We start from the raw sequence: 56184 nt of genomic DNA, 5'->3' as shown, positions 1-56184 counted from the left end.
CGAGTTGACCAACGAAGGGGTTCGCGAAGGTGAAGAACAGAGCGATACCAACACCGATCATGGTCACGGCGTCGAGCAGGCCGGCAACGATGAACATTTTAACTTGCAGCATTGGAACCATTTCTGGCTGACGCGCTGCGCCTTCCAGGAACTTGCCGCCCAACAGGCCGAAACCAATGGCAGTACCCAGGGCGCCCAGGCCGATCAACAGTGCAACAGCGATAGCGGTTAGACCAACTACAGTTTCCATCTTTCCTCCCGACTTTTACGTCGTATGGTTTAGGTTTTTTAGATTTTAAAGCGGTAAAACAAATCGTTTCATAGCCCTTGGGGGCCACCTTCCCGTTTCACCGGGAAGGACATCAGACTAGTCGAGACTGGTCTTAATGGTTCTCTTCGTGCGCCATCGACAGGTAGACGATGGTCAGCATCATGAAGATAAACGCCTGCAGGGTAATGATCAGGATGTGGAACACAGCCCACGCCCACTGCAGAACAATGCCCAGGCCGCTAAGCCAGAGCAGGCCGCTGCCGAACATCACAGCGATCAGAATGAACACCAGCTCGCCGGCATACATGTTGCCGAACAGTCGCAGAGCCAGGGAAATCGGCTTGGCGATCAGGGTGACGAATTCCAGCAGGAAGTTCACCGGGATCAGCAGGGCTTGAACGAAGATGTTCTTGCTGCCGAACGGGTGCAGGGTCAGTTCGCCGATGAAGCCGCCAATGCCCTTGATCTTGATGCTGTAGAAGATGATCAACGCGAACACCGACAGGGCCATGCCCAGGGTAGCGTTCGGGTCAGTGGTCGATACCGCACGGAATGGGATGTGCGGGTCGCCGCTGATCCACATGGCCACTTGCGGGATCCAGTCCACCGGGATCAGGTCGACGGCGTTCATCAGGAACACCCAGACGAAGATGGTCAGTGCCAGCGGTGCAATCACCGGGCTACGGCCATGGAAGCTGTCTTTCACGCTGCCATCGACGAATTCGACCAATACTTCAACGAAGTTCTGCAAAGCACCTGGCTGACCGGAAGTCGCCTTCTTTGCCGCCATGCGGAAAATCAGGACGAAGATCAGACCCAATGCGACCGACCAGCCCAGAGTATCCAGGTGGAAAGCCCAGAAGCCCATTTCTTTGGCCTCTGCTGCGGAGTGGGCAAAGCCCCAGCCGCCGTTGGGAAGCTGACCGAAGGTCAGGTTCTGCAAGTGGTGCTGGATATAGCCCGAAGCGGTTGTTTCTGCCATGGTTGCCTCAAACGCCCTAAGGTTTCGAAAGTCTTGTTTTCATTAGCAGGGGAGCGAACCAGCTGACCAGTTGGGTCAACACGAAGACGCCGAATACAGCTAGCGGCGCCAATGGCTTCACACCTGCAAAGGTCAGTGCAAACAGCACTGCCGTCAAAATCAGTTTCCCTGCTTCGCCGGCATAAAAAGACCGGACGATAGCCTGGGCTGCTCGGGCGCCGGAAAACCGAAAGGCCCTGTGAGCAAAATACATATTGGGCAGCAAGGCTATCAGGCCTCCGCAGAGTCCTGAATACCCGGCTACGACCCCATGCCAATACCAAAGCGCCAATGCGGCGATCAGCAGAATGACAAATTGGGCCAATAAAACCGGGAAAACGGCCAAGCGATGGAACGGCAACGTGTTTGGCGTGCGGGTTTCCATCACTCTTGCTCCTCAATGGTCGGCTGCCGGAAATCAATAACTTGGCATAATTTGTGCCGACAAAATGCGCGCAGAGTATAGGGGCGGTTCTGCCCCTATTCAACTGCCGGGTAGTGATTTCCGACTGCACGCTACATAAGCAAATGTTTCAGCGGATGTGGGAAAGAACGCCCTGAAGCTCATCGAGGGAGTTATATCCGATAACCAATTGCCCTTTACCCTTCTTACCGTGGCGAATTTGCACCGCAGAGCCCAGCCGCTCGGCCAGGCGCTGCTCAAGGCGCGCAATATCCGGATCAGTTTTGGCGGTTTCAACCGGTGCAGGTTTGCCGCTGAGCCACTGGCGAACCAGGGCCTCGGTCTGACGAACGGTGAGACCTCGTGCGACAACGTGTCGCGCCCCTTCAACCTGTTGATTTTCCGGTAAACCGAGCAAAGCACGGGCATGACCCATTTCCAGGTCACCGTGGGACAACATGGTCTTGATCACTTCTGGAAGCGCGATCAGACGCAACAGGTTGGAAACCGTGACACGGGATTTGCCCACCGCATCGGCCACTTCCTGCTGGGTCAGCTTGAATTCCTGCTGCAAGCGCTGCAGGGCAATGGCTTCCTCGATGGGATTGAGGTCTTCGCGCTGGATATTCTCGATCAATGCCATGGCAATGGCAGTTTCATCCGGCACATCGCGCACCATCGCCGGGATGGTTTCCTGGCCGGCCTGCTGACTGGCGCGCCAGCGGCGTTCGCCGGCGATGATTTCAAACCGACCGCCACCAATGGGGCGCACCACAATCGGCTGCATCACGCCCTGGGCCTTGATCGAATTGGCCAGCTCTTCCAGCGCCTGCGGGTCCATGTCCCGGCGCGGCTGGTACTTGCCACGCTGGATCAGGTCCAACGGCAAGTGTTGCAGCTCACGGGAGTCGGCCTGCACCGCCTGTTCTTCCAGCGAAGTGACAGTCGGACCACTCAGCAGTGCATCCAGTCCACGTCCGAGACCTCGTTTCTTGACGGCCATGGGGATTCCTTAAGTTGGCTGGGCTGCAGCGGTGCGTGAGTTGCGGCGTTGGCGACGAACCATCTCGCCGGCCAGCGCCAGGTAGGCAATGGCACCACGGGATGACTTGTCGTACGCCAGCGCGGGCATGCCATAGCTTGGCGCTTCGGCCAGGCGGATGTTCCGTGGGATCACTGTGTCGTAGAGCTGGTCGCCAAAGTGCTCCTTGAGCTGCGCCGACACATCGTTCATCAGGCTCAGGCGCGGGTCATACATGGTCCGCAGCAGGCCTTCGACTTTCAGGTTCGGGTTGAGCAACTCAGCGATGCGCTTGATGTTATCCACAAGGTCGCTCAAGCCTTCGAGGGCGAAGTACTCGCACTGCATGGGGATAATCACCCCATCGGCGGCGACCAACGCGTTGAGCGTCAGCATAGACAGCGACGGCGGGCAGTCGATCAAAATGTAATCGTAATTCTCGCGGATCGGCGCCAGGGCGCTGCGCAGACGGCTTTCTTTCATCTGCATTTCCAGCAGCACCACTTCCGCCGCGGTCAGATCGCGGTTGGCCGGCAGCAGTTGATAACCGCCGTGCTCGGAATAGTGCATGGCCTGGGCCAGGTCGCACTCGCCAATCAGCAAGTCGTAGACCGAGTTTTCCAGGCCGTGTTTATCCACACCGCTACCCATGGTGGCGTTGCCCTGTGGATCGAGATCGATCAACAGCACCCGACGCTTGGTAGCGACCAGGGATGCTGCGAGGTTGATGCAGGTGGTGGTTTTGCCCACGCCACCTTTCTGGTTCGCTATCGCGAATACCTTAGCCATTCTTGCTTGTGTTCCCAATCATGCCGTGCGGCGCAGTATCAGCAGATGGCGTTGGCCTTGGCAACCGGGTACGGCCAAGGCGTGTTCGCTATCGAGGTGGAAGTCTGCCGGCAATGCTAACAGCTCGTCGCTTGGATGAACGCCCTTCATTGCCAGCCAACGGGTGTTCAGGTCGCCCAGGTGGCGCGTCCAGTTGCTGAAGTTCTCCATGCTGCTGAAGGCCCTGGAAACAATTCCCTTGAAGGGCTGCTCAGGCGTGAAGGCTTCTACGCGGCTGTGGATAACTTGCAGGTTGTCCAGCTTGAGTTCGAGTTTGACCTGGGTCAGGAAGCGGGTTTTCTTACCGTTGCTGTCCAGGCATGTCACTTGCGACTCGGGAAACAGGATGGCCAGCGGGATGCCAGGCATGCCTCCGCCACTGCCAACGTCCAACCAGCGCCCGTTTTCGATGAATGGCATCACGCTCAAGCTGTCGAGCAAATGCCGCGAGACCATTTCGTCCGGATCGCGCACCGCAGTCAGGTTGTAGGCCTTGTTCCATTTGATCAACAGGGCCAGATAACCCAACAGCAACTCATGCTGGGCTTCGGTCAGTTCCACGCCCAATTGGCGCGCACCTGTGGATAACTCTTCGGCGTGTTGCGAGGTGACCAACGAACTCAAGCGCTTTGCTCCAACTGACGGCCCGCGCCGCGTTTTTTCAAATGAATCATCAACAGCGAAATGGCTGCCGGGGTGACGCCCGGGATACGGGAAGCCTGGCCCAGGGTCTCGGGACGAGTTATCCCCAGCTTGCTTTGAATTTCTTTCGACAGGCCGGAAATCCCGGTGTAATCGATATCCACAGGCAGCTTGGTATCTTCACTGGCGCGCAGTCGAGCGATCTCGTCCTGCTGACGGTCAATGTAACCGGCATATTTGGTCTTGATTTCGACCTGCTCGGCCACCTGTGGATCTTCTGCGCCGCCGCCAGTGACTTCGACCAGACCAGCGTAGTCGATTTCCGGACGGGACAGCAGGTTCAACAGGTTGTACTCGTGGGTCAGCGGCGTGCCAAATTTTTCGGCAATGGCATCGCCTTGCTCAGTACCCGGACGCACCCAAGTACTTTTCAGGCGCTGCTCTTCCAGTTCGATGCTTTCACGTTTTTTGCAGAACGCTGCCCAACGCGCGTCATCGACCAGGCCCAGCTCGCGACCTTTTTCGGTCAGGCGCAGGTCGGCGTTGTCTTCGCGCAGGATCAGGCGATATTCGGCCCGGGAAGTGAACATCCGATACGGTTCCTGGGTACCCAGGGTAATCAGGTCGTCAACCAACACCCCGATGTACGCTTCATCGCGACGCGGGCACCAGCTGTCTTTGCCCTGGGCGCGCAATGCCGCATTGGTCCCGGCCAGCAAACCCTGGGCGCCGGCTTCTTCGTAACCGGTGGTACCGTTGATTTGCCCGGCGAAGAACAGGCCGCCGATCACTTTGGTTTCCAGGCTGTATTTCAAGTCCCGTGGATCGAAGTAGTCGTACTCGATGGCGTAGCCAGGTCGCACGATGTGCGCGTTTTCCATGCCGCGAATCGACTGCACGATCTGGATTTGCACGTCGAACGGCAGGGAAGTGGAAATCCCGTTCGGGTACAGCTCGTGGGTAGTCAAACCCTCCGGCTCGATAAAGACCTGGTGGCTTTCCTTGTCGGCAAAGCGGTGGATCTTGTCTTCGATCGACGGGCAATAGCGCGGGCCGATGCCCTCAATCACCCCGGAATACATCGGCGAACGATCAAGGTTGGCCGCGATGATTTCGTGGGTACGCGCATTGGTGTGGGTAATCCAGCAACTCACCTGTTTCGGGTGCTGCTCCTTGGACCCCATGAACGACATCACCGGGATCGGCGTATCCCCGGCTTGCTCGGTCATTACCGAGAAATCCACAGAACGCCCGTCGATACGCGGCGGGGTCCCGGTTTTCAGGCGACCGACACGCAGTGGCAGTTCGCGCAGGCGATGAGCCAGGGCAATGGACGGTGGATCACCGGCACGGCCACCCGAATAGTTCTGCATCCCGATGTGGATAAGTCCACCGAGGAAGGTACCGGTGGTCAGCACCACGGATTCTGCAAAGAAACGCAGGCCCATTTGCGTGACAACGCCGCGAACCTGGTCCTGTTCGACGATCAGGTCGTCAGCAGCTTGCTGAAATATCCACAGGTTGGCCTGGTTTTCCAGGGTTTCGCGTACTGCCGCTTTGTACAGAATGCGGTCGGCCTGTGCTCGAGTAGCGCGCACGGCCGGGCCTTTGCGGCTGTTGAGCACACGAAATTGAATACCACCCTTGTCGGTAGCCATGGCCATCACACCGCCAAGGGCGTCGATTTCCTTGACCAGGTGGCTTTTGCCGATCCCACCAATGGCGGGGTTGCAACTCATGGCACCAAGGGTTTCCACGTTGTGCGTCAGCAACAGGGTTTTGACCCCCATGCGGGCTGACGCCAGTGCTGCCTCGGTACCGGCATGACCGCCGCCGATGACGATCACTTCAAAACGGGAAGGGAAATCCACCACGCACCTCGTGCCTGCTTATGTAGGTAATCAGGAATTGTCTGTTGAAAGAGTTTTGGAGCTATGGCGGCAAGTATAGGGACTTAGCCCTTCCTAAAGAACCCTTTGCACAAAATTTAACCAGCTGTGGATGAATCAGAGGTAATAGAAATTAAAAGAGAGAAATTTATTAAATCTTTGTTTTTATGTTTATTTCTACTGAGCCTACTTTCTGTGGATAGATCTCTATAGGCCTTTATTTACGTACTGTACAGAGATTCAAAAGTCTGTGGTTAGGTGCCAATGAGGCCGTTGGATAAGTGCTTTAAGCCTGTGGATTAAACAGGTGCTTATCCACAGGCGGGTTTTTACTCAGGTTTCGAGCCCTGTTATCAACTGGGCACAAGGGCGGTTATTCACAGGGCTTAATCCACAGAAATGTGTCACACACGGCAAATTTCACCCACGGCAAGGCAGCCTCGGGGGAGGTAAATTTGAGGAAATGCGAAGGTGTGCCCTGAAACGGACGAAACAGACAGGCACCCATTGCCTGTCTGTGAACAGCGAAGGGTTATTTACCGATGCAGAAGCTGGAAAAGATCCTGCCGAGCAGATCATCAGAGCTGAACGCCCCGGTAATTTCCCCCAGCAGTTGCTGGGCCTGCCGTAAGTCTTCGGCCAGCAGCTCTCCCGCGCCCGCCAGCGTCAGCTGTGCTCTGCCGTGCTCAAGGGCGGCGCTGGCATGGCGTAGGGCCTCAAGGTGCCTGCGACGAGCGCTGAAGCTGCTCTCCGAGGTCTGTTCATAACCCATGCACGCCTTGAGATGATCGCGTAGCAGTTCCAGGCCATCGCCGGCAGACTTGGCGCTGAGGCTGATCGTGACATGGCCATCGTCGCTGACTTCCAGGGCAATGGCTTCCCCCGTCAGGTCGGCTTTGTTGCGAATCAGCGTGACTTTGGCCGGGTCCGGCCGTTGTTCAAGGAATTCGGGCCACAGGGCAAAAGGATCCACAGCCTCAGGTGCTGTGGCATCCACCACCAACAGCACCCGATCTGCTTCACCGATGGCCTTGAGCGCCCGTTCCACACCGATTTTTTCCACCTGGTCATCGGTATCACGCAAACCGGCGGTATCGACCACGTGCAGCGGCATGCCATCGATATGAATGTGTTCGCGCAGGATATCCCGGGTGGTACCGGCAATCTCGGTGACAATGGCCGCTTCACGCCCCGCAAGAGCGTTGAGCAAACTCGACTTGCCGGCGTTGGGCCGGCCAGCAATCACCACTGTCATACCGTCGCGCAGCAATGCGCCCTGCCCGGCTTCCTTCAGTACTGTGGATAACTCATCGCGGACCTTATCGAGCATGGCCAAGACATGGCCATCGGCAAGAAAGTCGATTTCTTCTTCCGGGAAATCAATGGCTGCCTCGACATAGATGCGCAAACTGATCAGTTGCTCGGTGAGGTTATGCACACGCAGGGAAAACGCCCCCTGCAACGAGCGCAGGGCATTGCGTGCGGCCTGTGCAGAACTGGCCTCGATCAGATCGGCGATGGCCTCGGCCTGGGCCAGGTCGAGCTTGTCATTGAGGAACGCCCGCTCGCTGAATTCACCCGGCCGGGCCAGGCGGCAGCCCAATTGCAGGCAGCGCTGCAGCAGCATGTCCAGCACCACAGGACCGCCATGGCCCTGCAGTTCCAGCACATCTTCGCCGGTGAACGAGTTAGGCCCGGGAAAATACAGGGCCAGGCCTTCATCCAGCACCTCGAGGTCTTCAGCAAAAAAGGGCCCGTAATGCGCATACCGGGGCTTCAGCTCGCGCCCGCTGATAGCCTTGGCGGCAATGCCGGCCAGCGGTCCGGAAATTCGAACGATACCGACACCGCCCCGGCCCTGGGCGGTGGCGACGGCAGCGATGGTTTCACGAGGAGCGCTCATCAGCGGTTTCCCAGACAAAAGTGACAGAATGCAAAACGCCCCACGAGGGGGCGTCTTGAGTGGTTATCCACAGAGTAAGTTACGCCTCGGCTTTTTTGGCAGCCGCTTCGATCTTACGTGTGATGTACCACTGTTGAGAGATCGACAACACGTTGTTGACCACCCAGTACAGGACCAGACCAGCCGGGAACCACAGGAAGAAGAAGGTGAAGATGATTGGCATCATTTTCATCACCTTGGCCTGCATCGGATCCGGAGGAGTCGGGTTCAGACGCTGCTGGATGAACATGGTCGCGCCCATGATGATCGGCAGGATAAAGAACGGGTCTTTGATCGACAAGTCAGTTATCCACAGCATGAACGGCGCCTGGCGCATTTCCACGCTTTCCAGGAGCACCCAGTACAGCGACAGGAACACCGGCATCTGTACCAGAATCGGCAAGCATCCACCCAACGGGTTGATCTTCTCTTTCTTGTACAGCTCCATCATGGCTTGCGACATCTTCTGCCGGTCATCGCCATGTTGCTCTTTCAGTGCAGCCAGTTTCGGTGCAACCGCACGCATACGGGCCATCGATTTGTAGCTGGCAGCCGACAGCGGGAAGAAAATCCCTTTGATCAGCATGGTCAGGAAGATGATCGACCAGCCCCAGTTACCGACGATGCTGTGGATATGTTGCAGCAACCAGAAGATTGGCTGGGCAATGAACCACAGGATGCCGTAATCCACAGTCAGTTCCAGACCTGGGGATAACTCCTTGAGTACCGCTTGGCTTTTCGGGCCGGCATACAAGGTGGCACTGGTTTCAGCCTTGGCACCTGGTGCAACGGTCAACGCCGGGCCAGTGAAACCAATGATGTAGTTGCCCTGGTTGTCCTTGCGGGTCTGAACCAGGTTGGCTTCACCCTTGTTCGGGATCCACGCGGTTACAAAGTAGTGTTGCAGCCAGGCTACCCAACCACCTTGCACCGTTTCTTTCAGCGCGGCCTTGTCGATATCTTTCATCGACACTTTTTTGTACGGCTCGTTACTTGTCCACAGGGCAGCGCCCAGATAAGTCGCGGTGCCAGTGGCAGTGCTGGAAGAAGGATCGGAGCTGCCGTCACGCTTGAGCTGGGCAAACAGGTTGCCAGTCCAGGCTTTTTCGCTGGTGTTGTCGATCAGGTAGGTGACTTTCAGATCGTACAAACCGCGAGTGAAGCTGAAACGCTTGATGTAATTGACGCCGTCGTGACTGAATTTCAGGTCGACGTTCAACTGGTTTTGGCCATCAGCCAGTTGATAAGTCTTCTGTTCGGTCGAATAAACCGGACGACCGGTAGCACGAGCATCAGGACCATCAGTGCCAGTCAGGCCGCTTTGCGCCAGATAAACACGTTCGCCACCGTTATCGAACAACTGGAATGGAACATCCGGATGGTCTTGGCGACGTGGATACAGTGGCAATTTCAGCTGGGCAATATCGCCGCCCTGTGGATCGATCGCCAGGTCCAGTACATCCGTTTTGACGTGGATGAGGTCTTTATTGGTGATGACCGCGTTGTCTACAGGGGTGCTGGTATCGGCATTCGCGCTGGGTACATCGGCACTGGCGGAAGCATTGTTACCCAACGGTGCATCTGCAATAGCAGGGGCAGACTGATTGGTAGCAACATTCTGAGTCGGCAGGGCAGCCTGGCCATAGTCCTGGTTCCATTTCAGAACCATAACGTAGGACACGATTGCCAGGGCGACGATCAGGATCGTGCGTTTAATATCCATGATTACTCGGCCATCGAAGAAGAACGGGAGGTAGGGATAGGCGGAACCGGGTCATAACCACCGGGATTCCACGGATGACAGCGACCTAAACGACGAAAGGTCAGCCAGCCACCGCGCAGAAGGCCATGATTTTCTATGGCTTCATACGCGTAGCAGGAACAACTGGGGTAGAAACGACAGTGGCTGGCCATCAGCGGACTGATGGCATAACGGTAAAACTGGATCGGAACGAGGGCCAGTTTACGCATCAGTGCTGTCTACCCCTACAGTTTCGGGGCTGACTGCTGGGGTCGGCTTGCTGGTGCGAGCCAAACGTTTCCAGAGCTTGCCGAAATGCTGAATCAATTCGGGGTTTTCTACGTCCCCCAAGCCTTTGCGCGCGACGATAACAATATCCCAACCAACCAGAGTGTCCTGGTGGAGGCGAAACGATTCGCGCATCAGACGCTTGAGGCGATTGCGCTCAACGGAGAGCTTTACGCTCTTCTTGCCGATCACCAACCCGAGACGGGGGTGATCCAGATCGTTGTTACGCGCAAGGAGCAGGAGATTTTTCCCCGGAACCTTGCCGGTGGGGGAGTCAAAGACTGCCTTGAAGTGCCGGGGGGTTAGCAGACGCTTTTCCCGACTGAAGTCCTGACTCACCACCAGTACCGGATTATCAAACTGCCAGACGCGCACGACCTTTGGCGCGGCGACGCGACAGGACAGCACGGCCGTTCTTGGTAGCCATGCGAGCACGGAAACCGTGAGTACGGGCGCGTTTGATGGTGCTTGGTTGGAAAGTACGTTTCATGGCGTGTTACCTGGTTCGTCCACAACGGGCCGGAATGGCCCCCGTTTTAAGAGACCGGGGATTCTAGAGAAAGCAAGCCTCTAGGTCAATTTCCAACCAGCTATTCCTTCAATTAGATATCTGCAGGCCCTGGGACCGATTCCATGAGGTTCGGCTTTCACGAGCAATGCCATAGATATAAAAATAAAGAAGGAAGTTATTTAAAGCTTTTCTGTAAAGCTTATAAAAGCTAGGGAGCCGATCATCTGTGGATAACTGGCTTGAGACCATATTCCACGTGCTGTACAGAGGATGACAACACGGGGGAGAAGCAGTGCTCTGCCTGTGCTGCGCTGTCGGATAAGCTGTGTGTGGAATGGCTACTTATCCACAGGCCAGTTACCCACAGACTTTCGACCCCACTTGTACAACGAGCTTAGGGGCGCTTATCCACAGAGCTTATGCACAGACCATTTGTCGCCTTTTTTACGGTTAAGGCATTGATTCTTGGCGGCCTGTGAGCAACCTACATGTGGATAAGTGGCCCGCTCGCCGCTACAATGGCGGCTGTTTTTGCCTCACCGGCTTTCAACTTAGGGGATATCCGTGTCAGTGGAACTTTGGCAGCAGTGCGTGGAGCTTTTGCGCGATGAGCTGCCTGCCCAGCAATTCAACACCTGGATCCGTCCACTACAGGTCGAAGCCGAAGGCGACGAGTTGCGTGTCTACGCACCCAATCGTTTTGTTCTCGACTGGGTCAACGAGAAGTACCTGAGCCGCGTTCTCGAATTGTTCGACGAACATGGCAATGGGATGGCTCCTGCGCTCTCCTTATTAATAGGCAGCAAACGCAGCTCCGTACCTCGCGCCGCCCCCAACGCGCCGCTTGCCGCCGCTGCGTCGCAAGCCCAGGCTGCCTCTGCCCCGGTCAATCATGCGCCGGCGCCCGCTGCGTCTATGCCGACGAAATCCGCCGCGCAGAAAAACGCGCCAGTCAGCGAAGAGCCCTCCCGCGACAGTTTCGACCCGATGGCAGGAGCCAGCTCCCAGCAGGCGCCGGTACGTGCCGAACAGCGCACGGTCCAGGTCGAGGGTGCGCTCAAGCACACCAGTTACCTGAACCGCACCTTTACCTTTGAAAACTTCGTCGAAGGTAAATCCAACCAGCTGGCCCGCGCTGCGGCCTGGCAGGTAGCTGACAACCCCAAGCATGGTTACAACCCACTCTTCCTTTACGGCGGCGTTGGCTTGGGTAAGACGCACTTGATGCACGCTGTGGGTAACCACCTATTAAAGAAGAACCCGAATGCCAAGGTCGTGTACCTGCACTCGGAGCGCTTCGTGGCCGACATGGTCAAGGCGTTGCAACTCAATGCGATCAACGAATTCAAACGCTTCTATCGCTCCGTCGATGCGCTGCTGATCGATGACATTCAATTCTTCGCGCGCAAGGAACGTTCCCAGGAAGAGTTTTTCCACACGTTCAACGCCCTGCTTGAAGGTGGCCAGCAGGTCATCCTCACCAGCGATCGCTACCCCAAGGAAATCGAGGGCCTGGAAGAGCGTCTCAAATCGCGCTTCGGTTGGGGCCTGACCGTTGCGGTAGAGCCGCCGGAACTGGAAACCCGGGTCGCGATCCTGATGAAAAAGGCCGACCAGGCGAAAGTCGATCTGCCTCACGACGCCGCATTCTTCATCGCCCAGCGCATCCGCTCCAACGTGCGTGAGCTCGAAGGCGCGCTCAAGCGCGTCATCGCTCACTCGCACTTCATGGGCCGCGATATCACCATCGAGCTGATTCGCGAATCCCTCAAAGACCTGCTGGCGTTGCAAGACAAACTGGTGAGTGTGGATAACATTCAGCGCACTGTGGCCGAGTACTACAAGATCAAGATTTCCGACCTGCTGTCCAAGCGCCGCTCGCGCTCGGTAGCGCGTCCGCGTCAGGTGGCCATGGCGCTCTCCAAGGAGTTGACCAACCACAGCCTGCCGGAAATCGGCGATGTATTTGGTGGCCGCGACCACACCACGGTCTTGCACGCGTGCCGCAAGATCAACGAGCTTAAGGAATCCGACGCGGATATTCGCGAGGACTACAAGAACCTGCTGCGTACACTGACAACTTGATGAACACCAGCGCAGCTTATTAAGGCAAGGGACTAGACCATGCATTTCACCATTCAACGCGAAGCCCTGTTGAAACCCCTGCAACTGGTCGCAGGCGTCGTCGAGCGCCGACAGACCTTGCCGGTACTTTCCAACGTACTGTTGGTTGTCGAAGGCCAGCAGTTGTCGTTGACCGGTACCGACCTGGAAGTCGAACTGGTTGGTCGTGTACAGCTGGAAGAACCCGCTGAGCCCGGTGAGATCACCGTGCCTGCGCGCAAGCTGATGGACATCTGCAAAAGCCTGCCCAACGACGCGCTGATCGACATCAAGGTCGATGAGCAGAAGTTGGTGGTCAAGGCCGGGCGCAGTCGTTTCACCCTGTCGACCTTGCCGGCCAACGACTTCCCGACTGTGGAAGAAGGCCCGGGTTCGCTGACCTGCAGCCTGGAACAAAGCCGTCTGCGTCGTTTGATCGAGCGCACCAGCTTCGCCATGGCCCAGCAGGACGTGCGTTACTACCTCAACGGCATGCTGCTGGAAGTATCTGAAGGCATCATCCGTGCCGTGGCCACAGACGGTCACCGCCTGGCCATGTGCTCGATGAAGGCTGATATCGGCCAGCCGGATCGCCATCAGGTGATCGTGCCGCGCAAAGGTATCCTGGAGCTCGCGCGTCTGCTCACCGAGCCGGACGGTAACGTCAGCATCGTCCTGGGCCAGCATCACATCCGTGCGACCACTGGCGAGTTCACCTTCACCTCCAAGCTGGTAGACGGCAAGTTCCCGGATTACGAGCGTGTGCTACCCAAAGGTGGCGACAAGCTGGTGATCGGTGATCGTCAGGCGCTGCGTGAAGCGTTCAGCCGTACCGCGATCCTGTCCAACGAAAAGTACCGGGGTATTCGCCTGCAATTGGCCAACGGTCAGCTGAAAATCCAGGCCAACAACCCGGAGCAGGAAGAAGCTGAAGAAGAAATCAGCGTTGATTACAACGGCGGCTCGCTGGAGATTGGTTTCAACGTGAGCTACCTGCTTGATGTGCTGGGTGTGATGACCACTGAGCAAGTGCGTCTGATCCTGTCCGACTCCAACAGCAGCGCCCTGGTGCAAGAATCCGATAACGACGACTCGGCTTATGTTGTTATGCCGATGCGCCTGTAATCATGTTCAGCAGAAGCTAGATGTCCCTCAGTCGCGTCTCGGTCACCGCGGTGCGCAATCTGCACCCGGTGACCTTCTCCCCCTCCCCCCGCATCAATATCCTCCACGGCGCCAACGGCAGTGGCAAAACCAGCGTGCTGGAAGCCATTCACTTGTTGGGCCTTGCTCGTTCCTTTCGCAGCGCCCGCCTGTTACCGGTGATTCAGTACGAGCAATTGGCGTGCACCGTATTTGGCCAGGTTGAACTGGCGCAAGGCGGGCATAGCAGCCTGGGGATCTCTCGTGATCGCCAGGGGGAGTTCCAGATCCGTATCGATGGGCAGAATGCGCGCAGTGCGGCGCAACTGGCGGAAATCCTGCCACTGCAATTGATCAACCCCGACAGCTTCCGCTTGTTGGAAGGCGCCCCCAAAATTCGCCGGCAGTTCCTCGATTGGGGAGTGTTCCACGTGGAACCGAGGTTCATGGCCACTTGGCAGCGCCTGCAGAAGGCCCTGCGGCAGCGGAACTCATGGCTGCGGCATGGTACACTTGACGCCGCTTCGCAAGCGGCCTGGGACCGTGAACTGTGCCTGGCCAGCGACGAAATAGATGAATACCGCCGCACCTATATCAAAGCCTTGAAACCAGTCTTTGAACAGACCTTGAGTGAGTTGCTGGAACTCGAGGGGCTGACGCTGAGCTACTACCGTGGTTGGGACAAAGAGCGTGACTTGAGTGCAGTACTCGCCACCTCTTTGCAACGGGACCAGCAAATTGGCCACACCCAGGCAGGACCGCAACGCGCTGATTTGCGCCTTAGATTAGGTGCTCATAACGCCGCGGATATCTTGTCCCGTGGTCAGCAGAAGCTAGTGGTCTGCGCGCTGCGTATCGCCCAGGGGCACTTGGTTAGCCAGGCCCGACGCGGTCAATGTATTTATCTGGTGGATGATTTGCCGTCCGAACTGGACGAGCAACACCGCCGCGCGCTATGCCGCTTGTTGGAAGACTTACGCTGCCAGGTATTTATTACCTGTGTAGACCACGAATTATTGAGGGAAGGCTGGCAGACGGAAACGCCAGTCGCTTTGTTCCACGTGGAACAAGGCCGTATCACCCAGACCCACGACCATCGGGAGTGAAGGCATGAGCGAAGAAAACACGTACGACTCGACCAGCATTAAAGTGCTGAAAGGTTTGGATGCCGTACGCAAACGTCCCGGTATGTACATTGGCGACACCGATGATGGTAGCGGTCTGCACCACATGGTGTTCGAGGTGGTCGACAACTCCATCGACGAAGCTCTCGCCGGCCATTGTGACGACATCAGCATCATCATCCACCCGGACGAATCCATCACCGTGCGTGACAACGGTCGCGGCATTCCGGTAGATGTGCATAAAGAAGAAGGCGTATCGGCGGCAGAGGTCATCATGACTGTGCTCCACGCCGGCGGTAAGTTCGACGACAACTCTTATAAAGTATCCGGCGGTTTGCACGGTGTAGGCGTGTCGGTAGTAAACGCCCTGTCAGAAGAGTTGATCCTGACCGTTCGCCGTAGCGGCAAGATCTGGGAACAGACTTACGTGCATGGCGTACCTCAGGCACCCATGGCGATCGTCGGTGACAGCGAAACCACCGGCACCCAGATTCACTTCAAGCCTTCGGCCGAGACTTTCAAGAATATCCATTTCAGCTGGGACATCCTGGCCAAGCGGATTCGTGAACTGTCGTTCCTCAACTCCGGTGTGGGTATCGTCCTCAAGGACGAACGCAGCGGCAAGGAAGAGCTGTTCAAGTACGAAGGTGGTCTGCGTGCATTCGTTGAATACCTGAACACCAACAAGACTGCGGTCAACCAGGTGTTCCACTTCAACATCCAGCGTGAAGACGGCATCGGCGTGGAGATCGCCCTGCAATGGAACGACAGCTTCAACGAGAACCTGTTGTGCTTCACCAACAACATTCCCCAGCGCGACGGCGGTACTCACTTGGTGGGTTTCCGTTCTGCACTGACGCGCAACCTGAACACCTATATCGAAGCCGAAGGCCTGGCCAAGAAGCACAAGGTCGCCACCACCGGTGACGATGCCCGTGAAGGCCTGACTGCGATTATTTCGGTCAAGGTTCCGGATCCCAAGTTCAGCTCCCAGACCAAAGACAAGCTGGTTTCTTCTGAAGTGAAGACCGCTGTTGAACAGGAAATGGGCAAGTATTTCTCCGACTTCCTGTTGGAAAACCCTAACGAAGCCAAGTTGGTCGTCGGCAAGATGATCGATGCGGCACGGGCTCGTGAAGCGGCGCGTAAAGCCCGTGAAATGACGCGTCGTAAAGGTGCGCTGGATATCGCTGGCTTGCCGGGCAAACTGGCGGACTGCCAGGAGAAGGACCCTGCCCTCTCCGAACTGTACCTGGTGGAAGGTGACTCTGCTGGCGGTTCCGCCAAGCAGGGTCGTAACCGCCGCACCCAGGCAATCCTGCCGTTGAAAGGTAAGATCCTCAACGTCGAGAAAGCCCGTTTCGACAAGATGATTTCCTCCCAGGAAGTTGGCACCTTGATCACCGCCCTGGGCTGTGGCATTGGTCGCGACGAGTACAACATCGACAAGTTGCGCTATCACAATATCATCATCATGACCGATGCTGACGTCGACGGTTCGCACATCCGTACCCTGCTGCTGACCTTCTTCTTCCGTCAGTTGCCGGAGCTGATCGAGCGGGGCTACATCTATATCGCCCAGCCACCGTTGTACAAAGTGAAAAAGGGCAAGCAAGAGCAATACATCAAAGACGACGACGCCATGGAAGAGTACATGACGCAGTCGGCCCTGGAAGATGCCAGCCTGCACTTGAACGATGAAGCCCCGGGGATCTCCGGTGAGGCGCTGGAGCGTCTGGTAAACGACTTCCGCATGGTGATGAAGACCCTCAAGCGTTTGTCGCGCCTGTACCCTCAGGAGCTGACCGAACACTTCATCTACCTGCCAGCCGTCAGCCTGGAACAGTTGGGCGATCACGCAGCGATGCAAGATTGGCTGGCCCAGTACGAAGTTCGCCTGCGCACCGTTGAGAAGTCTGGCCTGGTTTACAAAGCCAGCCTGCGTGAAGACCGTGAACGTAACGTTTGGCTGCCAGAGGTCGAACTGATCTCCCACGGCCTGTCGAACTACGTCACCTTCAACCGCGACTTCTTCGGCAGCAACGACTACAAGACCGTGGTTACCCTGGGCGCGCAACTGAGCACCCTGCTGGACGACGGCGCTTATATTCAGCGTGGCGAACGCAAGAAGCAGGTCAAGGAGTTCAAGGAAGCACTGGACTGGTTGATGGCGGAAAGCACCAAGCGCCATACCATCCAGCGATACAAAGGTCTGGGCGAAATGAACCCGGATCAACTGTGGGAAACCACCATGGACCCAGCGCAGCGTCGCATGCTGCGTGTGACCATCGAAGACGCCATTGGCGCGGACCAGATCTTCAACACCCTGATGGGTGACGCGGTCGAGCCACGTCGTGACTTCATCGAGAGCAATGCCCTGGCAGTGTCCAACCTGGACTTCTGATAACGCATTTGCGAAACAAAAAAGGCCAACGTTTAACGTTGGCCTTTTTTATTGCACATTTTTAAATGCTCCACGTGGAACATCTGTTATGCCGTAGCGGCAGTCACGCTCTCCAAACGATAGCCGTAGCCGTAGATGGTCAGCAGCTGCCAGCCTCGTTCCGGCGTCAGCCCAAGCTTGTTTCGTAGGCGATAAATATGGGTGTCCAAGGGCCGTGAAGACACCATTTCTTCATGGGTCCAGAACCGCTCATAGAGATATTCACGTGACAGCGGCCGCGCCAGGTTGGCGAACAGGCAGCGTGCCAGGCGGTACTCCCTTTCGGTCAGGTTGATCGGATCACCGGCGCGGCTGACGGTCAGCTCGGCATCGTCGAAAGTCAGGTCGTTGAAAACCAGCACTTCCGAGGCAGCCGATTTCTGCAGGCCGTGACGGCGCAGGACGGCACTGACCCGTGCCTTCAGCTCGTTGGGACGAAACGGCTTGCTGACATAGTCATCTGCACCGCTGTTCAGGGCCTGGACGATATCGCTCTCGGCGTCGCGGCTGGTAAGCATGATCACCGGAGGTGGCGCCTCCATGTGCTCACGGGTCCAGCGCAGGATCGCGATACCGCTCAGGTCCGGCAATTGCCAGTCGAGTACCAGCAAGTCGAAGGTTTCTCGGCGCAGTTGGCGCAGCAAGTCTTCGCCACGCTCGAAGCAATGCAGCGTCCATGGCTGCTCCGAGGCACTTGGGATTTGTCGCAGAGTCTGTTCCACCCGCCGCAATTCGGCAGGTTCGTCATCCAGTATCGCGACACGCATGGCAGGGTCCTTTCTTTTTGAAGAGTGTTGCAGCGGTTGAAGAGAACATTGGTTCGCCGTTGAATCTGAACAATTATGGCCAGTTTCTCAAGCTCCCTGCATCTCTCGGTACGCTGATATCAAATAGCCCTAAGGCCGTTAAACATCGCGTACCCAGCTGGAAAGATACCGGCTCAAGCCCCTCAGGAAAAGGATCAATGGCAATCAGGTTTTATGCGCTGTCGGGACAGGTGAGTCTTGTGCAGAAGGTCAGAGTGTGGGGAAAGATGTTAGTGCTGGTTGCGGCAACAGGTTTTGGCACGGAAATGGTGGATGCGTGTAGCCCGGCGCCGTCTGCCCCCCTTAAAGAAATGTCGGTGTATGCCGAATCGGTAGACGGCCTTGGTTACGCCGGACTCAGGGAAGTTGATGCACCCAATGCCTTTCAACACGGTAGCGTGCTTGACCAGGAGCAACGGTGGATCTTCTAAATCTGAACAAATGTTGCGCTGCGCCCCTGTGCACCACTCTTGTAGGTAAATTCTCTTTCGCTGAGTGACACATGGAGGGCGTGCGCGGGAAGCGCTCTCGATACACGGACGTATCATCTGTAGTCCGCGGTTCGCTACGGACTGCTGTCGGAGGGATGTGAGGGACAGTATTTCTTCGATGTACATCCGGTTCGGCCTCGTCGATCCGGCAGACACAGGGATGTGTCACCTTTCCGAGCACCTCATCCCTGCCACTACGGCTATCGAGTTCGATGCGTCATCGGGTATCGTAGGCGAGATTCAAGGTCCTGCCGCGGCAAGACGCTTTCTGAACGTACAGTCTGACGGACCTTTAGAACTAGAACCTTGATGAGCGCCATGACCCTCTTTCCTCGCCGCTATTCCCTTTCCTCTCTATTCGGTTCAAGCCTGGCCCTGGCGCTTGTGATCAACAGCCCACACGTTCTAGCCAAGCCTGCCCCTGTGCGTGCGCCCTACATAGATGACAACCTGATGTGCCGGGCACAGCCGCTGCCGGCAGTCGTGCAGCACCTGACCGGTGAAGCCTGGAAGCTAGATGCCAAGGGACGCCCCAGCGTGTTGGAAGAAGGCATGCTGATTGATGAGCAGGAAAGCGTAAAAACCTCGCCCTCGGCGTTTGTCAGCTTGTTGCTCGGTGACGGCTCGCGGGTTGTCCTGCCCTCCAGCTCCGAGGTGCGTCTGCACTTGGTGGAAGAACAGGCGATTCCCCAGGTGATCCTGCAACAAGGGCAAGTGGAAGCCTACGTACTCAAGCGCGCCAGTGACTATGACCGTTTTCAGATCGTGACCCCGGTGGGCGTACTTGGCGTGCGCGGGACGCACTTCCGTGTGCGTAACGACGATCAGCAATCGGTTGTCGAAGTGCTCAACGGCCAGGTGGCCGCCAGCCGCAGCGAGTCGCAACCGCTGGGTAAACAGCTCAAGAAAAAACCGCAGACGGGACCGGTGGACGGTGAGCTGAAGGTTGGCGCTCGACAAGGGTTGTTGCTCAAGACCCAGGGCGAGTTGAAGACGGTCGACTTATTGCCTGCTCCGCGGCTGATGGGCCAGGACGGCCAGAAAGGCGATGCGCCGGTCTGGACATTGATCCTGCACCCGCAACCGGGGGCCCAGCGCTACCGTGCGCAGGTGGCTACCGATAAAACCTTCATGAACATCAAGCAGGAAAACTTCTCCAGTGAACCGCGCTTGAGCTTCACTGGACTCAAGGCCTCGTTCTATCACGTGCGCGTGTCGGCCTTTGATGACCAGGGACTGGAAGGAGAAACAGGTGTTTATGACATCTTCTATTACCCACCTGCCACCCGTGTGCAGTAGCACCGCGGTGATGGGACGGTGAAGTGGTGGCGGCGGGCTGAACAACGTCAGCCGAGCCAGGCCCAGCGCCTGTTCAATGGGCTGGTCAGGGAATGGCTGTGGATCAGCCTGCTCCTGCTACCGATGACGGCCTTGCTGTCCCTGAGCCCTGGCCTGTCCCTGAATAACCTGTTGTACGACAGCTTGCGGCGCATGGCGCCGTTGCAGGTGGACCCGCGCATCCTGTTGGTGAGCATTGATGACATGAGCCTCAGGGAGCTTGGCCAATGGCCTTGGTCGCGGCGTCTGCATGCCGACCTGATCGACCAATTGAGTGCCGCAAAACCTGCCGGGATCCTGCTCGATGTGATCTTCAGCGAACCGGCGCGCGAGCCGGCCAATGATCAGCGCCTGGCCCAGGCGATCTGCAAGGCCGGCAATGTGCTGCTGCCGTTGATTCGCGAAGGCACGCCGCGCTTGGGGCAACCCCTCACGCAAATCCTCCCCGTGCTGCCACTGCGCGACTGTGCCAGGGCGGTGGGTCATATCAACGTGGAGGCGGACAGCGACGGTATTGTGCGCAGCCTCTATTTGCGTGAAGGGCCGCCGGGGCAACTGGTCCCGCAGTTGGCGTGGCTGGCCTTCGAACTGACCGGCCAACAGGCCGACATGCCGGGGCTGCCAGCGTCTTCTGAACCCAGTGATTGGCAACGGGACAATGCCATCCGCATTCCATTTATCGCCGCCGATAACGGCTTTCCCAGCGTGCCCTATGTCAGCGTGCTGCGCGGTGAAGTCCCGGCCCAACTGTTACGCGATCGGATCATCCTGGTGGGAGCCACCGCGCCAGGCATGGGCGATCGCTACGTGACACCGCTGTCGGCCAGCGTTGGCACGACCCCAGGTGTCGAGATCCAGGCCAACATTCTCAACGGCCTGCTGCAAGGGCGCAGCATTACCGTGTTGCCTGGCTGGCTGGCCACGCTGCTGTCTACCTCGCTGGTGGCATTGCTGCTGGGCCTGCTGCTGTTGCGCCCGCGTTATGCCCTGTGGCTGAGCCTGGGTTGTATGGTGGGTGCCCTCCTCGCTTCCTGGGGCTTGTTGCGCCTGGGGCTCTGGTGGTCGCCAGCAGCCACGTTGGTCGGCATGTTGCTCGGCTACCTGATCTGGAACTGGCGTCGCCTGAGCGTAATCCTGGCCTATTTCGGCTGGGAGTTGGCGCGCCTCGACAGTGAGCCCAAGGTGCTGCCGGAACGCCGTCGTGCCGCCGTCAGCAAGGGCGACGTATTGCAGGGCCGTATCGTGGCCCTGGAGCAAGCGGTCAGCCGTACCCGCGACACCCGGCGTTTTATGGCCGACGGCCTGGAGTGCCTGCCGGTCGCTACGCTGATTACCGATCCCACGGGCGAAATCCTGCTGGCCAATCGCATCGCCCGGGATGTATTTGGCAACGAACTGATTACCGAGAACCTGCTACAGCAACTCAAGGCATTGGGCTACCCGCCCTTGCAAGGCGGGGTGAGCACGCCGCTGTCAGCCCTGGAAATCGTCGAGTTCCGCGACACCCAGCAACGCAGCCTGCGCCTGGAGTTGGCACCGTTGTTACCGGTCGACGGTGATGTGGCGTTGGGTTGGCTGCTGAGCCTGACTGACCTGAGTATCGAACGTGACGCCCAACAGCAACGTGAAACCCTGCTGCGCTTCCTCTCCCATGATCTGCGGGCGCCCCACTCGGCCATTCTGGCGTTGTTGGATGTGCAGCGACATGAGGCCTCTGACGTCTGGCAGGTATTTACCCAGATCGAACAGCAAGTGCGGCGGGCACTGAGTTTGACCGAGTCGTTCGTTCAATTGGCCAAGGCCGAGTCCGACGGCTACCAGTTTGAGCCCAGCCTGTTTGCCATGCTGGTGCTCGATGCGTTTGACCAGGTAGCGCTGCTGGCCCAACTGAAAAAGATCCAATTGGTCCACGACCTGGACGAGGCGGGTGAGGACATGGTCCTGGCGGATCAATCCCTACTGACCCGAGCCTTGTTCAACCTGATGGAGAATGCGATCAAGTACAGCCCATCCGGCACCACAGTGACGGTGCGACTCGAACGCAAAGGCCAATGGTTGGCCTGTCATATCCAGGACCAGGGGCCCGGCATCGCGGCCCAGGAGCTTCCCGAACTGTTCAGCCAATACCGACGTTTTGCTTCGTCCCAGGGCAGCGAAGGCCTTGGGTTGGGCCTGACCATGGTCAAGGCGGTCATGGACCGCCATGGGGGCCGGATCGAGTGTGCGAGTGAGGTCGGGCAAGGCACGGTTTTCAGCCTGCAGTTGCCGTTGTGGGAAGAGTAAACAGCTGTGCATAAAAAACCGGCCGCAAGGGCCGGTCTTCAACGGTCGAAAAAACTTATGCACGTTTTTCGGTGTTTTATTAGCTTAAGAAATATGTAATCAAATCATAAGCCTATAAGCCAAAAACTGCTTTTCGCCAACAAACCGTACACAGGTTATCCACAGAACGTCAGATCACCGCGCGGTCTTCGGCAACCGGCAGTGGCGGCAGCGAACCCATGGCCCGTTGCTGCGCTTCATTCCAGGCTGCAGCGCGGTCATTGAGCGCGGCAATTGCACGCGGTCCTTCCCCTTCGGCATACATCGGCTCGCCGATCACCACAGTGATGGTGCCCTTGCGCTTGGCCCAGCCTTCCTTGGGCCAGAACTTGCCGGCATTGTGGGCAATCGGCAGCACCGGCAGATTGGCGTTGACCGCCAGTGCCGTACCGCCCCGGGAGAACTTGCCGACCGTGCCAAAGGGAACGCGGGTGCCCTCAGGGAAGATCAGGACCCAAACGCCGTCCTTGAGCAGTTCGTCACCTTTCTTGGCCACATGCTTGAGCGCGGCCTTGGGGTTGTCGCGGTCGATGGCAATCGGGCGCAGCATGGCCATGGCCCAACCAAAGAACGGTACGAACAGCAACTCACGCTTGAGCACCTGGCTCAGGGGCGAGAAGTAGGCAGAAAGAAAAAACGTCTCCCAGGTGCTCTGGTGGTTCGACAGGATCACGCACGGCTGGTCCGGGACATTCTCGGCGCCCTTGACCTCGAAACGGATGCCCAGGAACACCTTGGTCAGCCACAACGCGCAGCGGCACCAATAGACGTTGATAAAGCGATAGCGCGCCTTGAATGGCAAAAAGGGCGCAATAAAAAAGCTCAGGGTGCACCAGAGAAACGAGCTGGTGCCCAGCAGCAGGTAAAAGAAGAAGGTTCTGATGGCCTGCAAAATCGACATGGCAGCATTTACCGTTGCGGGACAACGCCCGCCTGTTAAAAGTGCACTCCCGAACAATCCTTGGTCAGGAAGTCGAGGGCGACTAGTTGTTGATAAGTTCTGCGGCAACCGCCGCCAGATCGTCAAAAATCAAGGTGCCTACCGGCAGGTTTTTCGCCTGGGTCTTTTCGCCTTTTCCGGTCTTTACCAAAACTGGCTGAGAGTCGACGGCTTTGGCCGCCTCCAGGTCACCGAGACTGTCCCCGACGAACCATATCCCAGCCAGGGGCACCTTGTAATGTTCTGAAATGATTTTCAACATGCCAGGCTTGGGTTTGCGGCAATCGCAGCCCTCGTCCGGCCCGTGGGGGCAATACACCACCAGCCCCACCTCACCGCCCTGCTCTGCCACCAACGTGCGCAAGCGCGCGTGCATGGCGTCCAGGGTGGCGATGTCGTAGTAGCCGCGGGCGATGCCGGACTGGTTGGTAGCAATGGCTACCGTCCAGCCGGCCTTGCTCAACTGCGCGATGGCCTCGATCGAGCCGGGCAGCGGGATCCACTCCTCTACCGACTTGATGTAAGCGTCGGAGTCATAGTTGATCACCCCGTCCCGATCGAGAATCAGCAGTTTCAACATGATCAGCTCAGCGTCGAAATGTCAGCGATGTTGACGAACAAACCGCGCAGACGCGCCAGCATGGCGTAGCGGTTTTTCCGCACGCCAGCATCTTCGGCATTGATCATCACCGCTTCGAAGAACGCATCCACCGGCTCACGCAAGGTGGCCAGGCGCGCCAGTGCTTCGGCGTAGTTGCGCTCGGCGATCAGCGGTTTCACTGCGTTTTCTGCCTTGGCGATAGCCGAGTTCAGCGAGAACTCCTTGGCATCGGCAAACAGGCCAGGATCGACGTCGCCGGTGCCCAGGCCTTCGGCCTTGCTCAGCAGGTTCGAAACGCGCTTGTTCACGGCGGCCAGGGCATCGGCTTCCGGCAGCTTGCGGAAGGCCTGTACGGCTTGCACACGTTGGTCGAAGTCCAGTGCCGAACCCGGTTGCAGGGCACGCACCGAAAGGTAGACGGAAACGTCCACGCCTTCGTCTTCGTAGCGCGCACGCAGGCGGTCGAACACGAACTCCAGCACTTGCTCGGCCAAACCGGCTTGCTTGACCTTGGCCCCGAACTGACCAACTGCAAACACCACGGCCTGGGTCAGGTCCAGGTCCAGCTTCTTGTCGATCAGGATGCGCAGCACGCCCAGGGCCGCACGGCGCAGGGCATACGGGTCTTTGCTGCCGGTGGGCAACATGCCGATACCGAAGATCCCCACCAGGGTATCCAGCTTGTCAGCGATGGCTACGGCCGCGCCGGTCAGGGTGGTCGGCAGTTCGGCGCCAGCACCGCGTGGCATGTACTGCTCGTTCAAGGCCAGGGCGACGTCTTCAGGCTCGCCGTCATTGAGCGCGTAGTAGTAACCGGCAACACCTTGCATTTCCGGGAACTCGCCGACCATCTCGGTGGCCAGGTCGCATTTGCACAACAGGCCAGCGCGGGCGGCCAAGGCCGCATCGCCGCCAATACGTGGCGCGATGTAGGCCGCCAGCTTGGAAACCCGCACAGCCTTGTCGTAGACGCTGCCAAGTTTTTCTTGGAACACCACGTTCTGCAGGCGCAGGTTGAAGTCTTCGAGCTTCTGCTTCTTGTCTTGCTTGAAGAAGAACTCGGCATCGGTCAGGCGCGGGCGTACGACTTTTTCGTTACCGGCGATGATCTGCTGCGGGTCCTTGCTTTCGATGTTGGCCACGGTGATAAAGCGCGGCAGCAATTTGCCGTCCACATCCAGCAGGCAGAAGTACTTCTGGTTGTCCTGCATGGTGGTGATCAAGGCTTCTTGTGGCACATCGAGGAAGCGCTCTTCGAACGAGCACACCAGCGGCACCGGCCACTCGACCAGCGCGGTTACTTCGTCGAGCAGGCTTGGCGGCACGATGGCGGTGCCTTCCTGCAAACGAGCCAGCTCTTCGGTGCGCTTGCTGATCAGCTCGCGACGCTCGTTGGCATCCGCCAGCACATAGGCTGCACGCAGGTCTTCGAGGTAGCTGGCCGGCGAACCGATGCGCACGTTTTGCGGGTGGTGGAAGCGATGGCCACGGGAGTCGCGGCCGGCCTTCTGGGCGAGGATGGTGCAATCGATGACTTGATCACCGAGCAGCATTACCAACCATTGGGTCGGACGGACGAACTCTTCCTTGCGTGCGCCCCAGCGCATGCGCTTGGGGATAGGCAGGTCGTTCAGGGAGTCTTCAACGATGGTCGGCAGCAGGCTGGCGGTCGGCTTACCGGTAATGACCTGGCTGAAACGCAGTTTCGGGCCACTTTGGTCGATCTCGCTCAGCTCGACGCCGCACTTCTTGGCAAAACCCAGGGCGGCCTGGGTCGGGTTGCCTTCGGCATCGAAAGCGGCCTGGCGTGGCGGGCCGTCGAGGTTGATGTTGCGGTCCGGCTGCTGGGTTTGCAGCGCGGTCAGCAACACCGCCAGGCGACGTGGCGCGGCGTAGACCTTCTTGGCTTCAAACTTCAGGCCGGCAGTCTGCAGGCCTTTTTCGATACCGGCCAGAAATGCGTCGGCCAGGGTGTTGAGGGCCTTGGGTGGCAGCTCTTCGGTGCCCAGTTCAACCAGGAAATCTTGAGCACTCATTGTGCAGCCTCCAGCTTAGCCAACACTTCATCACGCAAATCCGGGGTGGCCATCGGGAAGCCCAGCTTGGCGCGAGCCAGCAAGTAGGCTTGGGCGACGGAACGCGCCAGGGTGCGTACACGCAGGATGTATTGCTGGCGCGCGGTTACCGAGATGGCACGGCGAGCGTCCAGCAGGTTGAAGGTATGGGACGCCTTCAGGACCATTTCGTAGCTCGGCAACGGCAGCGGCTGATCCAGTTCGATCAGGCGCTTGGCTTCGCTTTCATAGAAGTCGAACAGTTCGAACAGCTTCTCGACGTTGGCGTGTTCGAAGTTGTAGGTCGACTGCTCCACTTCGTTCTGGTGGAACACATCGCCATAAGTCACTTTGCCGAACGGGCCGTCAGCCCATACCAGGTCGTAGACCGAATCCACGCCCTGCAGGTACATGGCCAGGCGTTCCAGGCCGTAGGTGATCTCGCCGGTCACCGGGTAGCACTCGATGCCGCCCGCTTGCTGGAAGTAAGTGAACTGCGTCACTTCCATGCCGTTGAGCCAGACTTCCCAGCCCAGGCCCCAGGCGCCCAGGGTTGGCGACTCCCAGTTGTCTTCGACGAAACGGATATCGTGGACCAGCGGGTCCAGGCCGACATGTTTCAGCGAGCCCAGGTACAGCTCCTGGAAGTTGTCCGGGTTTGGCTTGAGGACGACCTGGAACTGATAGTAGTGCTGCAGGCGGTTGGGGTTTTCGCCGTAGCGGCCGTCAGTCGGGCGACGACTGGGCTGCACATAAGCGGCGTTCCAGGTTTCCGGGCCGATGGCCCGCAGGAATGTTGCGGTGTGGAAAGTGCCGGCGCCTACTTCCATATCGTAGGGCTGAAGTACCACACAACCTTGCTCGGCCCAGTATTGCTGGAGGGCGAGGATCAAGTCTTGGAAGGTACGCACGGCTGGCGTAGGCTGGCTCACAAAATTCACCTGTTACTTGGGCTGCGATTTAAAGGGCGGCAGTATACCCGATTCGGCCTTGCCACCACTCCCTGGAGCCTTATGCCACGCTGCTTTTGGTGTTCTGAAGATCCGCTGTACATGGCTTATCACGATCAGGAGTGGGGAACGCCGCTGCGCGATGCGCAGGGTTTGTTCGAGTTGCTTTTGCTCGAAGGGTTCCAGGCGGGCCTGTCCTGGATCACCGTTTTACGCAAACGCGAGCATTATCGAAAGGTCTTGTTCGGTTTTGATCCCCAGCGTCTGGCGCAGTTGAGTGATGCCGAGATCGAGCAGTTGATGCTCGACCCAGGCATCGTGCGCAACCGCTTGAAACTCAATGCCACCCGGCGCAATGCCGCCGCCTGGCTGGCGCTAGAGGACCCGGTGGGGTTGCTCTGGGCGTTTGTCGGCGGCGTGCCCAAGGTCAATCATTTCAAGGATTGCAGCCAGGTTCCGGCGATTACGCCAGAGGCCGAAGCCATGAGCAAAGCGCTCAAGAAAGCCGGCTTCACGTTCGTCGGGCCGACCATCTGCTATGCGTTCATGCAGGCCTCGGGCATGGTCATGGACCACACTCAGGATTGCGACCGTTACGCGGACTTGGTCAACGCCGGGTAGAATGGCGCACTTTGCGCACCGCACAACATCAGGAGTGACCTGTGGAAAAGTTAAAAGGCGCCTTGCTGGTAGGCGCTCTGCGATTGTTTGCCCTGCTGCCCTGGCGCGCCGTCCAGGCGGTGGGTACGGCCATTGGCTGGATCATGTGGAAAACCCCCAACCGCTCCCGCGATACGGTGCGGATCAACCTCTCCAAGTGCTTCCCGGACATGGACCCGATCGAGCGTGAGCGCCTGGTCGGCCAAAGCCTGATGGACATCGGCAAGTCCCTGACCGAAAGCGCCTGCGCCTGGATCTGGCCGGCCCAGCGTTCCATCGACCTGGTGCGCGAAGTCGAAGGCCTGGAAGTGCTGCAGCAAGCCCTGGCCTCAGGTAAAGGCGTGGTAGGCATCACCAGCCACCTGGGCAACTGGGAAGTGTTGAACCACTTCTATTGCAGCCAGTGCAAACCGATCATTTTCTACCGCCCGCCCAAGCTCAAGGCGGTGGATGACCTGCTGCGCAAGCAACGCGTGCAGTTGGGCAACCGGGTGGCGGCCTCCACCAAAGAAGGCATCCTCAGTGTCATCAAGGAAGTGCGCAAGGGCGGCCAGGTGGGGATTCCCGCTGACCCGGAGCCGGCAGAGTCGGCCGGGATCTTCGTGCCGTTCTTCGCCACCCAGGCGCTGACCAGCAAGTTCGTGCCGAACATGCTCGCCGGTCACAAGGCGGTCGGGGTATTCCTGCATGCCCTGCGGCTGCCGGATGGCTCGGGCTACAAAGTGATTTTGGAAGCGGCGCCAGAAGATATGTACAGCACCGACACGGCCACGTCCTGCGCGGCGATGAGCAAGGTGGTGGAGCGTTATGTGGGCGCTTACCCGAGCCAGTACATGTGGAGCATGAAGCGCTTCAAGAAACGCCCGCCGGGCGAGGCGCGGTGGTACTGATACCCCCCCTCATGAAGATCACATGTGGGAGCTGGCTTGCCTGCGATGGCATCACCTCGGTTTGACTGGAAGACCGAGTTGCCTGCATCGCAGGCAAGCCAGCTCCCACAGGGGTCACCTCAAGCCTGGCGGTCGAGTTTCTTCAGGAACACCGTCATCTCTTTTTCGGCCTGCTTGTCGCCATGGGCCTGGGCCGCTGCAATCCCCTGCTCCCACGCCTGTCGCGCCGCGTCTTTATCGCCCAGCGCAGCCTGCGCCTTGCCCAACAGCTTCCACGCCGCTGAATACTTAGGATCGAACTCGACGCATTTTTGCAAATGCGCCGCCGCCTTGGCGTTGTCTTTCAGGTCCAGATAACCCTTGCCCAAACCAAAACGCAGCAGCGAGTTATCCACACCCTTGGCGAGCATGTTTTCCAGGGATTCGAGCATGTTGGTCTCTCCGTCAGATCAAAAAAAGCTCAACCCCACGTGGAACAGTTTCTCCACATCGCGGATATGTTTTTTATCCACCAGGAACAGAATCACATGGTCCCCCGTGGCGATCACCGTGTCGTCGTGGGCGATGATCACTTCTTCATCGCGAATGATCGCGCCAATGGTGGTGCCCGGTGGCAAGCCAATATCGCGGATCGCCCGGCCGATCACCTTGCTCGACTTGGAGTCACCGTGGGCAATCGCCTCGATGGCTTCCGCCGCGCCCCGGCGCAGTGAGTGCACGCTGACGATATCGCCGCGCCGCACGTGGGCCAGCAACGTGCCGATGGTCGCCAATTGCGGGCTGATGGCGATATCGATGTCGCCGCCCTGGATCAGGTCCACATAGGCCGGGTTATTGATGATCGTCATGACCTTCTTCGCCCCCAGCCGCTTGGCCAGCAGCGACGACATGATATTGGCCTCGTCGTCGTTGGTCAGGGCCAGGAAGATATCGGCGTCGGCGATGTTCTCTTCCATCAGCAGGTCACGATCCGAAGCGCTGCCTTGCAGTACCACGGTGCTGTCGAGGGTGTCGGACAAATGCCGGCAGCGTGCCGGGCTCATCTCGATGATCTTCACCTGGTAGCGGCTTTCGATAGCCTCGGCCAGGCGCTCGCCGATCTGCCCGCCGCCGGCGATGACGATGCGTTTGTAGCTCTCGTCGAGCCGGCGCATTTCGCTCATCACTGCGCGAATGTTGGCCTTGGCAGCGATGAAGAACACTTCGTCGTCGGCTTCGATCACTGTGTCGCCCTGGGGCAGGATCGGCCGGTCGCGGCGGAAAATCGCGGCCACGCGGGTTTCCACATTCGGCATGTGTTCGCGCAGCTGACGCAGTTGCTGGCCCACCAGAGGCCCACCGTAGTAAGCCTTGACCGCCACCAGTTGCGCCTTGCCTTCGGCGAAGTCGATCACCTGCAGTGCGCCGGGGATTTCGATCAGGCGCTTGATGTAGTGGGTGACCACCTGCTCCGGGCTGATCAGCACGTCCACCGGAATCGCGTCGTTGTCGAACAGCCCGGCGCGGGTCAGGTAGGCCGCTTCACGCACTCGGGCGATCTTGGTCGGGGTGTGGAACAGGATGTGGGCGACCTGGCAGGCGACCATATTGGTCTCGTCGCTATTGGTCACCGCCACCAGCATATCGGCGTCGTCGGCGCCGGCCTGGCGCAGCACGGTGGGGAACGAGGCACGGCCCTGGACCGTCCGGATATCCAGGCGATCCCCCAGGCCACGCAGGCGTTCGGCGTCGGTGTCGACCACGGTAATGTCGTTGGCTTCACTGGCCAAATGCTCGGCCAGCGTACCGCCGACCTGGCCTGCGCCAAGGATGATGATCTTCATCCGGTCACTCCCTTAAAAACCATTCAACCGCGTGCAGCGGCAATCTTGATCAGCTTGGCGTAATAGAAGCCATCGTGCCCGCCTTCCTGCGCCAGTAGCTGGCGGCCATGGGGCTGCTTGATGCCGGCTGTGGTGGCAATGTCCAACTCCCGCGCGCCGCTGGTGCGGGCAAGGAAGGCTTGGATCACTTCGGTATTCTCGGTGGGCAATGTCGAGCAGGTGGCGTAGAGCAGGATGCCACCGACTTCCAGTGTCGGCCACAGCGCGTCCAATAGCTCGCCTTGCAGCACAGCCAGGGCGGCGATGTCGTCGGGTTGGCGGGTCAGTTTGATATCCGGGTGGCGGCGGATCACCCCGGTGGCAGAGCACGGTGCGTCGAGCAGGATGCGCTGGAACGGTTTGCCATCCCACCAGGTGGCGGTGTCGCGACCGTCGGCGGCAATCAACTCAGCTTCCAGGCCCAGGCGTGCGAGGTTTTCGCGCACCCGCACCAGGCGCTTGGCTTCCAGATCCACGGCCACCACGCCGGCCAGGTTGGGCTGGACTTCCATGATGTGGCAAGTCTTGCCACCAGGCGCGCAGCAGGCGTCCAGCACCCTTTGGCCGGGCGCCAGGTCGAGCAGGTCGGCGGCCAGTTGCGCGGCTTCGTCCTGCACGCTGATCCAGCCCTCGGCAAAGCCTGGCAGGCTGCGTACATCGCCAGCCGTTTCGAGGACGATACCGTCCTGGCTGTACACACAGGCGCTGGCGTTGATGCCGGCATCTGCCAGCAGCGTGAGATAGGCATCGCGGCTGTTGTGGCGGCGATTGACCCGCAGAATCATCGGCGGGTGCGCATTGTTGGCGGCGCAGATGGCTTCCCACTGCTGGGGCCAGAACGCCTTGAGGGATTTTTGCAGCCAGCGCGGGTGTGCGGTGCGCACTACCGGGTCGTGTTCCAGCTCGGCCAGCAACCCTTCGCTTTCGCGTTGGGCGCGGCGCAGCACGGCGTTGAGCAAGGCCTTGGCCCAGGGTTTTTTCAGCTTGTCGGCGCAGCCCACGGTTTCGCCGATGGCGGCGTGGGCCGGCACGCGGCTGTAGAGCAACTGGTAAAGCCCCACCAGCAGCAGCGCCTCGACGTCGGCATCGGCTGCCTTGAATGGCTTTTGCAGCAACTTGGACGCCAGCGCCGATAGACGCGGCTGCCAGCGCGCGGTACCAAATGCCAGGTCCTGGGTGAAGCCGCGATCACGGTCTTCGACCTTATCCAGTTGCACCGGCAACGAGCTGTTCAGGGAAGCCTTGCCATTGAGCACGGCGGCCAGGGCCTTGGCGGCGGCCAAACGCGGGTTCATCAAGCGTCCACTCCGAGGATGATGCCGGGGGCAAATTTCTCACGACGGCTATTGAACAAATCGCTGAAGTTCAGCGCCTTGCCACCGGGTAATTGCAGACGGGTCAGACACAAGGCCTGCTCCCCGCACGCAACCAACAGACCTTCCTTACTGGCACCGATGATTTCACCGGGGGCACCGTGGCCTTCGGCCAGGTTGGCGGCGAGGACTTTCAAGGCTTCGCCATTGAGGGTGCTGTGGCAGATCGGCCATGGGTTGAACGCGCGTACCAGGCGTTCCAGCTCCACGGCCGGGCGGCTCCAGTCGATGCGCGCTTCGTCCTTGTTCAGCTTGTGGGCGTAGGTGGCGAGGCTGTCGTCCTGCACTTCGCCTTCCAAGGTGCCAGCCGCAAGGCCGGCAATGGCCTGGATCACCGCAGGCGGGCCCAGCTCGGCCAGGCGGTCGTGCAGGCTGCCGCCGGTGTCTTGCGCGGTGATGGGCGTGGTGACCTTGAGCAGCATCGGCCCGGTGTCGAGGCCGGCCTCCATGCGCATCACCGTCACGCCGCTTTCGGCGTCACCGGCTTGCACCGCGCGCTGGATCGGCGCGGCACCGCGCCAGCGTGGCAGCAGCGAGGCGTGGCTGTTGATGCAACCCAGGCGCGGGATATCCAGCACGGCTTGCGGGAGGATCAGGCCGTAGGCCACCACCACCAACAGGTCCGGCTTCAGCGCGGCCAGTTCAGCCTGGGCTTCGGCGTTGCGCAGGGTGGGCGGTTGCAGCACGACGATGCCGTGCTCCAGGGCCAGTTGCTTGACCGGGCTGGGCATCAGTTTTTGCCCACGGCCGGCCGGGCGATCCGGCTGGGTGTACACCGCGACGATTTCATAAGGGCTGGCAAGCAGGGCCTTGAGGTGTTCGGCGGCAAATTCGGGGGTGCCGGCAAAAACGATGCGCAGTGGCTCGGTCATGGGAAACGTCTCACAAAAGAAAAAGGCTTGCCGGAGCAAGCCTTTGGAAGAAGGGAATCAAGCTTGCTGGCGATGCTTCTTTTCCAGTTTCTTCTTGATCCGGTCGCGTTTGAGCGTGGACAGGTAATCGACGAACAGCTTGCCGTTGAGGTGGTCGCACTCGTGCTGGATACACACGGCCAGCAGGCCTTCGGCAATCAGCTCGAAGGGCTTGCCGTCACGGTCCAGGGCCTTGATCTTGACGCGCAGCGGGCGCTCGACGTTCTCGTAGAACTCCGGCACCGACAGGCAGCCTTCCTGATACTCGCCCATCTCGTCGGTCAGCGGCTCGAACTCGGGGTTGATGTACACCATCGGTTCGCTGCGGTCTTCGGACAGGTCCATGACCACCACGCGCAGGTGCACATTGACCTGGGTCGCGGCGAGGCCGATGCCCGGGGCTTCATACATTGTTTCAAACATGTCATCGACCAACTGACGAACCTTGTCGTCCACTACGGCCACCGGTTTGGCGATAGTGCGCAGGCGCGAGTCCGGGAATTCGAGGATGTTCAAAATAGCCATAAGCGTAATTGCTGCACATGTGAGGTAAAGGCAAGTCGGCCTCGGGACAACCCGCACGACCGGTGTGAAACGCTCGCAGGCCGCGAAGGCCAAGGCATTTCACGCGAACCGACATAATAAAGGAGATTGCGCCCATGAGGAAATCGCTACTCGTCTTCAAAATGCAGTGGCCGGTTGGGCGGCGATGACCCGCTGCAATAATTAGCCTGCTACAGAAGTTACCAACAGAGTTATCCACAGCTTGTTCCTGATCAAGGATGATCATATGCCAGTAATCCATACCCCGGATATTTCCCCCGCCGAGCTGGAAGCCCGTCTGCGTTTGCATCGCATGCCGGAGCTCGGTCCCAGGCGTTTCAAGACATTGATCGAGGCCTTTGGCTGCGCCTCGAAAGCCCTCGGCGCCCCGGCCAGTGCCTGGCGTTCGCTGGGGTTGCCGGCGGCCTGTGCCGAAGCCCGGCGCAGCGTGCAAGTGCGCGATGGCGCCAGCGTCGCATTGGCCTGGCTAGAGCGTCCGGCCCAGCATTTGCTGATGTGGGACCAACCCGATTACCCAGCCTTGCTGGCCGAGCTGGATGATGCACCACCGTTGTTATTCGTAGCCGGCAGCCCCGCTATCCTGGAAAAACCGCAGTTGGCCATGGTCGGCAGCCGCCGCGCTTCCCGGCCCGGAATGGATACGGCGGCCGCCTTTTCCCGCAGCCTGGCAAGCGCCGGTTTTGTCATTACCAGCGGCTTGGCCCTGGGTATCGACGGGGCGGCCCACCAGGCAGCATTAGATGTCGGGGGTCAGACTATCGGCGTGCTGGGCACCGGTCTGGAAAATTTTTATCCACAGCGCCACCGCCAGCTCGCCGAGGCGATGATTGCCCAAGGCAGCGCGGTGGTTTCCGAGTTCCCGCTGGACGCCGGTCCCCAGGCCGGCAACTTCCCGCGGCGCAACCGTATTATCAGTGGCCTGTCCCTGGGGGTTCTGGTGGTGGAGGCCAGCGTCGCCAGCGGCTCGCTGATCACCGCGCGGCTGGCCGCCGAACAGGGGCGCGAGGTGTATGCAATACCGGGGTCGATTCATCATCCTGGCGCCAGGGGCTGTCACCAACTGATCCGCGACGGGGCGGTGCTGGTGGAAACCATCGAACACATCCTTGAAGGGTTGCGCGGTTGGCAGGCGTTATCGCGGCCCGCGCCGGTGGCGGTAACCCATCCACTGGTGGCGCTGTTGCATGCGGCGCCCCAGACCAGTGAAGGCTTGGCCATCGCCAGCGGGCAGAGCCTGTGCCAGGTGCTGGCGAGCCTCACCGAACTGGAGCTGGAGGGCCGGGTGATCTGTGAAAGTGGCCGCTGGTTTGCACGCAGTTAGGTTTTGTAACGAACATCGGTAAACTGCGCAGAGCTTTAGTCCGGAGAGTGAGTAATGGTCAACAGGTGGCGTGTGCAAGAAGCCGCACGAGAAATTCGCGCAGGCGCGGTGATTGCCTATCCGACCGAGGCCGTCTGGGGCCTGGGCTGCGACCCGTGGAACGAGGAAGCGGTGGATCGCTTGCTGGCGATCAAGGGCCGGTCGGTGGATAAGGGGCTGATCCTGGTCGCCGACAATATCCGGCAATTCGACTTTCTGTTCGAAGACTTCCCCGACACCTGGATCGACCGCATGGCCAGTACCTGGCCGGGGCCCAATACCTGGCTGGTGCCCCATCAGGACCTGCTGCCTGAATGGGTGACTGGTAAGCACGACACCGTGGCATTGCGGGTCAGCGATCATCCGCTGGTGCGCGATTTGTGTTCACTGGTGGGGCCATTGATCTCCACCTCTGCCAACCCCCAAGGCCGGCCGGCCGCGCGCTCGCGGATCCGGGTGGAGCAGTATTTCCGTGGTCAGGTGGACCGGGTGCTGGGTGGCAGCCTGGGTGGGCGCAAGAACCCGAGCTTGATTCGGGATCTGGCCACGGGTGAGGTTCGGCGCCCGTCTTGAGACCGTGGTACTGCCATCGCGGGCAAGCCCCACATTCGACCGATTTCCAACCTGGGAATGCGTTCGAATGTGGGAGCGGGCTTGCCCGCGATGGCGGCATTCCAAGCAGCCGAAATGTTACGGCAGCAAAATGGTCGACCCAGTGGTCCGCCGCCCCGACAACTCCACCTGCGCCTTCGCCGCGTCCGCCAGGGAATACCGCTGGTTGATATCAATCCGCACCTTGCCGCTTTCGATCATGGCAAACAGGTCGTCGGCCATGGCCTGCAGGTTCTGCGGATTGTTGGCGTAGGTCGCCAGTGTCGGCCGGGTCACGTACAGCGAGCCTTTCGCCGCCAGAATCCCCAGGTTCACCCCGTCCACCGCACCTGACGCATTACCGAAACTCACCAGCAGGCCCCGGGGCGCGACGCTGTCCAGCGAGGCGAGCCAGGTGTCCTTGCCGACGCCGTCGTACACCACCGGGCATTTCTTGCCGTCGGTCAGTTCCAGTACGCGCTGTGGGACGTTTTCCTTGCTGTAGTCGATGGTTTCCCAGGCGCCGAGGGATTTGGCCAGGGCGGCTTTTTCCGGCGAACTGACCGTACCGATCAACTTCACACCCAGGGCTTTGGCCCATTGGCAGGCCAGGGAGCCGACGCCACCGGCAGCGGCGTGGAACAGGATGGTTTCACCGCCTTTCAATTCATAGGTCTGGCGCAACAGGTACTGCACGGTCAGGCCTTTGAGCATGGCCCCAGCAGCCTGTTCGAAGCTGATCCCATCCGGCAGATGCACCAGGTTGGCGGCCGGCAGCACGTGCAGTTCGCTGTAGGCACCCAGCGGGCCGCTGCCGTAGGCCACGCGGTCGCCGACCTTGAACTGGCTGACTTCGCTGCCCACCGCATCCACCACCCCAGCGCCTTCCGCGCCCAGGCCCGAGGGCAAGGCCGGCGGTGCATACAGGCCACTGCGGTAATAGGTATCGATAAAATTCAGGCCAATGGCCTGGTTACGCACACGTACCTGTTGCGGGCCCGGTTCTGCCGGCGTGTAGTCCACATACTCAAGTACTTCGGGGCCGCCATGGGCGCTGAACTGGATACGTTTGGCCATCTGCTCTGTCCTCAAGTCTGTTTCGCGAAAGGCTCCTATCGGACTCCTATGCTTGATCTTCGTCAACTGTGGCAGCGCCCGACGCGGTGGTATCCTGTGCGCCCCTTTGCCGCCGACGCCCAATGGCCTCGCGTAGCTTTGCCCGATTCAAGGTGATGCCATGACTACTCGCACCGAGGCTGTAAAAGCCTACCTGCTCGACCTGCAAGACCGCATTTGCAGTGCCCTGGAAACCTTCGAGGCGGATACGCGCTTTATCGAAGATGCCTGGACCCGCCCAGCCGGTGGCGGTGGCCGCACGCGGGTGATTGAGAACGGGGCAGTGATCGAGAAAGGCGGCGTCAACTTTTCCCATGTTTTCGGCAGCGGCCTGCCACCGTCCGCCAGTGCCCACCGTCCGGAACTCGCCGGTCGTGGTTTTGAAGCCCTTGGCGTGTCACTGGTGATCCACCCGCATAACCCCCATGTGCCGACTTCCCACGCCAATGTGCGATTTTTCATCGCCGAGAAAGAAGGCGAAGAGGCTGTCTGGTGGTTCGGTGGCGGCTTCGACCTGACGCCCTACTACGGCAACGAAGAAGACTGCATCCACTGGCACCGTGTGGCCGAGCAGGCTTGCGCGCCGTTTGGCGCAGACGTTTACCCGCGCTACAAGGCCTGGTGCGACAGCTACTTCCACATCAAGCATCGCAACGAGCCCCGTGGGATCGGCGGTCTGTTCTTCGATGACTTGAACGAGTGGGACTTCGACACCTGCTTCGCCTTTATGCGCGCCATTGGCGATGCCTACATCGACGCCTACCTGCCCATCGTCCAGCGTCGCCAGGCGCTGGCCTATACCGAGCAGCAACGCCAGTTCCAGGAGTTGCGCCGTGGGCGCTACGTGGAGTTCAACCTGGTGTATGACCGTGGCACGCTGTTTGGCCTGCAATCGGGCGGGCGCACCGAGTCGATCCTGATGTCGCTGCCACCGCAAGTGCGCTGGAGCTATGACTGGAAGGCTACCGCCGGCAGCGAAGAAGCACGTTTGACCGATTATTTCCTGCAAGACCGTGACTGGCTCGGCCTTGCTGCGCCCCAGGTGGCCAGCTGATGGATCGTTATGTGGTGTTCGGCAACCCCATCGGCCACAGCAAGTCGCCGCTGATCCATCGCCTGTTTGCCGAGCAGACGGGCGAGGCGCTGGACTACAGCACGTTGCTGGCGCCGCTTGAGGATTTCACCGGCTGTGCCCGGGAGTTTTTCCTGCATGGGCGCGGCGCCAACGTCACCGTGCCGTTCAAGGAAGAGGCCTATCGCCTGGCCAGCGCCCTGACCGAGCGCGCGCAACGCGCAGGCGCGGTGAACACCCTGAGCAAGCTGGCCGACGGCAGCCTGTTGGGTGATAACACCGATGGTGCTGGTCTGGTGCGCGACCTGACCGTCAACGCCGGCTTGAGCCTGGCGGGCAAGCGCATCCTGCTGCTCGGTGCCGGTGGCGCGGTGCGTGGGGCCTTGGAGCCGCTGCTGGCGCAACAGCCAGCCTCGCTGATCATCGCCAACCGTACCGTGGAAAAAGCCGAGTTGCTGGCCGAACTGTTCGATGACCTGGGGCCGGTGTCTGCCAGTGGCTTCGATTGGCTGAGTGAGCCGGTGGACTTGATCATCAACGCCACCTCCGCAAGCCTGTCAGGCGATGTACCGCCGATTGCCAGCAGCCTGATCGATCCGGGCAAGACCTTTTGCTACGACATGATGTATGCCAAGGAACCGACGGCATTCTGCCGCTGGGCCACTGAACACGGCGCGGCAGTGGCGATGGATGGCCTGGGCATGTTGGTGGAGCAGGCCGCGGAAGCCTTCTACCTGTGGCGCGGCGTGCGCCCGGATTCGGCGCCGGTGCTGGCCGAGCTGCGGCGCCAGTTGGCCCTGTAATCGCGCCCCTGTAGGAGCCGGCTTGCCGGCGATGGCGATTTCAAGGCCGCCATCGCCGGCAAGCCGGCTCCTACAGAAAAGCGGTATTCAGTCTTCGAAATGGATGGGGCACTTGTCGGCCCCTTCCAGCTTTTTCAATTCTTCGACCACCTGCGGCCGCGCCCGGCGCAACGTCAGGCTGCGCCCCAACCCGCGCAAACGGCGGGCCTCCTGGTGCAGCATCTCCACCCCTGAATAGTCGATAAAGTTGATCTGTTGCGCCTCGATCACCACCCGTTGGCCTTGCAGGCGCTGCAAGCGCACTTGCAGGTAGTGGCTGGCGCCAAAGAAGATCGAGCCGCCGACCCGCAGCACATCATCGTCACCGTCGCGCCACTGTTGCACCCGTGGCTGCGAGGTGCGCTTGAGGTAGAAGAACAGCGACGCCAGCACGCCTGCATAAATCGCCGTTTGCAGCTCTAGCAGCAAGGTGGCCAGGCATGTCAGGCCCATCACCACAAACTCCGCACGGCTGACCCGCCACAGTGCGCGAATGCCCCGATGATCCACCAGGCCCCAGCAGATCAGCAGGATGCTGGCGGCCATGCTCGGGATCGGGATGTGCGCGATCAGGACCGCACCGAACAGCGCAAACAGCGCGACCCACAACGCAGAGAACACCCCCGCCAGTGGCGAGCAGGCGCCCGCCTCGTAGCTCAGGCCCGAGCGGGTGAAGGATCCGGCCGACAGGTAGCCGGAGAAAAATCCGCCGACGATATTGGATAAACCCTGGGCGCGGACCTCCTGATTGGCGTCGAGCAACTGCTGCGAACGCGCCGACAGCGAGCGGGCAATCGACAGGCTGGTCACCAGCCCCAACATGCCGACTGCCACGGCGCTGGGCAGCAGGCGCAGGATCATATCCAGGTCCAGCGGCAACGGGCTGAACGGCGGCAATTGGCCGACAAATGAGCTGACCCGCGCCACATGCCCGAACATCGCCGGCCACGCCCACGCCACCAGGCTGCCGAGGACCAGGGCAATCAGCAGGCTCGGCCAGCGCGGCACGCAGTATTTGAGCAGCACGCCCACCAGCAAGGTGCCGAGCCCGAGGGCCAGGGACGGGCGATCCCATTCGCCGCTGTGGTCGATCAGCGCCAGCAGGCTGTTGAACGCCGTGCCCTGGCTGGGCAGGTCGAGCCCCAGCAGGTTGGGCAATTGGCCCAGGGCAATGACAGCTGCCGCGCCAAGGGTGAAGCCGAGGACTACGGAGTGGGAGACGAAATTGACCAGCGCGCCAAAGCGCAACATGCCCAACAGCCATTGGAATACACCGGCGAGCAAGGTCAGCAACAGGATCAAGGTGATGTAGTCCTGCGAGCCGGGCACCGCCAGCGGGCTGATGCTGGCGTAAAGCACTATGGAAATCGCCGCCGTCGGGCCGCAGATCAAGTGCCACGAAGAGCCCCACAGGCAGGCAATCAGCACCGGGACGATCGCCGCATACAGGCCGTATTCGGGAGGCAGGCCGGCGATCAGGGCATAGGCGATCGATTGCGGCAAGGCCAGCACTGCGCCGCTGAGGCCAACAATCGCATCCCGGCCAACGCTGGCGCGGGTCTGGCGCGGTAGCCAGCGCAGGAATGGGAGCAGAGTGTGGGGCCGGGACATGGATCGCTCGAAATACTGTAGGAGCGAGCTTGCTCGCGAAGATGGATAACGATAACGCGGGTTGCCTGAAAAAACGCGGCGTTTTCGAATTCTTCCCCGGCAAGCCGGCTCCTACAGGGTGATAGGAAGACCTGTAGGAACCAGGGCAATATTTAGAGTTTGGCTTTGACCGCCGCCAATGCATCCTGGCCATCGAGGGTTTCAACCCCCTCCAGCCACTTGTCCAATACCGCCGGGTTGGCCTTGATCCACGCCTTGGCCGCATCGCTATTGCTGACCTTGTTGTTCACCACCTCGGCCATGATGCTGTTCTCCATGTCCTGGGTGAACTTAAGGTTGGTCAGCAGCTTGGCCACATTCGGGCAGGCCTGTGCATAACCTTTGCGCGTCAGGGTGTACACGCTGCCGGTGTCGCCGAAGTATTTTTCCCCGCCCTTGAGGTAGCGCATCTTCAACTGCACGTTCATCGGGTGCGGTGTCCAGCCGAGAAAGGTGACGAAACGCTCGCGTTTCACCGCCCTGGACACTTCGGCCAGCATCGCCTGCTCGCTGGACTCGATCAGCTTCCATTGGCCGAGGTCGAAGTCGTTCTTCTGGATGATTTCCTTCAGCGAAAGGTTGGCCGGCGCGCCGGACCCGATGCCGTAGATTTTCTTGTCGAACTTGTCGGCAAATTTATTCAGATCGGCAAAGTCATGCACGCCGGCCTCCCACACATAGTCCGGCACCGCGAGGGTGAACTCCGTACCTTCAAGGTTCTTGGCCAGTTGCACCACATCGCCGTTGGCCACGAACTTGTCGTAGAAGCCCTGATGCGCTGGCATCCAGTTGCCCAAAAACACATCCACCTGGCCGTCCTTGAGCCCGCCATAAATGATCGGCACCGCCAGGGTATCGACCTTGGCCTTGTAACCCATGCCGCTGAGTAAAAAGCCGGCGATGGCGTTGGTGGCGGCAATGTCGCTCCAGCCGGGGTCGGCCATCTTCACCGTCTCGCAACGGGCGTCGGCATACACGTGGGTGGCACTGAGCAACAACGCGGCACTGACGACTGTGGATAACTTTTGCATGGCCTTCCCCTTACTGGATTTATTGGTTTTGGCAGGGTTGTGGATAACGAGCCTTGCGCTCCAGATCGTCGAGGTCGATATGGTTGCGCATGTACTGCTGGCTGGCGTCGACCAGCGGCTGGTGATCCCAGCTCTTGAGTTTGCCCACCGCCAAGGCTTCGCATACCAGACGCCGGCGGCGCTGGCTGGCGAGCACTTGCCGGTGGATCGCGGGCATGTCCCATTTGGCCCGCGCCTCGGCCAGGAAGGCTTCGAACAGCGGGCGATGGGCTGGCGACTGACTGAGTTCTTCCTGCTCACGAGGGTCGCGGTGAACATCGAACAACAAGCAGGGATCGTCCTCGCTATAGATGAATTTGTAGGCGCCGCGGCGAATCATCATCAGCGGGCCGATGGTGCCTTCGGCCATGTACTCGCCGAACACTTCGTCATGCCCGCCCTGCCCTTGCAAGTGCGGGACCAGTGAGCGGCCGTCCAGAGGCAGGTCGGCGTCCAGTTCACCGCCGGCCAACTCCACCAGAGTCGGTAACAGGTCGGCGGTGGACACCGCCGCACTCACCCGCCCGGCCTGGAATTGTCCTGGCGCACTGACCAGCAGCGGCACGCGGGCGGCCATTTCAAACCAGTGCATTTTGTACCAGAGCCCACGCTCGCCGAGCATGTCGCCGTGGTCGCCGGAGAACACGATGATCGTGTCTTCGGCCAGGCCAGTGTCTTGCAAGGTTTGCAGGAGTTTGCCGACATTGCTGTCGATGTAGCTGCACGCGCCGAAGTAAGCCCGCCGTGCATCGCGGATCTTATCCACTGGCAGCGGCTTGTCCCACAGGTCGTAGACCTTGAGCAGACGCTGGGAGTGCGGATCCTGGTCGGCCTGGGCCGGCGTTGTAGGTATCGGGATGTCTTTATCGTCGTACATATCCCAGAACGGCTTGGGAATGGTGTACGGGTCGTGGGGGTGGGTCATGGAAACCGTCAGGCAGAACGGCTGGTCGCCGTCCTCGCGAATATGGTCGAACAGGTATTGCTGGGCCTTGAACACCACCTCTTCGTCGAAATCCAGTTGGTTGGTGCGCACACATGGGCCGGCTTGCAGCACCGACGACATATTGTGATACCAGGTGGGGCGCACGTCGGGCTCATCCCAGTTCACCGCCCAACCGTAGTCGGCGGGGTAGATATCGCTGGTGAGGCGCTCTTCGTAGCCGTGCAACTGGTCCGGCCCGCAGAAATGCATCTTGCCCGACAGCGCCGTGCGATAGCCGAGGCGACGCAGGTAGTGGGCGTAGGTCGGTACATCGGCGGGGAAATCCGCCGCGTTGTCGTAGGCGCCTATCTTGCTCGGCAACTGGCCGCTGACCAGGGTAAAACGCGACGGCGCACACAGCGGGCTGTTGCAGTACGCGGCGTCGAACACCACGCCTTGGGCGGCCAGGCGGCTGAGGTTGGGCAGTTTGATTGGCGAAGGACCGTAGAACGGAAGCAACGGCGCGGCCATTTGATCGGCCATGATGAAAAGAATGTTCTTGCGCTTCATGGTTTCGCGGCATTCCATAGTCAATATTTATGCGATTGAGCATGGGGGCCATGGAATACGTGGTAAAGCCCATACAGAGCAATGTCTAGGATAAGTAACGCTTATGTATAAAGCCCTGGGTAACCTGTCGCTGGACCTGCTGCGGGCCTTCGAAACCGCCGCCCGTCACCGCAGCTTCACGGCGGCGGCGATGGAGCTGGGCACCACCCAGCCGGCAGTCAGCCAGCAAATCAAGCGCCTGGAAGAACAACTGGCGGTGCGGCTGTTTGACCGTATCTACCGGGGCATCGAATTGACGGATGCGGGCAGGCTGTTGTTCGAGCACGTGCAGGCTGGGTTGCAGAGCATGGATGCGGGCCTGGGGTTGATCACCCAGCAGGACCAGCACGAAGTGTTGCAAGTGGCGACCGACTTCGCCTTCGCCGCCTACTGGCTGATGCCGCGCCTGCATCGCTTTCATGAGGCCAACCCGCAGGTGGATGTGAGCCTGGTCACCAGCGAGCGTAATCACGCGACCTTGCGCAGCGATATCGACGTAGCCGTGTTGTTTGGCGATGGGCGTTTTCGCCAGGGGCACAGCCAGTGGTTGTTCAGCGAAGAAGTGTTCCCGGTGTGCAGCCCGCAACTGCTCAAGGGCCGCACCACGCCGCTGTCGCTGCAGAGCCTGCAGCAATTGCCGTTGCTGCACCTGCGCCAGGAAAACAATAGCCAATGGTTCGACTGGAACGGGGTCTTTCGCGAACTGGGGATCAGCGCCGCACCGACCCCGGGACCGCTACGTTTCGACAATTACACGCTGCTGATCCAGGCGGCGATTGCCGGCCAGGGCGTGGCCATTGGCTGGCGCCACCTGGTGGATAACCTGCTCGAGCAGAACTGGCTATGCCGGCCGATTAGCGACACGGTGATCTCGCGTTTTGGTTATTACGTGGTATTGCCCCAGCGCAAACGGCGTGGGCAGTTGATCGAGCGGTTTGTCGACTGGCTGGCGGCCGAACAGTCCAGCAGCCTGATGCCGCCCGATTGAGGGGGCTTGTCCCCTTGCCACAGCGTTGCCTCATCGCTGAGCCTCCCAGGCTTGGCCTGCCGTCGATTGCGGTCTAGGATCGGCCGATCAACCAGTCCGGAGCCAGTCATGCAACGTATCAAGGGTTATCACGCCCATATCTACTTCGACGCCAGCACGCTCGACCAGGCGCGCAAGCTCTGTGAAGAGGCGGCGGCCATCTTCCCGGTGCGCGTGGGGCGCATGCATGAGCGTGCGGTGGGGCCGCATCCGGACTGGAGCTGCCAGTTGGCCTTCGACCCGCAGTACATCGGCGTGGCGTTGCCGTGGTTGGCCCTCAATCGCAACGGTTTGGTGGTGTTTCTGCACCCGGATACCGGCGATGACCTGAAGGACCATACCGACTACGCGATCTGGATGGGGGCCATGCGTCCGTTGGATTTGTCTATTTTTTAACCAGTTTCTGTCGGTCGAATCCTCACGTTCATGTGCGTAGAACAGCACGGGGACGTGGGGATTTTTTCTACGTTGTTCCACTATATGGGATCAGTATTTATATATTGAGATATCCAGAGCCTTAGGTTTATAGTCGGCCATCTGCCACATTCCAGGTGAAGCAATGCCAGCGCACTTGATCGCGCTCGATTGGGGAACCAGTTCCCTTCGTGCTTATAAACTCGGCCCCGATGGCCAGGTCCTCGAACAGCGCTCGCTGGCGTCGGGGATCATGCATTTGCCCAGTGAACCGCGGTTGATTGCCGGCGTTCACTGCAGTGATGGTTTTGAGCTGGCCTTTGATGCCGCGTGCGGCGACTGGCTCGACGCGCAGCCCGGTCTGCCGGTGATCGCCTGCGGCATGGTCGGCAGCGCCCAGGGTTGGAGCGAAGCGGCCTATCGCCATACGCCGGTCGACGTTGCCAGCCTGGGCCTGGCGCTACACAAGGTGCGCAGCCTGCGCGGTGTCGATGTGCATATCGTGCCCGGTGTGATCGAGCAGGTCGGCTTGCCCAACGTGATGCGCGGCGAAGAAACCCAGGTGCTCGGCGTGCTGCAAGGCTTTGCGGCCAGCGCTGAGTTATTGATCGGCCTGCCCGGCAGCCATTCCAAATGGGTCGAGGTAATCGCAGGTCGCATCACCCACTTTGACACCTTCATGACCGGTGAGCTGTTTGCGGTGCTGAGCACCCACAGCATTCTCGGGCGCACGCAAAAGATCGCCGGGCAGTTCCAGGCTGAGGCCTTTGACCGAGGCGTGCGCGTGGCGCTTTCACCGGACGGCCAACGCGGTGTGCTGTCGACGCTATTCAGCGCGCGCACCCTGGGGCTGACCGCCGAACTGGCTGCCGAGCAGCAGTCGGACTACCTGTCCGGCTTGCTGATTGGTCATGAACTGGCCGGCTTGCCCGACCGTACTCGCAACACGCCGATCATCCTGGTAGGCGCCACCGCCCTCTGCGCCCGTTATCAACGCGCCCTCGCCCTGTGTGGTTTCAGCCAAGTCAGCCTCGCGCAACAAGCGACCGAGCGCGGCCTGTGGCAATTGGCGCTGGCCGCCGGGCTCACTCAACCTGCAATCGAGGCCTGACATGCTCAAGCAAGCACTCACACACAACGGTTTGATCGCGATCCTGCGGGGCCTGCGCCCGGATGAGGCCGGCGCTGTCGGCCAGGTGCTGTACCAGGCCGGGTTGCGGGTAATCGAGGTGCCGCTCAACTCGCCCGATCCCTACACCAGCATCCGCACCCTGCGTGAGACGTTGCCCGCCGATTGCCTGATCGGCGCCGGCACGGTGATGACGCCCGAGCAGGTGGAACAGGTGAAGGCGGCCGGTGGCCAGGTCATCGTCATGCCCCACAGCGACGCCAAGGTGCTACGTGCGGCAAAAGCTGCGGGCCTGTACCTGTCGCCCGGCGTTGCGACCCCCACCGAAGCCTTTGCCGCCCTGGCCGAAGGTGCCGATGTGCTGAAGCTGTTCCCGGCCGAGCAAATGGGCCCAGCGGTGGTCAAGGCCTGGCTGGCGGTGTTGCCGGCCGGCACGGTATTGCTGCCGGTGGGCGGGATTACCCCAGACAACATGCAAGTGTTCGTCGACGCCGGGGTCAAGGGGTTTGGCCTGGGTTCCGGGCTGTACAAGCCCGGCATGACGGTCGAGCAGGTGGCGAGCCGTGCCCAGGCGTATGTCGCTGCCTGGAACGCCCTGAACTGAGTGTGCCTGGCACCCCAGGTGCCGCATCCGACAAGAGAGAACAAGAAGATGAAAATCACCAAACTGACCACCTTCATCGTGCCGCCGCGCTGGTGCTTCCTCAAAGTGGAAACCGACCAGGGCGTGACCGGTTGGGGCGAGCCCGTGGTTGAAGGCCGCGCCCACACCGTGGCGGCCGCTGTCGAGGAACTGTCCGACTACTTGATCGGCAAAGACCCACGCAACATCGAAGACATCTGGACGGTGCTGTATCGCGGCGGCTTCTATCGCGGTGGCGCGATCCATATGAGTGCGCTGGCGGGCATCGACCAGGCGCTGTGGGACATCAAGGGCAAGGCCCTCGGTGTGTCGGTCAGCGACCTGCTGGGCGGCCAGGTGCGGGACAAGATTCGCGTCTATTCGTGGATCGGCGGCGACCGCCCGGCCGACACCGCCCGCGCCGCCAAGGAGGCCGTGGCCCGTGGGTTTACAGCGGTGAAGATGAACGGCACCGAGGAGCTGCAGTTTCTCGACACCTTTGACAAGGTCGACCAGGCCCTGGCGAACGTAGCCGCCGTGCGCGATGCAGTCGGGCCGAATGTCGGCATCGGCGTGGACTTCCATGGTCGCGTGCACAAGCCCATGGCCAAGGTGCTGATGAAAGAGCTGGATGCGTACAAGCTGATGTTCATCGAAGAACCGGTGCTGAGCGAAAACTACGAAGCGCTCAAAGAGCTGGCGCCTTTGACCAGCACCCCGATTGCCCTGGGTGAGCGGTTGTTTTCGCGCTGGGACTTCAAGCGTGTGCTCAGCGAAGGTTACGTCGACATCATCCAGCCGGACGCGTCCCACGCCGGCGGCATCACCGAAACCCGCAAGATCGCCAACATGGCCGAGGCCTACGACGTGGCCCTGGCGCTGCACTGCCCCCTGGGGCCGATTGCCCTGGCGGCGTGCCTGCAACTGGACGCGGTTTGCTACAACGCGTTTATCCAGGAGCAAAGCCTGGGCATTCACTACAACGAAAGCAACGACCTGCTCGATTACGTACGCGACCCGGGGGTTTTCGACTACGACCAGGGCTTTGTGAAGATCCCCAATGGGCCAGGGCTGGGGATCGAGATCAACGAGGAATATGTGATTGAACGGGCCGCCATCGGCCATCGCTGGCGCAACCCGATCTGGCGGCATGCCGATGGCAGCTTTGCCGAGTGGTGATAACGCGGTCCATGTGGGAGCTGGCTTGCCAGCGATAGCGATGTTGAATGTTCCACCGCCATCGCAGGCAAGCCAGCTCCCACCTCCCCATCAGATAGCCGTCAACCGACCTCAATAAACATAATAAGAGGCTCCCCCATGCACCCTGAAACCCTCATCGGGCAGGCATCTTTAGTCACGCCCAGCCGCAAGCGCTACTTCATCATGGTCCTGCTGTTTATCACGGTGGTGATCAACTACCTGGACCGCAGCAACCTGTCGATTGCCGCGCCGGCCCTGACCAGCGAACTGGGGATCGACCCGGTGCATGTGGGGCTGATTTTCTCGGCGTTCGGCTGGACCTACGCCGCCATGCAAATCCCCGGCGGCTGGCTGGTGGACCGGGTGCCGCCGCGCATTCTCTACACCGTCGCCCTGCTGTTGTGGTCCATCGCCACGGTGATGCTGGGATTTGCCGCCAGCTTCATTGCCCTGTTCGTGTTGCGCATGGCAGTGGGCGCCCTGGAGGCGCCGGCCTATCCAATCAACAGCCGGGTGGTCACCAGTTGGTTTCCCGAGCGTGAGCGCGCCACGGCCATTGGCTTCTACACGTCGGGGCAGTTCGTCGGGCTGGCATTCCTCACCCCGGTGCTGGCCTGGTTGCAGCACCACTATGGCTGGCACATGGTGTTTATCAGCACCGGCGCGGTAGGCATTCTCTGGGCGCTGGTGTGGTACGCGGTGTACCGCGAGCCGCGCGATTTCAAAGGGGTCAACAGCGCGGAAATCGAGCTGATCCGCGCAGGCGGCGGGCTGGTGGACCTGGATGCACAAACCGCCAAGCGCAAGGCGCCGTTCAGTTGGGTCGACCTGGGTATCGTCCTGACTAAACGCAAGCTATGGGGCATCTACCTGGGCCAGTTCTGCCTGAACTCGACCTTGTGGTTTTTCCTGACATGGTTCCCCACCTACCTGGTGAAATATCGCGGCATGGACTTCATCAAGTCCGGCCTGCTCGCGTCGCTGCCCTTCCTCGCGGCGTTTGTCGGGGTGCTGTGTTCCGGGTTGTTTTCCGACTGGCTGATCCGCCGTGGCGCCTCGGTGGGTTTTGCGCGCAAGTTGCCAATCATCAGCGGCCTGCTGATCTCCACGGCGATCATCGGTGCCAACTTCGTCGACTCGACGCCGTTGGTGATCGCGTTCCTGGCGGTGGCGTTTTTCGGCAACGGCCTGGCCTCGATCACCTGGTCGTTGGTCTCGACCCTGGCGCCGGCGCGGTTGTTGGGGTTGACGGGTGGGGTGTTCAACTTCATCGGCAACCTGGCGGCGATCACCACGCCCATCGTCATTGGCTTTCTGGCCACGGGCGACTCGTTTGCGCCGGCGATTACCTACATTGCAGTGTTGGCGTTGCTGGGGGCGCTGTCCTACATATTGCTGGTGGGCAAGGTCGAACGTATCGAACTGAGGGAATAAAGCTGTTGTAGGAGCGAGCTTGCTCGCGAAAAACGTCAAGACACCGCGTTCATCCAGGATGCCCGCGTTATCGTTGACGGTCTTCGCGAGCAAGCTCGCTCCTACAATGGGTGGGGATTATTTACGGGCGTTGCGTACACCTTCCGACAAGGCTGCACACAGGCTCAACACCCCATCAATCGCTTGCTGGTCGTTGCTGGCATTGGCGATGTGGTCGATCAGTGCCGAGCCCACTACCACACCGTCCGCCAGGCGGGCGATGGCAGCGGCTTGTTGCGGGGTGCGGATGCCAAAGCCGATGCTGATCGGCAGGTCGGTATGGCGGCGCAGGCGGCCGACCGCTTCTTCGACGTGTTCCAGGGTGGCGGCACCGGCACCGGTCACACCGGCTACCGAGACGTAGTACACAAAACCCGAGCTGCCGTTGAGCACCGTCGGCAGGCGTGCATCGTCGGTGGTCGGCGTGGTCAGGCGGATAAAGTCGATGCCCGCGGCCTGGGCCGGGTCGCACAGTTCGCTGTTATGTTCCGGCGGTACGTCGACCACGATCAGGCCATCGACGCCGGCTTCTTTTGCGTCAGCGATAAAACGTGGCACGCCGTACATGTGGATCGGGTTGAAGTAGCCCATCAATACCAGCGGCGTATCGCTGTTGTCCTTGCGGAACTCGCGCACCATTTGCAGGGTTTTCACCAGGTTCTGCTTGGCGCCCAACGCCCGGATGTTGGCCAGTTGGATCGCCGGGCCGTCGGCCATCGGGTCGGTGAAGGGCATGCCCAGCTCGATCACATCGGCGCCGGCTGCCGGCAAGCCCTTGAGGATCGCCAGGGAGGTGTCATACCCCGGGTCGCCAGCGGTGACGAAGGTCACCAGGGCTGCACGGTTTTGTTCCTTGAGTTGCGCAAAACGGGTTTGCAGGCGGCTCATCAGTGTTTCTCCTGCTTGGCGGTTTCCATATGGTGCATCACGGTCTGCATGTCCTTGTCGCCACGGCCCGACAGGTTGACCACCATCAGGTGATCCTTGGGCAGGGTCGGGGCGCGCTTGAATACTTCGGCCAGGGCGTGGGCGCTTTCCAGTGCCGGAATAATCCCTTCCAGGCGACAGCATTTGTGAAAGGCGTCGAGGGCTTCGTCGTCCGTTACCGAGGTGTACTGGACGCGGCCGATGTCGTGCAACCACGCATGCTCGGGGCCGATGCCGGGGTAATCCAGGCCCGCGGAAATCGAATGGGCGTCGATGATCTGGCCATCGTCGTCCTGCAACAGGAAGGTCCGGTTGCCGTGCAGCACGCCCGGTACCCCGCCGTTGAGGCTGGCGGCGTGCTTGCCGGTTTCGATGCCGTAGCCGGCCGCTTCGACGCCGATGATCTGCACACTGGTGTCATCGAGGAACGGGTGGAACAGGCCCATGGCATTCGAGCCACCGCCGATGCAGGCCACCAGGCTGTCCGGCAGGCGGCCTTCCTGGGCTTGCAACTGGGTGCGGGTTTCCTTGCCGATCACCGCCTGGAAGTCGCGCACCATCGCGGGGTAAGGGTGCGGGCCGGCCACGGTGCCGATCAGGTAGAAGGTGCTGTCGACGTTGGTCACCCAGTCACGCAGGGCTTCGTTCATTGCATCCTTGAGGGTGCCGGTGCCGGCCACCACGGGGATCACTTCGGCGCCCAGCAGCTTCATGCGGAACACGTTGGCCTGCTGGCGCTCGATGTCGGTGGTGCCCATGTAGATCACGCATTGCAGGCCAAACCGCGCAGCGACGGTGGCGGTGGCCACGCCGTGCATGCCGGCGCCGGTCTCGGCGATGATGCGTTTCTTGCCCATGCGCCGGGCCAGCAGGATCTGGCCGATGCAGTTGTTGATCTTGTGCGCGCCGGTGTGGTTCAGCTCTTCGCGCTTGAGGTAGATCTTGGCGCCGCCGCAGAATTCGGTCAGGCGTTCGGCGAAGTACAGCGGGCTTGGGCGTCCGACGTAATCGCGCTGGAAGTAGGCCAGTTCTTCGTTGAAGGCCGGATCGATCTTCGCCGCTTCGTATTCGCGGGCCAGGTCGAGGATCAACGGCATCAGGGTTTCCGCCACGTAGCGGCCGCCGAACGCGCCAAACAGGCCGTTGGCGTCAGGGCCGTTGCGTAAATCGGTCTGGGACTGAGTCATGGGGCGCTCCAGGAACAAAGTGTGGGAGAGGCAATGACGGCCACTCTACCTCTGACGCTTGACCGTGAAAACCGATAAGATCGCCACAACCTGTCAGGAAAACTCACAGATGAGCCGAGACCTTCCCCCGCTTAACGCCCTGCGTGCATTCGAAGCCACTGCCCGCCTCAACAGCGTCAGCCAGTCTGCAGAGCAATTGCATGTGACCCATGGCGCCGTCAGCCGACAACTGAAAGTGTTGGAAGAACATCTTGGGGTGAGCCTTTTCGTCAAGGATGGGCGCGGCATTAAACTCACAGATTCCGGTGTGAGGCTGCGCGATGCCAGCTTCGAGGCGTTCGAGCGCTTGCGCGATGTGTGCGGGGAGCTGACCCAGAGCAGCGCCGACGCGCCGTTTGTGCTTGGCTGCTCTGGCAGCCTGCTGGCGCGCTGGTTCATCCCGCGGCTGGGGCGCTTGAATGCCGATTTGCCGGATTTGCGCCTGCATCTGTCGGCGGGCGAAGGCGACCTTGATCCACGGCGGCCTGGCCTGGACGCCCTGCTGCTGTTTGCCGAACCCCCGTGGCCTGCGGATATGCAGGTATACGAACTGGCCAGCGAACGCATTGGCCCGGTGATGAGCCCGCACTTTGCCCACTACCAAGCCCTGCGCCAGGCACCTGCGCAGGCTTTGTTGGACGAGGCTTTGTTGCACACCACTTCACGCCCGCAAGCCTGGCCCAACTGGGCACAGCACCATGGCATCGAGGCCGGCGCGTTGAAGTACGGCCAGGGGTTTGAGCATTTGTATTATTTGCTGGAGGCGGCCGTGGCTGGCCTGGGGGTGGCGATCGCCCCGCAACCGCTGGTGGCGGAGGATGTGCGTGCCGGTCGCCTGGTTGCGCCGTGGGGCTTTAGCCAGACCCCGGCGCAACTGGCGTTGTGGCTACCCAAGCGCGCCGCGGATGGGCGCGCCCGGCAGTTGGCGCAGTGGCTCAAGGCTGAGCTTGCGCGCCAACCGGTTTAGTCACCGCGTTTGCACAGCAGGTAGGCAGCCAGCAGGCCCAGCGCGCCAACGGCAACGCCGGCGGTGGTCCACGGGTGTTCCTGCGCATAGTCACGGGTGGCAACCCCGGTTTCGCGGATTTTGACTTTGCTTTCTTCGTAGGCATCGCTGATCAAGTGGCGAGAGTGCTTGAGGGCATTCTCGGCATTGCTTTTGAGGGCCTTCAGGGTTTTGCGCGACTCGTCAGACGCATCGTCCTTGAGGCTCTCAAGGGATTTGAGCAGGCTCGAAATCTCGGCTTCCATGCTTTCCAATGACGCTTTGCGTAAAGAGGTGTTGGCCATGTGGGCTCTCCTGGAGTGAATGAGTAACGTGTGTTGATTCCGACTGCGGGGGTTTCAGAAAGTGCAGTAAATCTGAACTTTCAAGTGAGAAGTACCGCCAGAAGCAGTACGAAGAATCACTGCTAGGCTTCATTCAACCACCCAGGAGAACGCTCATGACTGATCATCACACCTATAAGAAAGTCGAACTGGTGGGCTCGTCCCCAACCAGCATCGAGGACGCCATCAACAATGCCCTGGCCGAGGCCAGCAAGAGCATCAAGCACCTGGAGTGGTTTGAGGTGACCGAAACCCGTGGCCACATCAAGGACGGCAAGGCCGCGCACTTCCAGGTGACCCTCAAGGTGGGCTTTCGTATTGCCAATAGTTGATAGGCACGGTTGAACTTGCACGCTGGCCGATTGCCATAACCTGCGCGACACCTTGGGGCGCCGATGCCAAATGCATCGGCGTACATTTTTTGATCAGCGCAAGGAAGTAACGGATGAAGAAGTTTCTGTTAGCAGTAGGTTTGTTGAGCCTGGCAGGTACAGCCCTGGCGGCTGGCAAGGACTGTGGCGAGCTGAAAAGCGAAATCGACGCCAAGATCCAGGCCAATGGCGCCTCCGCGTACACCCTGGAAATTGTCGATAAAGGCAGCGCAACCAACGGCGACGTGGTCGGCAGTTGCGAAGGCGGTACCAAGGAAATCGTCTACAACCGCGGGTGATCCCGTGTGGCAGACATAAAAACCGACGCCAGGGCGTCGGTTTTTTTGTGCCTGTGGATCAGTCTTTCATCACTTGCGCCAGCAGCTCGTAGGAATGAATCCGATCAGCATGTTCGTACAGGTCGCAGGTAAAGATCAGCTCATCGGCACCGGTTTGCTCGATCAATACTTCCAGCTTGGCGCGAATTTTCGCCGGGCTTCCGACCATCGCCAGGCCCAGGAAGCTGCCTACCGCATCCTTCTCATGGGGCAGCCACAGGCCGTCCATGCTATCCACCGGCGGGCGCTGCACCAGGCTTTGCCCACGCATCAGCGCGAGAATGCGTTGGTAGACCGAGGTGGCCAGGTAATTGGCCTGCTCATCGGTATCGGCGGCCACCAGGGGGACGCCGAGCATCACGTAGGGTTTGTCGAGTACTGCTGAAGGCTTGAAGTGATTGCGATAGACGCGAATCGCCTCATGCATCATGCGCGGTGCGAAATGTGAGGCAAAGGCGTAGGGCAAACCGCGTTCACCGGCCAGTTGCGCGCTGAACAGGCTGGAACCGAGTAGCCACACCGGGACGTTGGTGCCGGTACCCGGTACGGCGATCACCCGTTGGTCGGGGGTGCGTGGGCCCAGGTACGCCATGAGTTCGGCCACGTCTTCGGGGAAGTCATCGGCGCTGCCGGAGCGCTCGCGGCGCAGGGCGCGGGCGGTCATCTGGTCGGAACCGGGCGCGCGGCCCAGGCCCAGGTCGATACGGCCGGGGTACAGGCTTTCCAGGGTGCCGAACTGTTCAGCGATCACCAGCGGTGCATGGTTGGGCAGCATCACGCCGCCTGCGCCGACCCGGATGGTCGAGGTCCCGCCGGCCAGGTAGCCCAGCAGCACCGAGGTCGCGGAGCTGGCGATGCCATCCATATTGTGATGTTCGGCCACCCAGAAGCGGGTGTAGCCGAGTTTTTCCACGTGCTGGGCCAGGTCCAGGGAATTGCGCAGCGACTGCGCCGGGCTGCCATTGGCGCGCACCGGCACCAGGTCGAGGGTCGAAAACTTCACGTCGGACAACGGTTTCATAAGCCTGCTTCTCCTAAGGGCGCAGGCTTGTGACGAACCAAAACCTGCCGCTTCATGTGCATGCTCTATGCAATGAGGGCATATACCCGAGATTCAATAGCGAGCATGAAATTTCCTACTTGCGCGCTTGGTTTTTCCGACAGGGTGAACTTTGCCAGAGGTTCTATCCTCAGAACCTTACTGATGCACAACCACTGCTTGGGAGAACGCTATGAGTATTGTGAAAAAAGCCTCCGCACACTGGGAAGGCGACCTGAAAACCGGCCTGGGCTCTATTTCCACCGAAACCGGCGTACTGCGCGAAGCCCCCTACGGCTTCAAGGCCCGTTTCGAAGGCGGCAAGGGCACCAACCCTGAAGAACTGATCGGCGCGGCCCATGCCGGCTGCTTCTCCATGGCCTTTTCCATGATTCTCGGCGATGCCGGGCTCAAGGCCGACAGCATCGACACCCAAGCCGAAGTGACCCTGGACCAAGTGGACGGTGGTTTTGCAATCACCGCGGTCCATCTGGTCCTCAAGGCCAAGATCCCCGGCGCAAGCCAGGCGCAGTTCGATGAGCTGAGCAAAAAGGCCAAGGAGGGGTGCCCGGTGTCCAAAGTGTTGAACGCCACCATCACCCTGGATGGCACCCTCATCAACTGATCTGCGCAGGTCCAATGTGGGAGCGGGCTTGCCCGCGAAGGCGCTAGGTCAGGCAACAAATGTATTGGCTGACACACCGCCTTCGCGAGCAAGTCCCCTCCCACATTTTGTTGTGCGTTAAATCAGAACTCGCGTTTCGCAAATGTGGTCTCATACCCATGCAGCCTTTGGCGCACACCCGTGCGCAGCGCATTTAGGGAGCTTCACACATGAAACGTTTTGCCTTGGCGATTATCTGCGGTGCTTTGGCCACGTCGGCGCTGGCCGCGCCGAAAGACTGTGAAGAACTGAGGAGAGAGATCGAAGTCGACCTACAGGCCAAGGCGATCCCGTCCTACACGTTGGAAATCATCACCGCCGAAGAAGCCAAGAATCACGATGAAGCCATGATCGTGGGCACCTGCGAAAACGGCACCAAGCGCATCATCTACCAGCGCAACAATAACTGATCAGGGAATACAGTTGACGCTGCGCTCCTCTGCCAGCAACTGCCGTGCGGCGTCATACAGCCGGATGTTGGGGGTAAAGCCCAGCGAGCGCCCTTCCAGGCGATAGCGCTGACCGGCTTCGAACTGGTCGTATTGCAGGGTGATAAAACACGTGCGCTCCTGGGGCTGGTTCAACCCGCCGCCCAGGCCTGCGCCGGCATACACTTCAAAATCAAAACGCACCATCAACTCGTGGCTGCCCGGTGGCACCTGGAAGTAGCGCCCATCATCGAGGGCTTTGCCGTCCAGGCGTTGCGCCATGACCAGTTTGGCGCCCGGTGTCGGGGTGGCGAAATCGACCCAGGCCTGTTGCGGGTCGGCCGGCGGGATCGGTGTGGAGGTGCAGGCGCTGAGAAAAATCGCCGCCAAGGGAAGCAGGAGCTGACGCATAGTGAGCACTCAAGCGTAGGAATCGTATGAGCATACCTCCTGTAAGCCCGTTAGTCTGGCAGGCCAATGAGTCTGGAGCGGTTTGAAATGGTGCGGCGTTTATTGGCGGGGCTGGCGTGTGTGTTGCTCGGTGGTTGCTCCAGTGTCAGCTATTACAGCCAACTGGCCAGCGGCCAATGGCAACTGCTGCAGGCCCGCGAGCCGGTGGCCAAGGTGATCGCCGACCCGACGCGTGCGCAAGTTTTGCGGGAGCATTTGGCGCAATCCCAGAAGGCGCGGACCTTTGCCAGCCAAGCGTTGCACTTGCCCGACAACCAGAGCTACCGCCTGTACGCCGATATCGGTCGGCCGTACGTGGTCTGGAATGTCTTCGCTACCTCAGAATTTTCCTTGTCACCCCAGAACCATTGCTTCCCGATCGCCGGGTGCGTGGCCTATCGCGGTTATTACAGCCAAGGTGCCGCACGGGGCGAGGCTGCCTTGTTGCAACTGCGTGGCATGGATGTGTCGATTGGCGGGGTCGAGGCCTATTCCACTCTGGGCTGGTTTGATGACCCGATCATGAGTTCGATGATGCGCTGGGGCGAAGAGCGTCTGGCCACGGTGATTTTTCACGAACTGGCGCACCAGCGTTTTTATGTGAAGGACGACACTGAGTTCAATGAGTCATTTGCCACCTTTGTCGAACAGGAAGGCACCCGGCAATGGCGTACGGCCCGTGGCCTTGGGCCTGCGAGCGAGTCGGCCTTGAAGCAGCGCGACCAATTTACCCAACTGATCCTCGACACCCGCACCCGCTTGGAACGCCTGTATGCGCAGCCGTTGGCCGCCGATGCAATGCGCCAGGCCAAGGCTGACGAGTTCGAGCGTTTGCGCCGTGAGTATCGGCAGTTACGCGACAGTCAGTGGGCCGGCGACCCGCGGTATGACGCCTGGATCAATCAGCCGATGAACAATGCGCGGCTGTTGCCGTTTGGTTTGTATGACCAGTGGGTGCCAGCGTTTGCGGCGTTGTTTCGCCGGGAGGGAGGGGATTGGCTGAAGTTCTACAGTGCTGTGGAACAGTTGGGTGGGTTGCCGGTTGCGCAGCGTAAATTGGCGTTGAAGCAGTTGGTCGGTGGCGGCCTTTAGGGCCTCATCGCAGCATAAGTATCTACACAACTTTGCCGCAACGCCTAGATCCAGGCAGATGGCGCAGTTGTGGCGAGCGGGCTTGCCC

56 protein-coding genes (1 of these 56 only partly in view) are annotated in these 56184 nt (G+C 60.1%); 25 read left to right on the top strand and 31 right to left on the bottom strand.

What is annotated here, in order from left to right; genetic code table 11:
* The 12 genes from atpE to rpmH all read right to left on the bottom strand — a co-directional run.
* Nucleotides 1–250, bottom strand: the 5' portion of a protein-coding gene (gene atpE, locus BHC62_RS25525; protein WP_002555987.1) for a F0F1 ATP synthase subunit C. It extends 8 nt beyond the left edge of the window; the window shows 250 of its 258 coding nt (coding positions 1–250); the start codon lies at nt 248–250; its stop codon lies beyond the left edge, outside the window.
* Nucleotides 251–383: 133 nt separating this feature from the next.
* Nucleotides 384–1253, bottom strand: a complete 870-nt coding sequence (gene atpB / locus BHC62_RS25520) for a F0F1 ATP synthase subunit A (RefSeq protein WP_029290172.1) — start codon at nt 1251–1253, stop codon at nt 384–386.
* A gap of 16 nt (nt 1254–1269) precedes the next feature.
* Entirely contained in the window at nt 1270–1677 is a 408-nt protein-coding gene (locus tag BHC62_RS25515) for a F0F1 ATP synthase subunit I (RefSeq protein ID WP_010565865.1), read from the bottom strand.
* 148 nt (nt 1678–1825) lie between these two features.
* Nucleotides 1826–2698, bottom strand: coding sequence for a ParB/RepB/Spo0J family partition protein (locus BHC62_RS25510; RefSeq protein WP_070996615.1), 873 nt, complete (start codon nt 2696–2698; stop codon nt 1826–1828).
* A 9-nt stretch (nt 2699–2707) separates the two neighbouring features.
* On the bottom strand, nt 2708–3505 hold the full coding sequence (locus BHC62_RS25505) for a ParA family protein (protein WP_005792605.1): 798 nt from the start codon (nt 3503–3505) through the stop codon (nt 2708–2710).
* An 18-nt stretch (nt 3506–3523) separates the two neighbouring features.
* On the bottom strand, nt 3524–4168 hold the full coding sequence (gene rsmG, locus BHC62_RS25500; protein WP_070996614.1) for a 16S rRNA (guanine(527)-N(7))-methyltransferase RsmG: 645 nt from the start codon (nt 4166–4168) through the stop codon (nt 3524–3526).
* A complete protein-coding gene (gene mnmG / locus BHC62_RS25495) occupies nt 4165–6057 on the bottom strand; it encodes a tRNA uridine-5-carboxymethylaminomethyl(34) synthesis enzyme MnmG (protein ID WP_029290183.1) in 1893 nt (630 codons plus the stop codon). The genes rsmG and mnmG overlap by 4 nt, the downstream gene beginning before the upstream one ends.
* Before the next feature lie 550 nt (nt 6058–6607).
* Entirely contained in the window at nt 6608–7978 is a 1371-nt protein-coding gene (mnmE, locus tag BHC62_RS25490; RefSeq protein ID WP_070996612.1) for a tRNA uridine-5-carboxymethylaminomethyl(34) synthesis GTPase MnmE, read from the bottom strand.
* Nucleotides 7979–8057: 79 nt separating this feature from the next.
* Complete coding sequence (gene yidC / locus BHC62_RS25485) at nt 8058–9740, bottom strand: membrane protein insertase YidC (protein WP_029290187.1); 1683 nt, start codon at nt 9738–9740, stop codon at nt 8058–8060.
* A 2-nt stretch (nt 9741–9742) separates the two neighbouring features.
* Nucleotides 9743–9988 carry a membrane protein insertion efficiency factor YidD gene (yidD, locus tag BHC62_RS27615; protein WP_010465488.1) on the bottom strand — a complete coding sequence of 82 codons (246 nt, stop codon included), beginning with the start codon at nt 9986–9988 and terminating at the stop codon, nt 9743–9745.
* Nucleotides 9981–10385, bottom strand: coding sequence for a ribonuclease P protein component (gene rnpA / locus BHC62_RS25480; RefSeq protein ID WP_029290189.1), 405 nt, complete (start codon nt 10383–10385; stop codon nt 9981–9983). Before rnpA ends, yidD begins: the two co-directional genes overlap by 8 nt.
* Nucleotides 10386–10401: 16 nt before the next feature.
* A complete protein-coding gene (gene rpmH / locus BHC62_RS27610) occupies nt 10402–10536 on the bottom strand; it encodes a 50S ribosomal protein L34 (protein ID WP_003213577.1) in 135 nt (44 codons plus the stop codon).
* 585 nt (nt 10537–11121) lie between these two features.
* Here rpmH and dnaA point away from each other — a divergent pair.
* Genes dnaA through gyrB form a run of 4 tightly spaced genes read left to right on the top strand, consistent with a single transcriptional unit; the run spans nt 11122 to nt 17331 of the window.
* On the top strand, nt 11122–12642 hold the full coding sequence (gene dnaA, locus BHC62_RS25475; protein ID WP_029290191.1) for a chromosomal replication initiator protein DnaA: 1521 nt from the start codon (nt 11122–11124) through the stop codon (nt 12640–12642).
* Nucleotides 12643–12681: 39 nt separating this feature from the next.
* Nucleotides 12682–13785 carry a DNA polymerase III subunit beta gene (gene dnaN / locus BHC62_RS25470; RefSeq protein WP_029290193.1) on the top strand — a complete coding sequence of 368 codons (1104 nt, stop codon included), beginning with the start codon at nt 12682–12684 and terminating at the stop codon, nt 13783–13785.
* 20 nt (nt 13786–13805) lie between these two features.
* Entirely contained in the window at nt 13806–14909 is a 1104-nt protein-coding gene (gene recF / locus BHC62_RS25465) for a DNA replication/repair protein RecF (RefSeq protein ID WP_029290195.1), read from the top strand.
* A gap of 4 nt (nt 14910–14913) precedes the next feature.
* Entirely contained in the window at nt 14914–17331 is a 2418-nt protein-coding gene (gene gyrB, locus BHC62_RS25460; RefSeq protein WP_029290197.1) for a DNA topoisomerase (ATP-hydrolyzing) subunit B, read from the top strand.
* An 86-nt stretch (nt 17332–17417) separates the two neighbouring features.
* On the opposite strand, the gene BHC62_RS25455 is transcribed toward gyrB, so the two are convergent.
* Nucleotides 17418–18137: a response regulator transcription factor gene (locus BHC62_RS25455; RefSeq protein ID WP_029290199.1), complete on the bottom strand. Its 720-nt coding sequence runs from the start codon at nt 18135–18137 to the stop codon at nt 17418–17420.
* Between the two features lie 17 nt (nt 18138–18154).
* Here BHC62_RS25455 and BHC62_RS28450 point away from each other — a divergent pair, with 17 nt between their 5' ends.
* The 3 genes from BHC62_RS28450 (at nt 18155) to BHC62_RS25440 (ending at nt 22288) form a co-directional block, all read left to right on the top strand.
* Nucleotides 18155–18607: a hypothetical protein gene (locus tag BHC62_RS28450; protein ID WP_143007600.1), complete on the top strand. Its 453-nt coding sequence runs from the start codon at nt 18155–18157 to the stop codon at nt 18605–18607.
* Nucleotides 18608–18976: 369 nt separating this feature from the next.
* Entirely contained in the window at nt 18977–19966 is a 990-nt protein-coding gene (locus tag BHC62_RS25445; RefSeq protein ID WP_029290203.1) for a FecR domain-containing protein, read from the top strand.
* 18 nt (nt 19967–19984) lie between these two features.
* Nucleotides 19985–22288 (top strand): CHASE2 domain-containing protein, encoded by a 2304-nt coding sequence (locus BHC62_RS25440; RefSeq protein WP_070996609.1) that lies wholly within the window; start codon nt 19985–19987, stop codon nt 22286–22288.
* Nucleotides 22289–22457: 169 nt separating this feature from the next.
* Here BHC62_RS25440 and BHC62_RS25435 read toward each other — a convergent pair whose 3' ends face one another.
* From BHC62_RS25435 to glyQ, 4 genes are all read right to left on the bottom strand, one after another.
* Nucleotides 22458–23228, bottom strand: coding sequence for a 1-acyl-sn-glycerol-3-phosphate acyltransferase (locus BHC62_RS25435; protein ID WP_029290207.1), 771 nt, complete (start codon nt 23226–23228; stop codon nt 22458–22460).
* A gap of 82 nt (nt 23229–23310) precedes the next feature.
* Nucleotides 23311–23850, bottom strand: coding sequence for a D-glycero-beta-D-manno-heptose 1,7-bisphosphate 7-phosphatase (gmhB, locus tag BHC62_RS25430; protein WP_169870889.1), 540 nt, complete (start codon nt 23848–23850; stop codon nt 23311–23313).
* Nucleotides 23850–25904, bottom strand: a complete 2055-nt coding sequence (gene glyS / locus BHC62_RS25425) for a glycine--tRNA ligase subunit beta (protein ID WP_029290211.1) — start codon at nt 25902–25904, stop codon at nt 23850–23852. Before glyS ends, gmhB begins: the two co-directional genes overlap by 1 nt.
* Nucleotides 25901–26854, bottom strand: a complete 954-nt coding sequence (gene glyQ / locus BHC62_RS25420; protein WP_003213601.1) for a glycine--tRNA ligase subunit alpha — start codon at nt 26852–26854, stop codon at nt 25901–25903. The genes glyS and glyQ overlap by 4 nt, the downstream gene beginning before the upstream one ends.
* Nucleotides 26855–26935: 81 nt before the next feature.
* On the opposite strand from glyQ, the gene BHC62_RS25415 reads away from it, so the two are divergent.
* Together BHC62_RS25415 and BHC62_RS25410 are read left to right on the top strand one after the other, a co-directional pair.
* Complete coding sequence (locus BHC62_RS25415) at nt 26936–27493, top strand: DNA-3-methyladenine glycosylase I (RefSeq protein WP_070996607.1); 558 nt, start codon at nt 26936–26938, stop codon at nt 27491–27493.
* A gap of 41 nt (nt 27494–27534) precedes the next feature.
* Entirely contained in the window at nt 27535–28422 is an 888-nt protein-coding gene (locus tag BHC62_RS25410; protein ID WP_070996605.1) for a lysophospholipid acyltransferase, read from the top strand.
* Nucleotides 28423–28541: 119 nt separating this feature from the next.
* On the opposite strand, the gene BHC62_RS25405 is transcribed toward BHC62_RS25410, so the two are convergent.
* The 5 genes from BHC62_RS25405 to def are packed head-to-tail and all read right to left on the bottom strand — an operon-like array spanning nt 28542 to nt 33093.
* Entirely contained in the window at nt 28542–28853 is a 312-nt protein-coding gene (locus tag BHC62_RS25405; protein ID WP_070996603.1) for a tetratricopeptide repeat protein, read from the bottom strand.
* A gap of 18 nt (nt 28854–28871) precedes the next feature.
* Complete coding sequence (trkA, locus tag BHC62_RS25400) at nt 28872–30245, bottom strand: Trk system potassium transporter TrkA (RefSeq protein ID WP_070996602.1); 1374 nt, start codon at nt 30243–30245, stop codon at nt 28872–28874.
* 23 nt (nt 30246–30268) lie between these two features.
* Nucleotides 30269–31579 (bottom strand): 16S rRNA (cytosine(967)-C(5))-methyltransferase RsmB, encoded by a 1311-nt coding sequence (gene rsmB / locus BHC62_RS25395; protein ID WP_070996600.1) that lies wholly within the window; start codon nt 31577–31579, stop codon nt 30269–30271.
* On the bottom strand, nt 31579–32529 hold the full coding sequence (gene fmt, locus BHC62_RS25390) for a methionyl-tRNA formyltransferase (RefSeq protein WP_070996598.1): 951 nt from the start codon (nt 32527–32529) through the stop codon (nt 31579–31581). The genes rsmB and fmt overlap by 1 nt, the downstream gene beginning before the upstream one ends.
* A 57-nt stretch (nt 32530–32586) precedes the next feature.
* On the bottom strand, nt 32587–33093 hold the full coding sequence (def, locus tag BHC62_RS25385) for a peptide deformylase (protein ID WP_029290229.1): 507 nt from the start codon (nt 33091–33093) through the stop codon (nt 32587–32589).
* Nucleotides 33094–33358: 265 nt separating this feature from the next.
* On the opposite strand from def, the gene dprA reads away from it, so the two are divergent.
* Together dprA and BHC62_RS25375 are read left to right on the top strand one after the other, a co-directional pair.
* On the top strand, nt 33359–34453 hold the full coding sequence (dprA, locus tag BHC62_RS25380; RefSeq protein ID WP_070996596.1) for a DNA-processing protein DprA: 1095 nt from the start codon (nt 33359–33361) through the stop codon (nt 34451–34453).
* 54 nt (nt 34454–34507) lie between these two features.
* The gene (locus BHC62_RS25375) at nt 34508–35065 is read left to right on the top strand and encodes an L-threonylcarbamoyladenylate synthase (RefSeq protein ID WP_029290233.1); all 558 of its coding nucleotides are present in this window, start codon (nt 34508–34510) and stop codon (nt 35063–35065) included.
* 117 nt (nt 35066–35182) lie between these two features.
* On the opposite strand, the gene BHC62_RS25370 is transcribed toward BHC62_RS25375, so the two are convergent.
* Nucleotides 35183–36160 carry an NADPH:quinone reductase gene (locus BHC62_RS25370; RefSeq protein WP_070996594.1) on the bottom strand — a complete coding sequence of 326 codons (978 nt, stop codon included), beginning with the start codon at nt 36158–36160 and terminating at the stop codon, nt 35183–35185.
* A gap of 160 nt (nt 36161–36320) precedes the next feature.
* On the opposite strand from BHC62_RS25370, the gene hemF reads away from it, so the two are divergent.
* Nucleotides 36321–37253: an oxygen-dependent coproporphyrinogen oxidase gene (gene hemF, locus BHC62_RS25365; protein ID WP_029290237.1), complete on the top strand. Its 933-nt coding sequence runs from the start codon at nt 36321–36323 to the stop codon at nt 37251–37253.
* Nucleotides 37253–38074: a shikimate dehydrogenase gene (aroE, locus tag BHC62_RS25360; RefSeq protein WP_070996592.1), complete on the top strand. Its 822-nt coding sequence runs from the start codon at nt 37253–37255 to the stop codon at nt 38072–38074. Before hemF ends, aroE begins: the two co-directional genes overlap by 1 nt.
* 87 nt (nt 38075–38161) lie before the next feature.
* Here aroE and BHC62_RS25355 read toward each other — a convergent pair whose 3' ends face one another.
* The 3 genes from BHC62_RS25355 to betC form a co-directional block, all read right to left on the bottom strand.
* The gene (locus tag BHC62_RS25355; RefSeq protein WP_070996591.1) at nt 38162–39724 is read right to left on the bottom strand and encodes a SulP family inorganic anion transporter; all 1563 of its coding nucleotides are present in this window, start codon (nt 39722–39724) and stop codon (nt 38162–38164) included.
* A gap of 152 nt (nt 39725–39876) precedes the next feature.
* Nucleotides 39877–40794, bottom strand: a complete 918-nt coding sequence (gene choX / locus BHC62_RS25350; protein WP_070996589.1) for a choline ABC transporter substrate-binding protein — start codon at nt 40792–40794, stop codon at nt 39877–39879.
* Between the two features lie 19 nt (nt 40795–40813).
* Nucleotides 40814–42328: a choline-sulfatase gene (gene betC / locus BHC62_RS25345; RefSeq protein WP_070996588.1), complete on the bottom strand. Its 1515-nt coding sequence runs from the start codon at nt 42326–42328 to the stop codon at nt 40814–40816.
* Nucleotides 42329–42431: 103 nt separating this feature from the next.
* Between betC and BHC62_RS25340 the strand changes: the two genes are divergently transcribed.
* The 6 genes from BHC62_RS25340 (at nt 42432) to BHC62_RS25315 (ending at nt 48193) form a co-directional block, all read left to right on the top strand.
* Nucleotides 42432–43355: a LysR family transcriptional regulator gene (locus BHC62_RS25340; RefSeq protein WP_070996586.1), complete on the top strand. Its 924-nt coding sequence runs from the start codon at nt 42432–42434 to the stop codon at nt 43353–43355.
* A gap of 108 nt (nt 43356–43463) precedes the next feature.
* Nucleotides 43464–43790, top strand: a complete 327-nt coding sequence (locus BHC62_RS25335) for a DOPA 4,5-dioxygenase family protein (protein ID WP_070996584.1) — start codon at nt 43464–43466, stop codon at nt 43788–43790.
* Between the two features lie 163 nt (nt 43791–43953).
* On the top strand, nt 43954–44919 hold the full coding sequence (locus BHC62_RS25330; protein ID WP_070996583.1) for a 2-dehydro-3-deoxygalactonokinase: 966 nt from the start codon (nt 43954–43956) through the stop codon (nt 44917–44919).
* A 1-nt stretch (nt 44920) separates the two neighbouring features.
* Complete coding sequence (locus BHC62_RS25325; protein ID WP_070996581.1) at nt 44921–45541, top strand: 2-dehydro-3-deoxy-6-phosphogalactonate aldolase; 621 nt, start codon at nt 44921–44923, stop codon at nt 45539–45541.
* Nucleotides 45542–45589: 48 nt separating this feature from the next.
* The gene (gene dgoD, locus BHC62_RS25320; RefSeq protein ID WP_029290255.1) at nt 45590–46738 is read left to right on the top strand and encodes a galactonate dehydratase; all 1149 of its coding nucleotides are present in this window, start codon (nt 45590–45592) and stop codon (nt 46736–46738) included.
* 138 nt (nt 46739–46876) lie between these two features.
* The gene (locus BHC62_RS25315) at nt 46877–48193 is read left to right on the top strand and encodes an MFS transporter (protein ID WP_070996579.1); all 1317 of its coding nucleotides are present in this window, start codon (nt 46877–46879) and stop codon (nt 48191–48193) included.
* A 117-nt stretch (nt 48194–48310) separates the two neighbouring features.
* Here the strand turns inward: BHC62_RS25315 and trpA are convergent, their stop codons facing one another.
* Nucleotides 48311–49120, bottom strand: a complete 810-nt coding sequence (trpA, locus tag BHC62_RS25310) for a tryptophan synthase subunit alpha (RefSeq protein WP_029290259.1) — start codon at nt 49118–49120, stop codon at nt 48311–48313.
* The gene (trpB, locus tag BHC62_RS25305; protein WP_029290261.1) at nt 49120–50346 is read right to left on the bottom strand and encodes a tryptophan synthase subunit beta; all 1227 of its coding nucleotides are present in this window, start codon (nt 50344–50346) and stop codon (nt 49120–49122) included. Before trpB ends, trpA begins: the two co-directional genes overlap by 1 nt.
* Nucleotides 50347–50455: 109 nt before the next feature.
* Between trpB and BHC62_RS25300 the strand changes: the two genes are divergently transcribed.
* On the top strand, nt 50456–51352 hold the full coding sequence (locus BHC62_RS25300) for a LysR family transcriptional regulator (protein WP_070996577.1): 897 nt from the start codon (nt 50456–50458) through the stop codon (nt 51350–51352).
* Here BHC62_RS25300 and BHC62_RS25295 read toward each other — a convergent pair.
* Nucleotides 51349–51675 (bottom strand): YqjD family protein, encoded by a 327-nt coding sequence (locus BHC62_RS25295; RefSeq protein ID WP_003170746.1) that lies wholly within the window; start codon nt 51673–51675, stop codon nt 51349–51351. The two genes, BHC62_RS25300 and BHC62_RS25295, sit on opposite strands and share 4 nt — an antisense overlap.
* A 155-nt stretch (nt 51676–51830) precedes the next feature.
* Here BHC62_RS25295 and BHC62_RS25290 point away from each other — a divergent pair, with 155 nt between their 5' ends.
* Entirely contained in the window at nt 51831–52046 is a 216-nt protein-coding gene (locus BHC62_RS25290) for a dodecin (RefSeq protein ID WP_029290270.1), read from the top strand.
* Between the two features lie 113 nt (nt 52047–52159).
* Entirely contained in the window at nt 52160–52384 is a 225-nt protein-coding gene (locus tag BHC62_RS25285; RefSeq protein ID WP_070996575.1) for a DUF1161 domain-containing protein, read from the top strand.
* A gap of 58 nt (nt 52385–52442) precedes the next feature.
* On the opposite strand, the gene BHC62_RS25280 is transcribed toward BHC62_RS25285, so the two are convergent.
* Nucleotides 52443–53444, bottom strand: a complete 1002-nt coding sequence (locus BHC62_RS25280) for an LLM class flavin-dependent oxidoreductase (RefSeq protein ID WP_070996574.1) — start codon at nt 53442–53444, stop codon at nt 52443–52445.
* Between the two features lie 211 nt (nt 53445–53655).
* Here BHC62_RS25280 and BHC62_RS25275 point away from each other — a divergent pair, with 211 nt between their 5' ends.
* Together BHC62_RS25275 and BHC62_RS25270 are read left to right on the top strand one after the other, a co-directional pair.
* Nucleotides 53656–54087 (top strand): OsmC family protein, encoded by a 432-nt coding sequence (locus tag BHC62_RS25275; protein WP_029290276.1) that lies wholly within the window; start codon nt 53656–53658, stop codon nt 54085–54087.
* A 209-nt stretch (nt 54088–54296) separates the two neighbouring features.
* Complete coding sequence (locus BHC62_RS25270) at nt 54297–54536, top strand: DUF1161 domain-containing protein (RefSeq protein WP_029290278.1); 240 nt, start codon at nt 54297–54299, stop codon at nt 54534–54536.
* Here BHC62_RS25270 and BHC62_RS25265 read toward each other — a convergent pair whose 3' ends face one another.
* Entirely contained in the window at nt 54537–54965 is a 429-nt protein-coding gene (locus BHC62_RS25265; protein WP_029290280.1) for a hypothetical protein, read from the bottom strand.
* A gap of 87 nt (nt 54966–55052) precedes the next feature.
* Between BHC62_RS25265 and BHC62_RS25260 the strand changes: the two genes are divergently transcribed.
* Nucleotides 55053–56096: an aminopeptidase gene (locus BHC62_RS25260; protein ID WP_070996572.1), complete on the top strand. Its 1044-nt coding sequence runs from the start codon at nt 55053–55055 to the stop codon at nt 56094–56096.
* The last annotated feature ends 88 nt before the right edge of the window (nt 56097–56184 follow it).

The sequence above is a fragment of the Pseudomonas sp. 06C 126 genome (assembly GCF_001855215.1).
GTDB classification, from domain to species: Bacteria; Pseudomonadota; Gammaproteobacteria; order Pseudomonadales; family Pseudomonadaceae; genus Aquipseudomonas; species Aquipseudomonas proteolytica.
This window is presented reverse-complemented; position numbering and strand designations above follow the sequence as displayed.

Coding starts and splice junctions, on each gene's coding strand:
- atpB (WP_029290172.1), bottom strand. CDS start 1,253: ATGGCAGAAACAACCGCTTCGGGCTATATCCAGCACCACTTGCAGAAC.
- BHC62_RS25515 (WP_010565865.1), bottom strand. CDS start 1,677: ATGGAAACCCGCACGCCAAACACGTTGCCGTTCCATCGCTTGGCCGTT.
- BHC62_RS25510 (WP_070996615.1), bottom strand. CDS start 2,698: ATGGCCGTCAAGAAACGAGGTCTCGGACGTGGACTGGATGCACTGCTG.
- BHC62_RS25505 (WP_005792605.1), bottom strand. CDS start 3,505: ATGGCTAAGGTATTCGCGATAGCGAACCAGAAAGGTGGCGTGGGCAAA.
- mnmE (WP_070996612.1), bottom strand. CDS start 7,978: ATGAGCGCTCCTCGTGAAACCATCGCTGCCGTCGCCACCGCCCAGGGC.
- yidC (WP_029290187.1), bottom strand. CDS start 9,740: ATGGATATTAAACGCACGATCCTGATCGTCGCCCTGGCAATCGTGTCC.
- yidD (WP_010465488.1), bottom strand. CDS start 9,988: ATGCGTAAACTGGCCCTCGTTCCGATCCAGTTTTACCGTTATGCCATC.
- rpmH (WP_003213577.1), bottom strand. CDS start 10,536: ATGAAACGTACTTTCCAACCAAGCACCATCAAACGCGCCCGTACTCAC.
- dnaN (WP_029290193.1), top strand. CDS start 12,682: ATGCATTTCACCATTCAACGCGAAGCCCTGTTGAAACCCCTGCAACTG.
- recF (WP_029290195.1), top strand. CDS start 13,806: ATGTCCCTCAGTCGCGTCTCGGTCACCGCGGTGCGCAATCTGCACCCG.
- gyrB (WP_029290197.1), top strand. CDS start 14,914: ATGAGCGAAGAAAACACGTACGACTCGACCAGCATTAAAGTGCTGAAA.
- BHC62_RS25455 (WP_029290199.1), bottom strand. CDS start 18,137: ATGCGTGTCGCGATACTGGATGACGAACCTGCCGAATTGCGGCGGGTG.
- BHC62_RS25445 (WP_029290203.1), top strand. CDS start 18,977: ATGAGCGCCATGACCCTCTTTCCTCGCCGCTATTCCCTTTCCTCTCTA.
- BHC62_RS25435 (WP_029290207.1), bottom strand. CDS start 23,228: ATGTCGATTTTGCAGGCCATCAGAACCTTCTTCTTTTACCTGCTGCTG.
- glyS (WP_029290211.1), bottom strand. CDS start 25,904: ATGAGTGCTCAAGATTTCCTGGTTGAACTGGGCACCGAAGAGCTGCCA.
- BHC62_RS25415 (WP_070996607.1), top strand. CDS start 26,936: ATGCCACGCTGCTTTTGGTGTTCTGAAGATCCGCTGTACATGGCTTAT.
- BHC62_RS25405 (WP_070996603.1), bottom strand. CDS start 28,853: ATGCTCGAATCCCTGGAAAACATGCTCGCCAAGGGTGTGGATAACTCG.
- trkA (WP_070996602.1), bottom strand. CDS start 30,245: ATGAAGATCATCATCCTTGGCGCAGGCCAGGTCGGCGGTACGCTGGCC.
- rsmB (WP_070996600.1), bottom strand. CDS start 31,579: ATGAACCCGCGTTTGGCCGCCGCCAAGGCCCTGGCCGCCGTGCTCAAT.
- fmt (WP_070996598.1), bottom strand. CDS start 32,529: ATGACCGAGCCACTGCGCATCGTTTTTGCCGGCACCCCCGAATTTGCC.
- def (WP_029290229.1), bottom strand. CDS start 33,093: ATGGCTATTTTGAACATCCTCGAATTCCCGGACTCGCGCCTGCGCACT.
- dprA (WP_070996596.1), top strand. CDS start 33,359: ATGCCAGTAATCCATACCCCGGATATTTCCCCCGCCGAGCTGGAAGCC.
- BHC62_RS25375 (WP_029290233.1), top strand. CDS start 34,508: ATGGTCAACAGGTGGCGTGTGCAAGAAGCCGCACGAGAAATTCGCGCA.
- BHC62_RS25370 (WP_070996594.1), bottom strand. CDS start 36,160: ATGGCCAAACGTATCCAGTTCAGCGCCCATGGCGGCCCCGAAGTACTT.
- hemF (WP_029290237.1), top strand. CDS start 36,321: ATGACTACTCGCACCGAGGCTGTAAAAGCCTACCTGCTCGACCTGCAA.
- aroE (WP_070996592.1), top strand. CDS start 37,253: ATGGATCGTTATGTGGTGTTCGGCAACCCCATCGGCCACAGCAAGTCG.
- BHC62_RS25355 (WP_070996591.1), bottom strand. CDS start 39,724: ATGTCCCGGCCCCACACTCTGCTCCCATTCCTGCGCTGGCTACCGCGC.
- choX (WP_070996589.1), bottom strand. CDS start 40,794: ATGCAAAAGTTATCCACAGTCGTCAGTGCCGCGTTGTTGCTCAGTGCC.
- betC (WP_070996588.1), bottom strand. CDS start 42,328: ATGAAGCGCAAGAACATTCTTTTCATCATGGCCGATCAAATGGCCGCG.
- BHC62_RS25340 (WP_070996586.1), top strand. CDS start 42,432: ATGTATAAAGCCCTGGGTAACCTGTCGCTGGACCTGCTGCGGGCCTTC.
- BHC62_RS25335 (WP_070996584.1), top strand. CDS start 43,464: ATGCAACGTATCAAGGGTTATCACGCCCATATCTACTTCGACGCCAGC.
- BHC62_RS25330 (WP_070996583.1), top strand. CDS start 43,954: ATGCCAGCGCACTTGATCGCGCTCGATTGGGGAACCAGTTCCCTTCGT.
- BHC62_RS25325 (WP_070996581.1), top strand. CDS start 44,921: ATGCTCAAGCAAGCACTCACACACAACGGTTTGATCGCGATCCTGCGG.
- dgoD (WP_029290255.1), top strand. CDS start 45,590: ATGAAAATCACCAAACTGACCACCTTCATCGTGCCGCCGCGCTGGTGC.
- BHC62_RS25315 (WP_070996579.1), top strand. CDS start 46,877: ATGCACCCTGAAACCCTCATCGGGCAGGCATCTTTAGTCACGCCCAGC.
- trpA (WP_029290259.1), bottom strand. CDS start 49,120: ATGAGCCGCCTGCAAACCCGTTTTGCGCAACTCAAGGAACAAAACCGT.
- trpB (WP_029290261.1), bottom strand. CDS start 50,346: ATGACTCAGTCCCAGACCGATTTACGCAACGGCCCTGACGCCAACGGC.
- BHC62_RS25300 (WP_070996577.1), top strand. CDS start 50,456: ATGAGCCGAGACCTTCCCCCGCTTAACGCCCTGCGTGCATTCGAAGCC.
- BHC62_RS25295 (WP_003170746.1), bottom strand. CDS start 51,675: ATGGCCAACACCTCTTTACGCAAAGCGTCATTGGAAAGCATGGAAGCC.
- BHC62_RS25290 (WP_029290270.1), top strand. CDS start 51,831: ATGACTGATCATCACACCTATAAGAAAGTCGAACTGGTGGGCTCGTCC.
- BHC62_RS25285 (WP_070996575.1), top strand. CDS start 52,160: ATGAAGAAGTTTCTGTTAGCAGTAGGTTTGTTGAGCCTGGCAGGTACA.
- BHC62_RS25280 (WP_070996574.1), bottom strand. CDS start 53,444: ATGAAACCGTTGTCCGACGTGAAGTTTTCGACCCTCGACCTGGTGCCG.
- BHC62_RS25275 (WP_029290276.1), top strand. CDS start 53,656: ATGAGTATTGTGAAAAAAGCCTCCGCACACTGGGAAGGCGACCTGAAA.
- BHC62_RS25270 (WP_029290278.1), top strand. CDS start 54,297: ATGAAACGTTTTGCCTTGGCGATTATCTGCGGTGCTTTGGCCACGTCG.
- BHC62_RS25265 (WP_029290280.1), bottom strand. CDS start 54,965: ATGCGTCAGCTCCTGCTTCCCTTGGCGGCGATTTTTCTCAGCGCCTGC.
- BHC62_RS25260 (WP_070996572.1), top strand. CDS start 55,053: ATGGTGCGGCGTTTATTGGCGGGGCTGGCGTGTGTGTTGCTCGGTGGT.